Origin of the sequence: Paraburkholderia sp. RL17-381-BIF-C (genome assembly GCF_046026435.1) — a bacterium.
In the GTDB taxonomy this organism is placed as follows: Bacteria; Pseudomonadota; Gammaproteobacteria; order Burkholderiales; family Burkholderiaceae; genus Paraburkholderia.
On the sequence record NZ_JARESX010000028.1, the window covers coordinates 1 to 57,671 of the forward strand.

Genomic DNA, 57,671 nt, shown 5'->3' on the forward strand with positions numbered 1-57,671 from the left:
AGATACGCGGCAATTTTTGCGATGCAAAACCACTTTTCAAACAACGAAATGATGCTGATCCGGAGATTCGCAATGAATCCCGCATGGTGAAACGCGCTTTCGCTGACGGAGACAGGACAGCCGATCGACTCCGCTGCCATCGGCCTACAGCCGGCACTACGCGCCGACCGTCCCACGCGTGCCCTGCCCGCGTGCCCGGCGCCATTCGAAACGGATCGCACTGATCCACAGCGAGAAGCGCGGCGCGTTGGGTCGCAGCGGGCTGTCTGACGAGGTCAAGGCCGCGCTGCTGGCCGCTGAAGCACAGGTGCAATTGGACGACCTCGCGACGCGAGCTTTACAAGCTCTGATTCGCGAGGCCGGGATTCACACCGGATTCAACGCGGCCCGCCCATCCAGCACGGCGGCAACGTTATCCAGCGCCGTGAAACCCATCTGGTCGCGAGTCTCGATCGTGGCGCTCGCCATGTGCGGCGTTAGAAACACGTTCTCGAGCGCCGCAAAACGCTTGTCGACATTCGGCTCATTCCGGTACACGTCCAGACCGGCACTGAATAGATGTCCCGAAGTCAGCGCTTCATAAAGCGCATCTTCATCCACCAGACCGCCACGCGCCGCGTTGACAAAGACCGCGCCCTTGGGCAGCAGCCCAAACTCATTTTTTGTCATTAGCGGGACGCCACCGCCCGGCACGTGCAGCGTGAGCACCTGGCAGTGCGGCAGCATATCCTCGAGGCTGGCGTAGTACGTCGCGCCATTCTCCAGCGACTCAGGCGCACGGTTAATGTCCGTGTAGATCACGCGCATGCCGAAACCCTGCGCACGCTTCGCGACCGCTCGTCCGATACGCCCGAATCCGACAATGCCGAGCGTCTTGCCGTTGACCCGCGTCCCCAGCATTTCGGTCATGCCGAATGATTTTCCCCAACCGTTGCGCATAATTCGTTCGTACTCCGATGCACGCCGGCAGGCCGCGAGCACGAGCAGCATCGAGAAATCGGCCGTGCATTCGGTCAACGCATCAGGAGCGTTCGTGACGACAATTCCCCTTTCGCGGGCAGCAGCCACGTCCATGTGATCGAAGCCCGCGCTCGCGTTCGCAATGATCCTGACTGTCGAAGGCAGCGCGGCGATGTGCTCCGCTTGCAACCCGGATTTCTTGCCGATCAATACGGCGGGCACCTCGTGCTTCTTGCAGAAGTCGACGACTGACCACGAGTCCATATCGGACTCGGTCACGAAGGCATGGAAATCGGCTTCAGCGCGCTGCGCCACGGCGGTGGGAACTTTGCGCGCAATCAACAGCCTGGTACGGTTATCTTTCGACATGGTTTTTCCTTGGGTAGGCAGACGTCGAGAGCCTACGAAACAGCCGACCGGGCCGTCAATGTTGATTGGATGAATCAACTCCTCGGAAATGATGAGCCCTCTATTCGCCCCGGTGCGCGCTGCATGCCCCTATCCCTTTCCTTTCGCGCCCCTTGTCTGTCCCGCCGCACGCAACGCCCATATCAGGAAAACCCTGGTGCGATCCCCATCGGCAAAGCGCTCAGATGTTGATTCAATGAATCAAGATTGCTCGACGCATGGCACGAATGCAACTCTGCACCCCATGTTCAATTGACCTGTCGAGAGGAAGTGAAATGCCTGCATCGAAGAAATTTGCAGCCGTGACGGGCGCCGGCTCCGGCATCGGCCGCTCCGCCGCCATGGCGCTCGCCCACGCCGGATTCGCCGTCGCGCTCCTCGGGCGCAGAGCGGAACCGCTGCTGGAGACGAAGGAGGCAATCGGCATCGCCGGTGGGCAAGCGCATGTGTTCCAGACCGACGTCGCCGACGCAGCCTCGGTTGAGCGCGCGTTTTCGCAGATCGCCGAGACATTCGGCCGCCTCGACGTGCTCTTCAACAACGCGGGGCGCAACGCGGGCGCCGTCCCGCTGGAAGACTACGAGGTCGAATTCTGGAACGATGTCGTCGCCACCAATCTGACCGGCGTGTTCCTGTGCGCCCGCGCCGCTTATCGCTTGATGAAAGCGCAATCCCCGCAAGGCGGACGAATCATCAACAATGGATCGATCTCGGCGCACTCGCCGCGGCCGCATACCATCGCCTATACGGCGACCAAGCATGCGATCACCGGCATCACCAAATCGATTGCGCTGGACGGACGAGCGTTCAACATCGCCTGCAGTCAGATCGATATCGGCAATGCGGCCACCTCGCTCACGGAACGCATGAACCGCGGCGTACTGCAAGCGGACGGACGTCTGGCGCCTGAAGCAAGAATGGACGTGACGCACGTTGCGAATGCCGTCGTGCACATGGCGAGTCTTCCGCTCGAGGCCAATGTGCTCAACATGACCATCATGGCGAGCGCCATGCCGTTCGTCGGCCGCGGATAGATCGCCCTTTCGCCAATAAAAAAACAACAGGCTAATGTTATGGAGACACCGATGAAAGTCATAGAGGAAAAAACCTTGCCGCCGCGAAACGCGGCCTTCGCGGATACCGCGAAACGCTCCAGAATCCGGTATGTCGTGCTCTCGATGTTGCTCGTGGCCACTATCCTCAACTACGTGGACCGCTCGGCGCTGGGCATCGTTGCACCAGGTCTCTCGAAGGGGCTCGGGCTCGACAGGATGCAAATGGGCGAACTGTTCGCGGCATTCGGCCTCGCCTATTCCATTGCTCTCGTGCCCGGCGGCGTGCTGACGGACGTGCTGGGCTCGCGCATTGCCTATGCGCTGTCTCTCGTCGGCTGGTCGTTCGCCACGCTGACGCAGGGTCTCGCGAGCGGCTATCACATGCTGCTCGGCTCGCGGCTCGCGATCGGCGCACTGGAGGCGCCCGCCTTCCCTTCGAACGCACGCGCCGTGACGCTGTGGTTTCCCGCGCGGGAGCGCGGCTTCGCAACCAGCGTCTACGTCATGGGCCAATACATCGGCACGCCCTTGTTTACCGGCTTGTTGCTGTGGATCTCCGCCGCGTACGGCTGGCGCGCGGTGTTTTTCGTGACGGGAGGCTTCGGCATTCTGTTCAGCCTTCTCTGGTACCGGGTGTATCGCGATCCGCAACGGCACGCGAGCGTGAATGCCGCCGAGCTGCAGTACATCAATGACGGCGCGACGACGCGCAAGGCACGCGAAAAATTCGACTGGCGCATGGCGCTCAAGCTGCTCAGCTACCGGCAGATTCTCGCCATCTGTCTTGGCAAGTTCTGCAATAACACCTTGCTGGTCTTCTTCACCACGTGGTTCATGACCTATCTGATCGAAGCGCGCCACATGTCGATGATCAAGGTCGGGATCTTCCAGGCGTTGCCTTTCATTGGTGCGACGCTCGGCATTCTCCTTGCCGGCTCCCTGTCGGATTTCTTCATCCGCCGCGGGGTGTCGATTTCCACGGCGCGCAAGACGCCGCTCATCGTCGGCACGCTGCTCGGCGCTTCGATCGTGCTCGTCAATTTCGTCGAGTCGAACGAGGCCGTGATCGCGATCCTGACGATCGCGTTCTTCGCGCAGGGCGTGGGATCGATGTCGTGGGCCGCCGTCTCCGAAATCGCGCCCCGGCAGTACGTGGGACTGACGAGCAGCATCACCAGTCTCGCGGCCAATATCGCGGGTGTTACCACGCCGCTCATGATCGGCTATATCACCCACTACACCGGCCACTTCTACTGGGCTCTGAACCTGATGGGCGCGATCTGCCTGCTCGGCGCGTTCTCATACTCCGTGCTGCTGGGCAAGCTTTCCCGCATCGAACTGTGACGCTTGCGACTATTCAGAGAAATCGAATGATTGAATTCAAGTGGGATCATCTGCAACTGTGCTCGGCAGACGCAGAAGCGACCGCCGCATGGTTTGCGCGCTGTCTGAACGCTGAAATCGTGCGACGTCCGGGACGCGTGGATTTGCGCATCGGCAGCATCAATCTTTTCATCACGCCGCTGGCGAACGCGCAAGCCGGCCGGCTTCCTCAGGGCGAGCAAAGACAGGGCATCGATCATTTCGGTGTGGTGGTGGACGATCTCGACGCCGCGTTCGAGCATCTGTTGCGCTGTGACGCGGAAATCGTCGCGCCGGTCAAGCAGGTTCGCGCCGGCGTCCGAGCCTGCTTCGTACGAGCGCCGGGCGACATTCTCGTCGAGATTCTGGAGCGACGACCCGCCGAGATGACTTTCACCTGAAAAAACGTCACTATTGACGCTGGATTGGTCGCGCTCATAGGCAACGCGCGACCAGCATCGTAACGCCTCTTCTGCCGCGTTGTGCTGCATCACTTGCCTGTCATCCCATGCGAAACTGGATAACTCTGACTGAAGCGGCCCGACAACTCGGCGTGCAGGCGCAGACTGTCTACGCGTACGTCAGTCGAGGGACCATTGCGGTCATGCCGGACCCGCATGACCCGCGCAAGAGCCTCTATCGTGCGGAGGACGTCGCCGGTCTGTGCCGCAAAAAGCAGGTGGGACGTAAGCGCGAGGCGCTCGCCGCCGGAATGATATTCGGTGCGGAGCCCTGCATTTACAGCGGCATCACCACTTTCTCAAAAGGTCGGCCGTACTACCGGGGACGCGATAGCATCCGGCTAGCGGACACGGCGACGCTTGAGGAAGTGGCGGCCATTCTCTGGAATGCGCGCGCGCCCGTTTCGTTCGAAGCCGGTGGTCTGCCGCTGCAGGGCGACGAGCGTGGCAGGCAATGCGCGTTCACTTCGCTGGCGGCACTCGCGGCCAGCGGGCACTCGACCATCGGACGCACGGACAGCGCACTGCATGTCGAAGCCGGCCGGCTCGTGGCGCTCATCGCGCAAGCGTTTGGCGCGCGTGGTGACGCGCATGCACTTGGGACACATGAGCGGCTCGCGCTCGGTTGGGGCCAGGACCGCGATGCCGCCGAACTCATCCGCCGTGCGATGGTTCTCGTGGCCGATCACGAGATAACGAGTTCGGCGTTCGCCGCCAGAATTACCGCCTCCACCGGCGCATCGCTGCCGGGATGCCTGCTCACGGGACTCGCGACCTTATCAGGCCCACTGCATGGCGACGCGTCGGGCCGCGTGCGGGCCGTGTTCGACGACGTTGGACGACTCGGCGCGGAACACGTCGTTGCTCATCACTTGCAGTCGGCCATTCCGATACCGGGCTTTGGACATCATCTCTATCCGGACGGCGATCCGCGAGCGGCCGCCTTGCTCGAAGTGTTGAATCCACATAGGGAACTCGTCTCGTTCATCGACAAGGTGGTCGAGCTGACCGGACTCCAGCCGAATATCGACGTTGCGCTCGCGGCTCTTGCGGCCCAGTTGGCGTTACCACGCGATACGTCGTTCGCGTTGTTCGCAACGGCCCGCAGCGTGGGATTGCTCGCCCATTGTATCGAGCAGTTGCGGGTGGGCAAGGTCATACGGCCACGAAGCCGCTACACCGGGCGCGCGCTGGAAGACGCCAGCCCGCCGCTGCCGCCCGAAGGCGCCGAGAAGCCACTCGATCCGGCCACGCTCGACAAGAATCGGCTGTTCAAGGCGGTCGATTTCTGAGAAGGCGTAATCGATCAATCGCTTGCGTCATGCATATGATCGAACCGTCCTGTGCGCGGCGGCCCACGGCGCGCTTAAAGATCACGCACCTTGCCAGTCGACTTCGATTGCGGACAGCATGGCAGATAGCGGCCGTGGGAAAGCTGGTTGAATGAGTTCAACGCACGGCTCTTTCGCGGCCCACCCCTCGCACTATCCGCAAGCTCCGAGCGACCTCACCTGGCCATGGTCGGCTACTGAAGCACACCTGCTAAACTCGCCCCGATTCCCGACTTATAAGCGTCTTCGAGTAAGCCAATCATGAAGAGTAGTTCAAAAGGCGGCCTTGTCTATTCCACCGACGGCGGGCGGATGTGCCCCGAGTGCAGGCGCCCGCTCGCGGACTGTGTCTGCAAGGCAGTGGCCGCGACATCGCAGGCGGGTGACGGTGCGGTGCGAGTGTCTCGCGAGACCAAGGGCCGCGGAGGCAAGAGCGTGACACTCATAAGAGGGCTGGCGCTCGAGCCGCTCGCTTTGGCGTTGCTAGCCAAGCAGCTGCGCACGGTCTGCGGTTCTGGCGGGACGGTCAAGGACGGCGTGATTGAAGTGCAAGGCGACCATTGCGAGCGGGTCATTGAGGCACTCAAAAAGCACGGCCATAACGCTAAGCGGGCCGGGGGTTAATCGCTTCAACGAGCGACGGCGCGATGAGATCAATCGGCCGCTCGCGGCTATCGAATCCGCCCAGGCGAGCGTCTCGAAGTGGCCGAATCTCAGTCCGAGGCTACTGCATCGAGCGGCAGCGATTCAATCAAAGCGAAACCGTTGATGATGCAAGCGCCGCCTTGCGATGCCCACCCACTACCGACGCAATGGCGGTCCCAATTGCGAGAGCCAACAGGCATGCTGTCGGAACAAGCATTGGTGCAACGTGGCTATTACTGACTTTGCCAACGTACGGCATCAGGTTCTGTCCGAAGAACCCGCCAAGATTGCCGATGCAGTTGATAGCCGCGACGCTTGCTGCGGCGCGGGCGCCGGAAAAGAAACGCGGGGGCAGCGACCAGAAGCAAGGGTACAGCAGAGGAATACAGGCGCCGCCCAAACACAGCGCAATAAAGCGCAACGACACGGTCGGCAATACGAGGCTGGAAGCAAAGCATACGACGCCGATGCCTGCCACCACGACCATTGCTTTTAGCACCACCTGCTCACGCTTGAGTTTCCCGGGAAGCCAAAGCAGAAGAAGTGTCGCGAGTGCCCACGGAATCATGTTGAGCAGGCCGTTGACGCTCGAAGAAACGCCCCAGCTCTTGACCAACGTAGGCATCCAGTACGTGACACCGTACAGCGACGTCGACATCATCATGTAGGTCGCGGCAAACATAAGCACCTTCGGGTCGAGCAATGCGGCCCATGGTCGTGACTCTTTTGCCTCAGGGGACGCTTCGCGCTCGAGCGCCGCGATCACCATGTCCTGTTCATCCCGAGAAAGAAAGGTCGCTTGCTTGACCGAGCTCGGCAGAAACTTCAGTGCTACGAACGCAATCAGTATTGCCGGAATGCCGGTCGCGAGGAAGACCCATTGCCAACCAGCCAGTCCCAGTGTCCCACCCAAGGAAAGCAGCATGCCTCCAACCAGCGAACCTAACATGTTCGCGAGCGAACTGCCGAGTGTGAAAAGCCCGAGCACGCGCGTCCGGTAGCTCTGAGGAAACCACTGCGTCAGATAGTAAATGACACCAGGATAGAACCCGGCCTCTGCAACACCCAGTGCGAACCGGAATGAATAAAACACCGGCAGCGACTTCGTGAACGCCATTAACACCGTAATGACGCCCCACGTAATCATGATGCGCGCAAGCCAGGTACGGGCGCCGAAACGATGTAATGCCAGAGTGCTGGGCACCTCGAACAGGAGGTAGCCTATGAAAAACAGCGAGGCGCCCAACCCGTAGGCGGCTTCCGTCATGCCGAGCGCCTGAACCATTTCCAGTTTCGCGAAACCGACATTCTGCCGGTCGATGAATGCGATGAGAAACATGACGATGAGCAAGGGCATCAGCCGCCATGCCATTTTCCTCATTACCTGCTGCTCGCGTATAACCGCCGTAGACATGTTCTCTCCAAAGGTCCATGCCCGCTGCCGTGACTGGCGTTTCGCAGAGCGCCCGGTCAAACGAAAACAAGCAAATTTATATAGTCATATATATGTTTGTATGTTTGGCGCCAATCTGCAATGAGGTATAACCCGGACGGACGGGCGTACGAACGCACGCGGCGCTGCTGTTTCAGCAGGCCGCCTGCCTATGTTCGTATGTTCGGAGCGGAAAGAAGGAAGTCGCGCTGTCAGCGAATGTCGACCTGATACTGGAAGGCTGACGCAGCACCACGCGTGATGCGCCATTCAATAGGCGTCCCGGCAAAATCGGATGCCACACGGTGCACGAGAATGACCGGGCTGCCAACATCGATACGCAAGAGCGCTGCATCGGCTTCTGTGGCCTGCTCGACGTTCAGGATTTCCCTGGCCGATGCTACGATTTGCCGGCAGAGCCGCTCGTAAAGCGGATACAGCAAGTCTTCGAAATCGCCGAGGGGGAGTGTCGCCAGCCCTTCGAAACGGCTTCGAGGCAGCCATATTTCTTCCGACAAGACCGGTTGCCCGTCAATCAGCCGTACTCTTGAGAGATGAACCGCCTTCTCGGTCGCTTTCATTCGCAACGTGGAGCGAATCCTCTCGTCCGGCTTGACGACTTCGCGGCGGAGCACTTTTGCTGCCGGTCGGACCGGCTTGCCGTCAACCGACTTGAACCGGAAGAAGCGGAACAACGACGAATCAAAGCGAGGACGCCGCACGAAGGTTCCCTTCCCCTGAGTGCGGGTGAGCACGCCGTCGGCCACCAGCAAATCAATCGCCTTGCGAAGGGTTCCGGTCGACACGGCATAGAACTGACTGAGCTCCGCCTCGGTGGCGATCGCCTTTTCGGGCTCCCACTCGCCCTCCGCAATGCGACGCACCAGGTCGTCGCGCAGTTGCTGGTATCGGGGCAACCGACCGTCTGGCGTGCCCGAGAACGATTGCGTATCCATGATTCATCTAGTTGTTCACAGGAATGGTCACTTTACAACAACCCGTGAAGACGAGGGTAAGTCCTCAATGACATTTTCGTGGACGACTCTAGACTACACATATAGTCATATACATGAATATATGAATTCAAGTGGAGACAGCGATGCTCACGTGGTACAAACAAGGGACACCCCTCGAACGCAGCACCTTCTGGGGTTGTTTCGCCGGCTGGGGCCTCGATGCCCTCGACGTGCAGATGTTCACCCTGGCAATCCCCGCCATCATTGCAGCCTACGGCATCGACCACACACAGGCGGGCGCCATCAGCGGAGTGACCTTGGTGTCGTCGGCGCTGGGCGGCTGGCTGGCGGGCGCCTTGTCCGACAGGATCGGTCGGGTTCGGACGCTGCAGATTACGATTCTCTGGTTTGCAAGTTTCACCTTCCTATGTGCGTTTGCCCAAAGTTTTCCCCAGTTGCTGGTCCTGAAAGCACTCCAGGGTTTTGGGTTCGGCGGGGAGTGGGCAGCCGGCGCAGTGCTGATGGCGGAGACCATCCGTTCCGAACACCGCGGCAAGGCCATGGGAGCCGTGCAGAGCGCGTGGGCTGTTGGTTGGGCCGGCGCCGTGCTTCTGTATGCAGCAGCGTTTTCATGGCTACCGTCGGACACCGCGTGGCGTGTCATGTTCGGGGTCGGCCTGCTACCGGCACTCCTCGTTCTTTACGTCCGCCGCAATCTTCGCGAGCCGGCGCGCATCGCCCCGACTACTGCTGAGCCGTCCGTTTCAGTGTGGGCACAGGTCGCACAAGTATTTCAGCCACGCGTCATCAAGACCACGGTGGTAGGTGCGATTCTCGGTACAGGTGCTCACGGTGGGTACTACGCCATCATGACCTGGCTGCCGACCTTCCTCTCAAAGGAAAGACATCTGTCGGTCCTGAACACGGGTGGATACCTCGCCGTCGTCATCGTTGCCTTCTGGTGCGGCTGCATGGCGAGCGCCTACCTGCTCGACCGGATTGGCCGCCGCCGCAACATCGCCTTCTTCGCCTTTGCGTGCATTGTCACCGTCCTGGCTTACGTCATGCTTCCGTTGAGCAACACGGAGATGCTCATGCTGGGTTTTCCGCTCGGCTTCTTTGCCGCCGGCATTCCGGCCAGTCTGGGTGCGCTCTTCAACGAACTCTATCCGGCAGACATGCGCGGCACGGGCGTCGGCTTCTGCTACAACTTTGGGCGGATCGCCTCGGCAGGTTTTCCTGTGCTGGTCGGGTACATGAGTCATTCGATGTCGCTCGGAGCAGCGATTGGTATCGACGCGGCCATTGCGTATGGGCTGGCGATGGTTGCCGTGTTGGCGCTTCCCGAAACGCGCGGCAGGCGCTTGCGGCCGACTGGCGTAGAGCAGTCTTCACAGCCGGTCGCCGATGCCGAGTTTGCGCTTGACCATCCCCGGAGCCAGCGATGACTCAGGCACCACCCATTGCGCGGCGAGTCCTGCCCCGCGTCGACACGCACGCGCACGTGTTTGCAAGAACACTGCCGCTCGCGGACGGACGGCGCTACGCACCCGGCTATGACGCAACCCTGGACGCTTACCGGAAGCTTCTGGACGCGAGCGACATTGGACATGCCGTGCTGGTCCAGCCAAGTTTTCTCGGTACCGACAACAGCTATCTTTTACAGGCGTTGACCACGGACCGGATCCGGCTGCGCGGGGTGGCGGTCGTTTCCCCCGATATTTCGGAAGACGAACTGGCGCAACTGAACGCCGATGGCGTTACCGGCGTGCGCCTCAACCTTGTGGGGCAGACGCTCCCCGACATCGGTACGGCGCGCTACGCGACGTTATGGCGGCGGTTATCAAAACTCGGCTGGCATGTTGAGTTGCATAGGCAGGCGTCGGACCTGGCGCCACTCATCACCACTTTACTGGATGTGGGCTTGCCAGTCGTCGTCGACCATTTTGGCCGCCCTGCCCTGGATAGCGGCACCAGCGACCGCGGGTTCAAGGACCTGTTGGAGCTTGGCTCTTCGGGTCGTGTATGGGTCAAGATTTCGGGCGCTTACCGTTGCGCGAAACCCGGCTCGAATTTCATGCGCGAAGCCACGGACCAACTGATCGACGCATTTGGCGCCGAACGCCTGATGTGGGGCAGTGACTGGCCACACACGCAGTTTGAACACGCGACAGACTACAGCCAGACACTTTCCGCGTTGCTGGAATTACGTCTTGCGCCCTCGCTCGTCGATGCAATCCTGTGCTCAACTGCGCATTCGTTTTATGGGTTCGATAAAAACCCCGTGTCGACCGACCGGAATCCGCTCTGCCGAGTCGCAAGCTATCGCACATAAGGATGGGCAAGCCCCCCGCTCTCGCCCACGCGTCGACGCGCCGTTCACGATGGAACCAGCGCGACACCCGCACAGCGGATTGACGTGACCGCGTAGCTCAGCCCGCGGTCCGTTTGCGACGTTTTGCCTGCGAATGCGAACCTTGCCAGCTCGCTTCGTCGAGGAGACGATCGAACAGCCGGTCGCGAATCGAATCCTCCAGCGGCGAGAGTCCCAACAGAGAGTGAAACGCGAGACCCCTATCGCCTCGGACGACACTACAGGAAGGCGCTCGGTCAACGCTCCGGCGCGGCGGCCAGGGCGCTGCTGCATCAACTGGTCGCCCAGGGTCTGCGCGGACGGTTGCGGATGGGGAGCGTCCTGACCGGACAGCGCTATGTGGCGCTGGACTTCTTTCCGCACGCGCCCGCTGTCAGCATCGATACACGTGGCATGCGGGTCGAACTGCCGACCGTGCCCAATACCGTCGAGGAAGACAATGCGGCAAACGCCACGCTGCAGCAGGACTCACCGATGCACACCGATATTCGTCAGGCGTTGACCGAGTTGCGCCGCACACTTGCCGCGCTGACGGCGCTGTCGGATTACCTGAAACAGCATCCAGGATCTATCGTGTGGGGTAAATCGGCGGACCACTAACGTGGCTTCGAGGCCCGCCCAGGAATCCGCGTAAGAGAGTTTGCGTGGAATCAACCGGATCCAACTACCAGCGCAACAACCGCGGCCCGAGCACCGCGCCAACGACCGCCGGCAACAACATTCCGAGCACGTACCACGCACCCCAGAACGGAATGCCCATCTCCGGGCAATGCAGGCAGTACGCCAGCGTCGCCGTCGACCCAGCCAGCAAACCGCCCGCCGCGCCCGTCAGAGCCAACCGGGTCGGCGCCAGCCCTTTGAGCGCCCAGAACACCGCGATAAAGCCGGGAATCGACAGCATCGCGATATTGAACGGACACACGCGCCAGGTTTTGCCAAGCACGAGTGCGAGCCTTGCTTCGCCCGGTGCGGCCATCAATACATAGGCACCGGCCAGCCAGACCGCCGCGACGGGCGCGGCGATCAGCCATCCGCTGCCGCCCGTGCGTACGCCGGGACGGGCAAGCCGCGTCGACATCCACAGCGAGCCGATCATCACACATAAGGGCAAGGCGATCTTCGCCCAGAAAATCGGCGTAACCGCCACTTCAGCGAGGTCGCGCCGGATGCCGAGCACCACCGCCATGATCAGCGTGGCGCCGGCCGCGCCGATCAGCACCGCGAGGCCGAAGCGTTTCGTGAGCGCGCGGCGGTCCACGGGCGCGACGCCAGTGGCAAGCAGGTAAATGAAGTCATCCGTTTTCATCGTGTTCCTCGAATCTTTGCAGCCAATGCCTTGAGTCCACGATGTACGCCAATCTTGACCGCGGACTCCGACAAGCCGGTCAATCTCGCGGTCTCCGTCACGGACAGCCCCTCGAGCTTCACATGCACGATCGGCAGCCGCTGGCGATCCGGTAACTGTTCGAGCAGTTTCCCAAGGTCGCGCTTTGCCTGCGCCGGTTCGAGATCGGGCGCGGCGAGCAGCTCGAACGCGTCGTCGAGCGGATCATTCAGCGCGTCGTGCCGCGCGCGCGCCCGAAAGTAATCCGTCAGCTTGTAGCGCGCGATCGCGTGAATCCATGCCGTCAGCGGTTCCTCGACGCGATAGGTATGCCGGGCGTTATGCACCGCAAGCAATACTTCCTGCACGAGATCCTCGGCGTCGGACGCGCCATCGTAAAGCCGCCTGCGCAGGAAGCCACGCAAGTGCGCGCCAAGTTCCATAAGGAATTGCCGGTACGCGGCGCCGTCGCCGTCCAGCCCACGCTGGAACAGGGTTCGCAGGTGCGCCTCTTTCGCCTGCGCGGCGGTGATATCCGTAGTTCGATTCATCTGGGGCGTCGGTTACAGGAAACAGGAGTTTATTCCATCGTCCCGCGCAATGGAGGTCGCAAGCACGTTGCCCCCCTCCTTCACCCGTTCAGCAAAAAATTTTGCGCCTGCTGTAACCGCGTCGGGACACCCGGCGAACTACCTCACAGATGCGGGATGACGACGCATCGGTAGTTGCCGGAAAGCAGATTCACTTCATACACATGGGCCCCGTACGCCGCCTAGGCGATACCGGCCTCATCAACAACACTCAAGGAGTTGTCATGAAAAGCATTGCAATTGCAGCATTTGCCGCAGCGTTGCTCGTCAGCGGTGGTTCGGCGTTCGCCCAGGCGAGCGGCGCCATGTCCGGTGATTCGATGTCGAAGGACGCCATGAGCAAAGACTCGATGGCCAAGAGCACCATGTCCAAAGATTCGATGAGCAAGGACGCGATGGCCAAAGACTCGATGAGCAAGGACGGCAGCAAGATGAAACCCGACGCGATGAAGAAAGGCGACGCGATGAGCAAGTAAGTCCCCCAAGGTGCATTCGCGGCATCTCTGCGGCGAATGCACCTTCGAATTCTCATGGCGCTCATTCAACATGAACACGATCCCCAAATCCGGCGCATCGCACGACGCATTGCGCACGATCCAACCCGCGTGGGTGCGTATCGCGCACTGGCTCAACGCGTTGGCCGCGGTGCTGATGATGCTGTCGGGCTGGCGAATCTACGACGCGTCGCCGGTATTCGAAGGTTTCAGGATTCCGACGGGCATCACGCTCGGCGGCTGGCTCGGCGGTGCGTTGCAGTGGCACTTCGCGGCCATGTGGCTGCTGTTCTTCAACGCCCTCTTCTATCTGGCGATGAACCTTGCAACCGGACGGCTCAGATCGAAATTTTTCCCGCTGTCGCCGCGCGCGATCCTGCACGATCTCGGCGAAGCGCTGAGAGGACATCTATCGCACGCGGACCCGAGCCGCTATAACGCGGTGCAGAAGTTCGCATACCTGTTCGTGATGCTCGACATCGCTCTCCTGATCGTATCGGGCCTCGCGATCTGGAAATCGGTGCAGTTTCCGCTACTGCGCGACCTGATGGGCGGATACGACCGTGCGCGTGTCGTTCACTTCTGCGCGATGGCGCTGCTGGCCGGCTTTATCGTCGTCCACCTGACGATGGTCGCGCTGGTGCCGCGCTCGCTGCTCACTATGATTCGTGGCCGCTAACCGAGGAGTAAGACAGTGAAGCTATTCAAACCTTCCTCGCCGGGCGTGGATCGCGAGTCGCTCAGTATCGACGTGCGTCGTGAGCTCGATATGCCGTCACGGCGACTCTTCGGCAAGCGCATCATCACGCTCGGCGGGCTCGCGATGCTGACCGGATGCAGCCTGTCGGACGACAAATCGGTCGAGACGTTCCTCGCGCGCGTGTCGAAGCTCAACGACAGCGTGCAGGGCTGGCTGTTCGATCCGAACCGTCTCGCGCCGACCTACACCGAGGCGGACATCACCCGTCCGTTTCCCTTTAACGCGTTCTATGGCATCGACGAGGTCCCGCACGTCAACGGCAGCGACTTCCGGTTGAAGGTCAGCGGCCTCGTGCAGGAAAGAAAAGCATGGAGCCTCGACGATCTTTACGCATTGCCTAAAGCCGAACAGATCACCCGGCATATCTGCGTCGAAGGATGGAGCGCGATAGGCCGGTGGGGCGGCACGCCGTTTTCGGAGTTCCTCAAACGCGTCGGCGCCGATACGTCGGCGAAATACGTCGGCTTCAAATGCGCGGACGACTACTACGAAAGCATCGATATGCCGACGGCGCTTCATCCGCAGACACTATTGACCTTTACGTACGACGGTCAGCAATTGCCTGCAAAGTACGGCTATCCGATGAAGCTCAGGATGCCCACCAAACTCGGTTACAAGAACCCCAAGCACATCATGGAGATCTTCGTGACCAACACGTTTCCGGGCGGCTATTGGGTCGATCAGGGCTATAACTGGTTCGGCGGTTCCTGAACGGCGGCCTGGGTTCGCCAACGGGCTAACGTGAGAGGCGAGAGCCCGGAAAGAAACGGTTTTCCGGTCGCGGCAAGCCCAGATTTTCGCGCAGCGTGGAGCCTTCGTATTCTCGCCGGAACAGCCCCCGCTTCTGCAACTCGGGGATGACCTTGTCGACGAAGTCGTCGAGCCCACCCGGCAGATACGGAAACATCACATTGAATCCGTCGGAGCCCTCTTCCACCAGCCACTGGTCCATCTGATCGGCGATCATGGCGGGCGTGCCGACCATCTCCAGCCCTGCATATCCGCCAATGCGCTGCGCCAGTTGGCGAATCGTCAGCCCGTCGCGCTCCGCCCATTCGAGCACGCGTTGGCGCGCAGTCCGGCTCGCATTCGTTTCAGGAATGTCGGGCAGCGGCCCGTCAGGATCGAAGCCGGACACGTCGTGTCCCAATGCAATCGACAATGAAGCAATGCCGCTCTCGTAATGAACGAACGTGTCGAGTCGCGCTCGCGTTTCGAGCGCCTCGTCCAGCGTATCGCCCACCACGACAAAGGCGGCGGGAAGGATCTTCATATGATCGCGTGGCCGCCCCAGTTTCTCCATGCGGCCTTTGACATCGGCATAAAAGCGCTTTCCGTCCGCCAGTTGCGTTTGCGCGGTGAACACCACTTCGGCCGTTTCGGCCGCGATCTGCCGCCCTGCTTCCGACGATCCCGCCTGCACGATAACGGGCCAACCCTGCACAGGGCGCGCGATATTCAACGGCCCGCGCACGGAGAAGTGCTCGCTTTTGTAGTTCAGCACATGCAGCTTTTGCGGATCGAAGAATGTGCCGGTTTCCGTATCGCGGATAAACGCGTCGTCGGCCCAACTGTCCCAGAGTCCGGTGACCACATCGAAGAACTCACGCGCGCGGCGGTAGCGCTCGTCATGTTCGACATGCTCGTCGAGGCCGAAATTGAGCGCGGCGTCGGGGTTCGACGTGGTCACGAGATTCCATCCCGCGCGGCCGCCGCTAATATGGTCTAGCGAGGCAAAACGCCTTGCCACATGATAAGGCGCGTCGAATGTCGTGGATGCGGTCGCAATGAGCCCCAGCCGCTCGGTAACCGCGGCGAGCGCGGGAAGCAAGGTGAGCGGTTCGAACGACGTGACTGTGTGGCTGTGCTTGAGCGCATCGAGCGGCATGTTGAGCACCGCGAGGTGGTCGGCCATGAAGAATGCGTCGAAGCGGCCGCGCTCGAGCGTCTGCGCGAAACGCTTCAGATGCGCGAAATTGAAGTTGGCGTCGGGATAAGCGCCGGGGTAGCGCCATGCCCCGGTGTGAATGGTCGTGGGGCGCATGAATGCGCCGAGGCGAAGCTGACGTGACATGAAACGATCTCCGTCCCGAACAAGGTCGAGCCAGTTTAATCCGGCTTCGGCGCGGCTGCTTGCAAGCCGCCGGCGCCGTCGCGCCAGCCGCTATCCGACGCGATGCGCCGGGCGTCGCAAGCCAAGATTCTCGCGCAGTGTGCGGCCTTCGTAGTCCTCGCGGAACAGGCCGCGTCGCCGCAGTTCGGGCAGCACCAGTTCGACGAAATCGGTCAAACCGGTGGGCAGCAATGGCGGCATCACGTTGAAGCCGTCGGCGCCGTAGTTCAGGAAGCGCTCTTCGAGTTGATCGACGATCTGCGCCGGGGTGCCGACGAGTTGCCAATGGCCACGCGCGCCCGCCACGCGCAAATAGAGTTGACGTATCGTCAGATTCTCGCGGCGAGCGAGTTCGATGGTCAGCGCTTGCCGGCTCTTGCTGGCATTCGTCTCGGGCAGCTCCGGGATCGGACCGTCGAGCGGATACTCAGACAGATCGAAGCCGCCGGTGAGTCCGGACACGAGCGCGAGCCCCACCTTCGGGTCGACGAGCGACTGCAACTGCTCGAACTTCTGTTTCGCTTCGTCTTCGGTGCGGCCGACAATCGGGAACACGCCGGGCATGATCTTCAGGTCGTCGGGATGACGGCCATAGGTCTGCATGCGGCCCTTCACATCGGCGTAAAAATCTACAGCGTCCTGCAACGTCTGCTGCGCCGTGAAAATCACTTCGGCGGTTTTTGCGGCCAGATCGCGACCCGCTTCGGACGACCCTGCCTGCACGACGACCGGATGCCCTTGAGGCGAACGGGCGACATTGAGCGGCCCCTTGACCTGGAAGAAACGTCCCTTGTGATCCAGCACATGCCGCTTGGCCGGGTCGAAGAAGCGGCCTTCGGCCTTGTTGCGAACAAAGGCGTCATCCTCCCAGCTATCCCACAGCCCCGCGGTGACTTCGGCGAACTCGGCGGCACGCGCGTAGCGCTCGGCATGATCGAAATGTTTGTCGCGATTGAAGTTCTTCGCCTCGTGCTCGCTCGACGAAGTCACCAGATTCCAGCCCGCACGCCCTCCGCTGATGTGATCGAGCGACGCGAACTTGCGGGCAATGTGATACGGCTCGTTGAAACTCGTCGAGGCCGTGCCGACCAGGCCGATGCGTTCGGTCACGGCCGCCAGCGCAGAGAGCAAGGTGATCGGTTCGAACTGCGCCACGTAGCTATGCGCCGTGCGGCTAAGAAAGTCGACGTTGTCACCGCGTGTTCCCACGCCGTCGGCGAGAAAGACCAGATCGAATTTGGCGGCCTCCGCAGCCTTGGCGAGCTGGACGTAATGACGGAAATCAACGCCGGCATCGGCTCGAGCGTCGGGGTGCCGCCACGCCGCAATGTGATGTCCGGAGGGGTAAAGGAAGGCGCCGAGGCGCAGGTGCCCGCTACGTCTGCTCATGGAAGTCCGCGAATCGAGAATGGATAGGGAGGCGCTGCGCCTGCCGGCCGTAAGTTGAGCGCGCGCTGCTTCGCGTGTGTCCGTCGAAAGGACAACGCGGCATTCTGCCGGCGCTGGCAGGCGAAGGCATGCCAACCGGTTGCATTCTCGATGTGTTCGCCGCATTGCGCCACGAACAAATCGGCAGATCCATATTCGTCAGCGAACTAACGGAAACGCTTGTGGACGTGTAGCGTACGGAACCTCGAGCGCACCCGCGAAAAAATAGGTCACGCACCGCGTTGCGCTAGCAGCGCAGCCTACGCCACGTGTTCCTGCGTCTGCTGCGCTGCGTGATATGCCCTCAACTCATCAGACTCAAAGCGCGGCAGTCTTGTCACCCACCGCTTTACTGCCGACCGCATCCAGCTTGCTCTGCAATTCGGCTTTGCGTTTTGCCATCTTCTCGCCCAGCGAGCGGAGATTGCAATTCGACTTGCGCAGTTCCGGAAACAGCTCCTGTTCCTCTTCCTCCACATGATGCCCCACCATCTCACTCATCACTTTGAAGGTCGCATCGAAGCCCTTGTCGCCCGCCTTCAGCGTTTCGAACTTCGCAATCAGGGTTTTGACGAGAAAGTGTTCGATGTATGCCTCTTCCACGTCGATCTTGTCACTGGCGGGCAGCGCGGCCTGCGCGGCGGGATAAAGCAGTTCCTCTTCGAGCATCGTGTGGATGGACAACTCTTCGCAGGCACGCTGCGCAAGGGTGGCCTTCGCGTCCAGATCGTCGTCCGCGGTTTTTTTGAACGCCGTGAACAGTTTTTCGACTGCCCGGTGATCAGCCTCCAGAAGCTCGATGGCATCATGCGGCACTGCTTCTGTCGCCGCCTTGTCCTGTTTCGTCGATTGCATCTTGCGCTCCTCGTTCATGGGTAAGAACGATTCGTGGCGCAAGCGTCATGCCTGACGACTAAAGACCTCAGCGGCATTCATGGCCAGGGAGAGCACGCCGACCAGCACCAGACTCACCGCCCAGACGATGTCCAGATTGAACCAGCTGCGCGACACGAACTTGAGCCCCAGATAGCGGTAAACCAGCCACGCCAGCAGCCCGCCGACCACCATCATCGCGCCGGCATGCACACCCGCGACCAGCAGCGCCATGCCCAGGTTGGCCTCGATCAGTGTCTGCGCAGCCCGGTGGCCTTGATCGTCGTAGGCGTGGCAAAGTCCGAGGTAGATCGGCACGAGCATCAGCCCGGCGCCGTGCGCCATGGCAATCGCGAAGGACCAGAGCGTGAGGCGCGATGGGGGAATTCGCACGAGCACGCGCGGATGGCGTCGCCAGACCAGCAGAAATCCGCCGAAGCCGATAACGAGCACACTGGCGCCGATCTGGATCTGGCGCTGCCAGGCAAGCAGCGTCGTCAGCATGGCGAACGGCAGCATCACCAGCAACACCGCCAGCATGTGCCCCGCCGCGAGATACAGGAGCGCGCGGAACAGCGCCCGCACGCGTTTTTCCATCAGACCGCCCGACACCGCGAGCGGCCAACCCATCGCGGGATTGATGCCGTGATAGAGACCGCTCGCGAGAATCGCCAGCCAAAGGCCGGTCTGCGACCAGCCTGCGCCGATCAAACGCCCACCGACGGGTAACAGAACGAATCGGTCGAGCAGTCCCCTCCTTCGAGCCGGATCTGATGCGCCCGGTAGCCATCGGGAAAGTCCACCCAATAGTCGTCGGCCAAAGTAAGGCCGCCCGTGGGCGCCGCCCGCGCCATGACCTGTGCGCCGGGCACGCCGTCCGGGTAAAACTGGTTGTCCCAGGTCGAATAGAGCGAGTTGGTCCAGTAGACACGCTTGCCGTCGCGGCTGATCTCGACCATTTGCGGTCCACCCGCGAAGGTCTTGCCGTTCGGATGAGGCGTGCGCCGCACAATCCCGCCAATGTGAACCGAACCCGTGAGCTTCGGCTTGCGCGGTTCCGTCACGTCGTACTGGCGCAGCTCGCCCGTTCCCCAGCAGGCCACGTAGAGGAATTTGTCGTCGATGGAAAGATCGATATCGGTGACGAGCGGCGGCACCGCGCCGAATCCCTGCAGCAAGGGTGGCAGCAGTTCCGTGGCTGCGGGCTCGGGTGGAATGGTCGCGGTCTTTTCAATGTGAAACTCGCCACCCTCCCGCCACCAGGTCCAGATCGACCCTTCCAGATTCGTCGTATCGACCACGACGCCGATAAAGCCGTATTCCCGGCTCGGATCGTGCGCGGGACGCACTTCGAGCGCCATCTGATGATTTGCGCCGAGGTCGATGGTCTGCACGTTGCGCCTGCCGCTCAGATCCCAGAAGTGGATGCGGTGCCCGTACTTGTTCGACAGCAGGTCTTCGGGGACGATGCCGTTCTCGAATTGCGGCGGCAACGCCCATTCGCTCGATACCATATAGTCGCGCGGCAGGTTCCACCAGAAATCGTAGTGTTTCTCCTGCAACCCGCGGTCGATCTCCCAGCGGCCGAGCACCTCGAACGTTTCGCAGTCCATGATGAAAATGCCCGGCGGCCCGTCGGTGCCATCTTTGCCTGCGCCGCCGAGGGTGCTGATGTAGATGCCTTCGGGCCCGCAATGGACGGTATGCGGACGCGAATAGCCCGTCTTGCGGAAGATTTCTTCCGGCTCGATGATCTTATGAATGCGCGCCTGGGTTGGATGCGGATGCGTGTCGACAATGTAGATGCGCGAAGAGCGCATACCCGGAATGATCAGGTAGCGCCGTTCGAGGAACGCGTGTCCGGTTAGCGGCGACAGTGCCGACGAACAGGCATTCCAGCCGAAGTGATGGAATTCGTCGCCCTTATACGGCACCGGCACCGTGTGCACCACCTGGCTATAGGTCGGCGAACCGGGTTTCACGTCGATGACGGCAAGCGCGTCGGGCTGCGAAAAATCGGGGCTGAGCAGGACGGTGTAGGCGTATTCCTCAACCGGCGCATCCATCGCGAGTTGTGGTGATGCATGGAATGTGGGATCCGGACGCATACCCATGGCGGAAGTCTCCTTGTCTGTCTGGTTCGGGGCCGAGGCGCCCGGCGTCCGCCTGCTTTGGCGAGTCCGCGCGACTCGTTACGAAACATCGTTATCAATGAGATGCGCGGCCCGATGGCAGGCCGTGGCATAGCTTTAGATTTGTAGTCCACGGCGGCAGCGAGAGCAACCGGAAGTTTCGCCCATTTTTGTGCACTGCGCCGTTGCCGTACCGAAGGGTCCTTCCGCCCTATTCTGGTCGCCAAAGCCAAATAGTTCTACAGGATCATCGCACGGGCGTTAGTGTGGCCCTCGGTATGCCGTTAGTGCTGCACGCCCCAGCGCCGAACGGTCACGCGTTCGAGCGTGTCGAACACCAGGTGTTCGATCAGCAAGCCGATCACGATCACCGCGGCGAGTCCCGCGAAAACGCGGTCCGTGTACAGCTCGTTGCGATTCTGGAAGATGTACCAGCCAAGGCCGCCACTGCCGGAACTCGCGCCGAACACGAGTTCGGCCGCGATCAGCGTCCGCCACGCAAAGGCCCAACCCACCCGCAAGCCCGCCAGAATCGCCGGCAATGCCGCCGGCACCAGAATCAGCAGCACATGGCGCATGCCGGTGAGCCCGTAGTTGCGCCCCGTCATGCGCAGCGTCGCCGGCACGGATTGAAAACCGGAATAGGTGTTCAGCGCCAGCGGCCAAAGTACCGAATGAACCAGCACGAACAGCAGGCTGCCGGTGCCGAGGCCAAACCACAGCAACGCGAGCGGCAACAGCGCAATGGAAGGCAACGGGTTGAACATTGCCGTCAGCATCGACAGGAGATCGCGGCCCAAACGCGTGGATACGGCAAGCGAGGTCAGCACGAAAGCGAGCGCGGCGCCCAGCAGATAGCCGCGTAGCAGCACCGACATCGACACGGCCGTTTTTTGCAGCAGTTCGCCGGACCACACGCCCTGCACGAATGCGCTGAAAGTCGCGCCGAAAGTAGGCAAGAGCAGATCGTTGTCGATCGCGCGCGCGGCGATTTCCCAGATGCCGATCAACACCAGCGCGATCAGCGTCTTGCGCAGCCAGCTTTGCGCGAAGATGCGCTTACCGAGCGGCAGCCGCGCTTCGAGAACGAGTTCGCCGAGCGGTTCGAGCGGACGCTCGTATTCCTCGCGAACCGGCGGTAGCAAGGTGGCGGGAGAACTCATTGCACGGCCTCCGTCTCTTCAAACAGCAGGTGATGAATACGCGCCACGCTGCGCTGGAAATCGCTGCGTCCAAAACTGTCCTGAGAATACTGATGACTGTTGAGCTCCGCGCGTACTCGCCCCGGATGCGGCGACAGCAACAGAATGCGGTTGCCGACTACGAGCGCCTCTTCGATGGAATGCGTGACGAACAGCAGCGTAAAGTTCACCTCCTCCCACAGACGCAATAGCTCTTCCTGCATCTTGCGGCGCGTGAGCGCGTCGAGCGCGGCGAAAGGCTCGTCCATCAGCAGCACGCGCGGCTGCATGGCCAGCGCGCGGGCAATGGCGACGCGCTGTTTCATGCCGCCCGACAAGGTATGCGGATACGCGTTGGCAAAGGAAGCCAGCCCGACCTTCTCCAGATAATGCAGCGCGCGCTCGTGGGCCTCTGCCCGCGAAAGCTTCTTCGCGACACGCAGCGGAAAGGCGACGTTCTGCACAACCGTCTTCCACGGCGGCAGTTGATCGAACTCCTGAAACACCACGATACGATCGGCGCCGGGGCCTCGCACGATCTGGCCATCGAGCGAGATACTGCCGGAGGTCGGTTCGATAAAGCCGGCGACGGCTTTGAGCAGGGTCGACTTGCCGCAGCCCGACGGCCCCAGCAGCACGAAGCGGTCGCCGCCGTAGACGTCGAAACTCACGTCGTGGGTCGCGCGAACGATCCGCTCGCGTGTGCGGTATTCGAGGTTGACGCGGTCGACCGCGAGCAGTTTTTCGCTGGTCGCCGCAGCGACCTGCTCACCATGGTTCGGAAACAGCAAGGTAGGATTGGCCACCATCAGATCGCTCCCTGTAAGCCGACCACGCGGGCCGATAGAAATCGGGCGAAGCTCGGGTAGGTGTTCACGCTCAGCTTCCCGCCGCGGTTGCCGGGTCGTCGAAGAAGTAATCCTTCCACGACTGCGGGTTGTTCTTGATCACGCCCACGCGATGCATGAATTGCGCGAGTCCGAGCGTGTTTTGCGGTGCGACCTTGTATTGCACCTGCGGATCCTTGATAACCTTCAGCAACAGCGCGCGGTCGATCTTCGACTGATTCGTGCGGATATAGATATCGGCTGCGGCATCCGGATTAGCCGTCACGAAACGTGCCGCGTCCGCCAGTGCGTCGACGAATGCGCGATAGGTCTTGGGGTTGTTGTCGCGGAATTTTTCCGTTGCGTAGAGCACGGTCGCCGAACTCGGTCCGCCCAGCACGTCGTATGAATTCAGCACGATGTGCGCCTTCGGATTACCGGCGAGTTCCTGCTCCTGAAACGGAGGATTACCGAAGTGACCGGTGATTTCGGTGCCGCCGGCGATGATCGCGGCGGCCGCGTCGGGATGCGGCAGCGCCTGCGTGAACTTGTCGAGGCGGTTGTAATCCTTGTCGCCCCAGCGTTTGGCCGCCGCATATTGCAACACGCGCGATTGCACCGACACGTTCACGGCGGGCACCGCGATGCGATCCTTTTCGGTGAAGTCGGCGATCGTCTTGACGTTGGGATTGTTGCTCACGAGGTAGTACGGCAGATTGCCGAGCGAGGCCACGCCTTTCACGTTCTGCTTGCCGTGCGTGCGGTCCCAGATGGTCAGCAAGGGACCGACACCGGCACCGGCGATATCCACCGCGCCGGAGAGCAGTGCGTCGTTGACCGCTGCGCCGCCGGAGAGCTTCACCCAGTCGACCTTGATATCGATCCCCTGCTTACGCCCTTCTTTCTCGACGAACTGCTGGTCACGCGCCACGTTCAGCAGCAGGTAGACGATGCCGAACTGCTCAGCCACGCGAATCTGCCCTTCGGCGTGCGCGGGCACGCTCGCGCCGAGACCGGCCACGCCCGTCGACAAGGTCAGCAGCGCCGCGGTCAGACGGCGAGCAAAAGACGACCGCGCGGCGGTCGGGCGAAACATGGCGAGCATCGGAACTCCGGTGAGCGTATGAGAGTGGTGAAAACGGGCCACGTTGCCGTCAGAACGGCACGTCGCCTTCAATTGTCGTGCGGTACAGTTTGCGGCGCAGATGATCCGGCGTGCCGGCCGCGAGGTGCATCAACGAGCGGTTGTCCCAGAACACCATGTCGTGTTCGGCCCACTGATGCCGGTACAGATGCTCGGGGCGCACGCTATGCGCGAACAGTTCGTCGAGCAACGACTTGCTCTCGTCTTCCGGCAGGCCAATCACGCGGGTGGTGAAATGCTCGCTGACAAAGAGCGCCCTGCGTCCGGTTTCCGGATGCGTGCGCACGACCGGATGCACCACCGGCTTCACCTGGGCGATCTGCTCGGCGGAGAGGTTCGGGCGCCACGGGCTGCGCTTTTGCAGCTCGGCGTATTTCGCGAGATACGTGTGTTCCGCCGAACGCCCTTCCACGGCGGCGCGCAAATGCGTCGGCAACGTGTCCCACGCCAGATGCATGTTGGCGAACAACGTGTCGCCGCCTTCCGAAGGCAGCTCCTGCGCGTGCAGCAGTGAACCGAGGCTCGGCTTCTCCTTATAGGACAGATCGGAATGCCAATAATGGCCGGCGTCGCCCAGACCGATCGGCTGGCCGTTTTCGACAATGTTGGAGACGACCAGCACCTCCGGATGGCCCGGTAACTGGAACTGGTGCAGCACGTGGATCTGCAGCGGACCGAAGCGGCGGCTGAAAGCAATCTGCTGATCCGGCGTAATGCGTTGATCGCGGAACACCAGCACGTGATGATCCAGATGCGCGTGGTGAATGCGGTCGAAATCCTCCTGACCCAGCGGCTTGCCGAGATCGAGGCCGAGCACTTCGGCGCCGACGGGGCCGTCGAACGCGCGGATCTCGATGTGCTGAGTCGGGTGAACATGGCCAGCAATGCTGGCGGCGGTAGGTGCAAAGGCGGTCGTCACAGGACACTCGTCGTCGAATCGGGTCGGAAGACGCCCGCGAGGGCGCAGTCAGACGAATTTACCGGCGCACGCGCGCGCCGGCAACGAAGCAAATCCGATACGGATATCTGCTGGAGTGATAAAGCCGATGCTTTAACGCATTCCGGCCGTGAAGCGACCACCGGCACCGCATGCGGTCGCCCGTCCCCGCGCACGTGCGCGGGCGTTCGGCACGGCCGGCCCGCACGTTTCACGCAGCTTCAGTCCTGCCCGTGCGCGGTATAACGAGGCTTGAGCACCCGTTGCAGTTGCCGGTTTCTGTCCTCGTCCGCCTTGATCCTGTCCCACGTGAGATCGGGAACCCGGTAGTCGGACGCGAGTGCGCCGACGGGCTGCCAGCGCCATTTGCGCGTCGCCCGGTCGATGGCCGCGCGCCAGACGGGTGTGCTGTCGAGCTTGCGCACCTCGAGCTGATTGGGCCCACTGGCGAGCGCATAGTAGCCGTCCCTGAAGAGCCACGCGACATTGCCCCGCGCGAGCCATTTCGCCGCCTTGCCAACCTGTTTCGCCGTCCATTTGTCGACATTGTCGAGAAAGTTATTCCGGGCGTCGATGCCTGGCAATTGCGTGACGAATCGCGTCGTACCGGGAGGCAAGGCCGAGTCGGGATTCCTCGCGAATTCGTACAGGCGGAACCGGTCGCCCGCGGTGCTTTTCCAGAAGGTGTGCAAGCTGGTGGGCGGCGGCACGACCACTTTCCCGTCAAAGCCCGTCAAACTCCATTCGGAGCGGCTACCCAACGATCCTTGCGAGACATATGGATAGTAGGAGTACTTGCCGACGCTGAGAAACTTGCGATCTTCCGCGTGAATGAGATGCTTGCCATCGTATTCAAACACGCCGTTGCGGTTCGTTCGAGCCGACGGCACAGCGCCCGCGTAGAGGTAGCCGTCGCTGCCGACACGAAGCACCCGCTTGTTGTCGTTCGCGAGATGAAAGCGTCCGTCTTCGCCCATGACGAACTGGCTTGTGTTCCCCGGCACGTCGACTCTGCCTGAATAATCGAAACAGACTTCGCCGTTGGCGCCGACATAGAGCTTGGTCTGCCATCTGGCGTCTCCGTGGCCCCACATCGTCATCGGGCCGCGATAATCGAGCCTCCTGGCTTGCCGGTCTACGAGGTGCGCCACTTGCGACCTCGCACGATCGTAAAACTCGGCTTGCGTGCGATTCGGATCCTGTTCGGGTTGCGGCACCGCGGGCTTGCCGGCGTATGAGATGCGGGACACGAACGGGCTATGACTCCTGTCGTTCCACGCGGGACTGGTGAGCGGAAAGCGCGCCAGTTGCGGTTGGGCGCCGGCCGTTTGCGTCTGGTCATAGACATCCCAGCGGTAATCCGGATTGGCGACGAACGGCTGCAATCTGCCGTCCTGCACGTGCTGCCAACCTACGATCTGCGTGTAGTCGATCCGTCCCATCGCCGCCTGTTCGTGAGTTTGCGGGTCGCGGGAGCCGGCGCCGAGACTTCCGTTGACATCCACCATGTTCGGCGTCGGCGCTACACGGTAGATGTAGCCGTTGTTCGACTGCGCCGCCAGGCGCTCCAACGCCGTGCCGCCACGCTCGAAGGTGCCGAGATAACCGGCCGAGTCGACGGCGGACGGATTCGAACTCACGTCGAAATTGTGCATGTCGAGACTCACGTCTTTTAGCGGCGCGCTCTCGATGCTGAAACCGCCTTGCGCCTTCAACGCTTCGGGCGTTACGGTCGACGGCCGGAATAGCACATTCTGTGTTGAGTTGTCCGACGTATCGGTAGACCGCTTCCTGAACTCGGCCCGAGGTACGCCGAGCCGTTCCATGTCAGGCTCGGGTGGTAAAGCGATGGGCGGCACGGCGACGTGGTGTGCCTCCGCGATATCGCCCAATGTGATGTCGTTGATGGGCGACTCTGGCGCCACGGCAAATTCGGCCTGGCTGACGCCTTGCACCGGTTGGCTCCGGTTCAGGTTGGCGAACCACGCCGTCGTCGCGTAGTCGTGGCGGCCAGGCGCGTACTCCTGCTCGTACCGGCTCCTGATGGCGGCCGACATAGCGTCGAAATTTCGATAGCTGTACACGCCGACGGCCGGATCGTAGATCTGGTAGGCATCGTTCCGATAGTCCGCGGACGGTTTGACCCTCTGCACGACGACCGGCGCCTCCCCGGGCGGCACGCCTCCCTGTGCACCGGCGACGCGGGCGCTGCGGTCGGCCGAAGCGTTCAGACGGATCTCAACGAAGTCGTTGTCATAGCCTCGCAAGCTGTTGTCGCGAACATAGCGGCTGCCGAAGTTTCGTTTGAGATCGTCGACCAACTCGGCGGCGCTTCGAATCGTGCTTCGGCCGTCGTGCCTGATGTGGTCCGGCACATTCGCGACCGTCGAATACTGGTTGGCATCCTGCAGGTTGTGAATTTCTTCGATCGTCGCGTGTCGCGACAGTGGGTTGCCAAGCCGATCCCTGAGATCGGCCGTCGCGCTCGCCAGATCAGCAGCACGGCCATGGGAAATATTCATGAGCGCGTCGACAGCCATGCCGGCACCGGAATAGGCCATCGCGCGCGGTGTTTCCGCGGCGACCGAAAGCACGTCCTGCGACAGCCCGTTCGCGCCGGCCGCGGTGCGCGCATACAGGCCCTCGCGAGACTGCGCAGGCGGAGGTTCGGAAAGCACCGGCGGCGGTGGCGGCGTACCGGACGGACGCCCGCGCGGCTGGGGTGCGGTAAAGATCTGGATACTGTTGGGCGTGAGATGAAAATCCGCTTCGTTATACGCGGATTCCAGATATCCCACGAGGGCATGCTCCATGTCGCCCCGGTTCCGGTAAACGAACGCGCCGTTGTTCGGATCGAACAGGACATAACGGTCGTCGGCTTGCCTCGCAATCAGCATGGCATGGCCGCCCCGAAGCGCATTGTCACCGCTGGATAGCCGGTCGAGCCGCACATGCGCCATGTCGCCCGCGTGCATCTCGTCATGGATGCGTGTCATGAGGTTGGCGATGCGCTCCGTGCGATCTTCCGTGTCGCCGAGCCGATCGACACCACCTTCCGCGTACCGGCTCACCCCGAGCGAGCGGGTGTCGTATTGAAACCGCTCGATCCGGTCGAACATCTCCTCGCGGGTCACGGAGTTGCGACCCGCGTCGGCCAGGATCCGCTTCACGGCGGAGGGCACGTCCGGAGTTTTCCCGTCCGCGTTCCGGTCGACGCGGCGTATTGCCTCCATGACGATGCCATCGCAGGCACCATGCCCCGTGTTGCCTCGCTTTCGATCGAGATCGGCCTGGTCGAACTTCTGGTAGGACGCGGCCGTCTCTTTCAGCGCTTCGCCGCCACGGCACTCGCGAAACTCCGACGCGGCGGCGCACTTGCCGAGTGCCCCGCCGCGTCGAACGCGGGAGAGCGTCGAGTTGGATGTCGAGGCGGGTGCCGCGTTCGTGCCACCGTTTCCAGATGGACTGGCGACTCGCGCAGGCGAAACAGCCTGCGATGGTGTTCCCGTATCGTTACGTTGCGAAGGCTGGCTCGGCTGATCGCGCGATTCCACGGGATAGGACGACGCGTTAGTGCGACTGATTTCCATACGGCTCTCCCACGAGAAGGGACACGGTTGACGTGGCGCCGAAATCAGGACCAGCTCTTCGCTTGACCAGCGGATGATGGCTCTCGGCGGCACAGGGTCAGTGTGGGTGAGCATGCTTCGTGTCGGGCGCTGAATAACTGCTACACCAACGCTCGGCATAGCCGTGCCGGGTCATCGCACGCGCAATGGTGCGCGGGGGCCGATCGGACGATCGGCCCCGCAGCAGACGTTACACAGAGTTAAGCGGAGGCGCTGATGTCCCGCGGGCGCCCGCAGGCCGGGACTACAACCGCCCCGGACGCGGATCTGCCACGAATCCGTCGCGATTGGGCATCACCACGCGCGGCAGCGACGCCGCGTCGAGGCGCGTATTCGCCGGCACGATGCCGTTCTGGTTGAGCAGGAAGGCGCTCACCGCATACACCTCGTTAGCGGAAAGCGATTCGGGCGCGTTGTACGGCATCGCGCGGCGGATGTAGTCGAAGAGCGTCGTCGCATAAGGCCAGTAGCTGCCCACGGTGCGCCTGGGCTTTGCGCTCGCGAGCGTGCCCTGGCCGCCCACCAGCGCGTCGCCGAGACCGCCCTGGCCCTGCGCGCCATGACACGCCGCGCACTTCGCGGCGAACACGTGCGCGCCCGTCGCGACGTCGCCGCTGCCCGCGGGCAAGCCGCGTCCATCCGGCGCGACGTCGATGTTCCAGGCGGCGAGATCCTGCTCGGTGAGCGGCGTGCCGATCTCGTGAGCCGCGCCGGTGTGCTGTGCGACCCGCGCGACCGGCGCGCTCGATGCGCAGGACGCCAGCATCGCCAGAGACAGCAGCGTGGCCAGCGCCGTGCGCGCCGGCGTAATCTTGCGATGGCCGTCATGCATTGCGCACCTCGCCGCTTTCGTCCACGCGCCATTGCTGGATCGCGTTGTAGTGGTATTGCGAATTCAGGCCGCGCGCCGCGACGAGTTCAGCGCGCGTCGGTTGCACGTAGCCGGTCGAATCGGTGGCGCGCGAGAGAATGGCAGCCGCGCCGCCGTCCCAACGCCAGTCCGCCTCAAAGCGGGTCAGCGCGCGGTCGTGGATCGCACCGACGAGGCGCGCGGCGCGCCACGTTGCGCCGCCGTCCGTCGATACCTCGACCTTGCGGATCGCGCCGCGTCCCGACCAGGCAAGACCGCTGATCGGGTAATAGCCGTGCGTGGTGAGGCGATGTCCCGGCGAAGGCCGCGTAATCACAGACTTCGCGTCCATCTCGAAGGCGAACTGGCGCGCGGTGCCGTTCACGAGCAGGCTCGTATATTTCGAGGTTTCCTCGCGGGTTTGCAGCGGCGCGTCGACCACCTTCAGGCGGCGCAGCCACTTCACGTTGGTATTGCCCTCGAAGCCGGGCACGATCAGCCGCAGCGGATAACCATTCTCCGGGCGCAAGCGTTCGCCGTTTTGGGCATAGACCACGAGCGCCCGGTCGAGGATGCGATCGAGCGGCAAACTGCGCGTCATCGCGGCGGCATCGGCGCCCTCCGCGAGCAACCAGCCACCCCCGGTTGCGCGACCGGACACGGATAAACCGCCCACCTCTTCCAGCAAAGTAGACAGGCGCACACCGGTCCATTCACAGCACGAGAGCAGACCATGCGTGAGTTGCACCGGCATGCCGCTCGGACCGTTCCATTCGTTGCCGGTATTGCCGGAGCATTCGAGAAAATGAATGCGCGATTCGGACGGCAGGCGCAGCAGGTCGTCCATCGTGAAGAGTTTCGGCGTGCGCACGAGCCCGTGTATCGCCAGCCGGTGCTGATCGGGATCGATGTCCGGTACGCCGCCGTGATGGCGTTCATAGACGAGGCCGTTGGGCGTGAGCGTGCCGTGCAGATCGGCGAGCGGCGTCATCGACGAAGCCGCGCCGGGCAGCGGCCACGCACGCGCGCTACGCCGCACGACATCTGCTTCGTGCGGCGACGGCACACCATAAGGATGGTCGAGGATAGGCGCACCGGGCACGCGGCTCGACGGCGCGACCTCGAGCGGCTTGAGCAGTTCGCTCGCGGCCGCGGCTTGGGACACGGCGAGACCGCCGGCCGCCAGACGGCCAAGCAACCGACGGCGGCCGCGCGACGGCGGCGAGTCCGGCACAGGGAGACGTAACGGCATCATGCCCCGCCGCTAAGCCAGCACATTCGAGAACACCCGGTCCGCGAGGCGATTCGAATCGGTGCCGCTGTTGAGCACGCCGACCGCTTTCAGGTCGTCGGCATAAAGCGAGATTTCTTTCCTGAACGCATCGCCGACCGGATGATGACGATCGGTGTGGCTCTTGAGCATCGCGCTCAGTTGACCCACGTTCGCGGATGGCGTGTAGACCGAGAAGATCGCGGCGGCATCGTCCGGATGATTCGCGGTCCACTCGGTGGCCTCCAGCAGCGCCTGGGTCAACGCCTGCGCGGTCGCGCGATCCTTGCGCACCAGCGAACCGCGCACGCCGAGCACGCAGCACGAACGCGTCTGGTATTCGCCGCACAGATTGTTCGACACTTCATAAAGGTGATCGGACTCGCGGATCGACCAGATGGTCGGGTCGCCATCCGCGATAGCCTGCACTTCGCCCTTTTTCAACGCCTCGCCCAGCAGATTCGCCGGATACTGGCGCCAGTTCACGTCACGCTCCGGATCCACGCCGATTTTCTTCAACACGATGGCGAAGAAATTCTTGGTCGGACTCGCCATATCGCTGACGCCGATCGTGCGGCCCTTCAGCCCGCCCAAATCGACAATGCCCGACGCCCGCGTGGCCAGCAAACGCATGCAGCCGCCGTGAATCCCGGCGGTCAGTTTCACGTCGAAGCCCTGCTCCAGCGGCTTGATCCAGCGCAACGCCATGCCGACGCCCGCGTCGGACTTGCCGGTCGCGATCGCCTCCAGCAACTGATCGGTCGAGCCGGAAAAATTCACCAGCTCGACCTGCAAGCCGCGACGCTCGAAAAAGCCCTGCTTCACCGCGACGGCGACGGGCGCGGTGCAGATCGCGCCCGCATTCCACGAGAGCTTGAGCGGCTTGAGCGGAGCCTGCGGCGTTTGCGCGAAGGTCAGCGGGCCAGGCATCAGCACCGCACCGCCTAACGCCGCGGCGCCCGCGCTCCACGCCGTCTTGCGCAGCCATGCGCGGCGAGCCGGGTTTGGCGGAGCTTCATCGAAGGGATTCATGGTGAGTATTCCTCAGGTCGATTGTTGTTTGTTCTATTCGTTCAGGTATCCAGACCGAGCTGGGCAAGCACCTCGCGGCGCAACGCGACCAGTTTCGGGTCGTCGCGATGGCGCGGATACGGCGCGTCGTTGCGCACCTCGGCGATCACCCGCGCCGGCCGCTCGCTAAAGACGATCACCCGGTTCGCCAGCAACAGCGCTTCTTCCACGTCGTGCGTGACCAGCAGCACGGAGAAGCGCGCGTCCTGCCAGAGGCGCGCGAGTTCGTTCTGCATGCGGATGCGCGTCAGCGAATCGAGCTTGCCGAACGGCTCGTCCAGTACCAGCAGCGCCGGATCGTTGACGAGCGCGCGGGCCAGCGCCACACGCTGCGCCATGCCGCCCGACAACTGATGCGGAAACGCCTCGGCGAATTCAGCCAGGCCGACCAGCTCCAGCGCGGCATCGATGCGTTGCCGCACCCGCGCGTCCTGCGAACCGCGGCGCCGGGCAAAGCCTCTGCGCTGCGCCTGCGGACCGACGCCGACGTTGCCGCGCACCGTGCGCCACGGGTACAAGGTCGGATCCTGGAACACCACTACACGCGACGGATCGGGCCCGGTGATCGCAGCGCCATCTGCCTGCACGCTGCCCTGGGTCGGCGCATCGAGCCCGGCGACCAGTCGCAGCAAGGTGGACTTGCCGCAACCGCTCGGTCCGAGCAGCGCGACGAACTCGCCCGGTTCGACGGCGAAACTCACGTCCTGCAATACCGGCAACGCGGCGCCGCGCAGCGCGAATCGATGGCTGACGTGACGCACGTCGATGCGCGCGCCGTAACGAACCGGCGCCGCGGCGGCCGGCTGATTCAATACCTCGGGTACGGCTACCATTTGAGCAATCCTTTTTGCCAGGCCAGCAAGCGGTCGCGCACGCGGAACAGCAGCGTGATCAGACCGGAGCACATCAGCGCCATCACCAGCAACGCGGCATACATATTCGAGTACGCCGCCCAGCCCTGCGCCCATTGCAGATACCAGCCGAGCCCCGCTTTCACGCCCATCATCTCCGCGACGATCAGCACCGAAAACGATGCACCGAGCCCCATGAACAGCCCGACGAACACCGACGGCAACGCGGCCGGAATCGCGACGCGCAGGATCAGGAACGCGGGCCTCGCGCCGAGCGTGCGGGCAATGTCGTAGTACGCTGAGTTCACGCCGGCCACGCCCGACCACGTCAGCACGGCGACCGGAAACGCCGTCGCCAGCGCGATCAGAAACACGCTTGCGCTGAAGCTCGACGGAAAGAAGAAGAACGCCAGCGGCAGCCACGCAGTGGCCGGCAACGGGCCGATCAGCCGCAGAACGGGATGCACCCAGTAACTCACGGCCTGCGACCAGCCGATACTCACGCCGATCGTGAAACCCGCAACCGCGCCGAGAAGATAACCGTAGGCAAGCAGGCCGAACGAATGCACGACGCTCGTGCCGAGCCGCGGATAGTCTTCGGCATAGACGCCGATCAACGCTTGCGGCGGTGCGAAGAACGGCCGCGGCAACCATTCGAGCTGTGCCGTGACGGCTTCCCAGGCACTGACGCCGAGCGCCAGCGCGAGCAGCCACGGCATCGCGGCGAGCCATGCACCGATACGCGTGGAGGTTGCCGCCTTGCGCCCGGACGGAGCGCGCCATCCCGCGAGCGCCGTCGCAGCCGCGAATGCCGCGAGCACCAGCTTGAGCGCAATGAAGGTGTTCGTGTACGGCCAGTCGTCGAGACTCGGCCACCACTGGGTCAGCGCCGCGCTGGCCAGCCACGCGAGCGCGGCAAGCCATGCAATCAGCACGCCGCGAGGGAGCGCGCGCCCGTTTGCGAGGCCCCTGGCGTCGCCGGACTCCGCGTCGATATCAGGCCCTCGCGTCGCAATCGAATCGAACTGGGTGGACATAAGCGTTCCAGCCTCCTGCCTTGTTGAGTTAGCGCGAGCGCATACTGAAAATCGTCTTCACGCGGGGTCTGGCTGCGCGTAATCCTCGCCGTCGATGTCATAGCCTGACGGCTCCCACCGAATCACCAGCAGCACGAGCAGCGAAGTCAGCGGCGCAATCGCGATCAGCCAGAACACCTTGGTGCCGAACGCGGCGGCCAGCACGGGGAACAGAAACAGCGACACGGTCGAGGCGCTGCGCACCAGCGTCTGGTTGAAGCCGACACCGATGCCGCGCAAGGACGTCGGATAGCTGAGCGACGCATACGTCATCGAATGCGAGCCCGGTCCGAAACCCTGTCCGAACAGGTAGCCGCCGAGCAGCAGGATCGCCACCACGACGAGCGCGCCGCTGCCCGGCTTGCCGATCAGGGCGAGCCCGATGAGCGAGGCGAACTGCAGCGAGTGGCCGAGCACCGTCATTTTCCAGGCGCCGACCGTCGGCGCCGTGCGCACGCCGATCAGGCCGCCCACGAACGCAAACGCCAGATTCAGGCACAGCGCCGCGACGATCGTGGTGAGCGGGCCCTGGTGAAAGAAGCTCGTGATGATCACCGGCAAGCCGAAGATGATTGCGTTGTAGCCAAACGAGGAAGCACTGCCGATCACCGCGGCGAGAATCGTGCGGCGCCGGTAAGTGTCGTTGAAGAGCACGCCGTAGTTGCGCCACGATGCGGCGCGCGGCTTGTTCACCGGCGCGGCGCCGGCTTCGACCACGGCGTCCACGCCATACGAGCGCTTGAGAATCCGCGCCGCCTCTTCCAGATTGCCCTGATTCGCGGCCCACACCGGCGATTCGCTGATATAGCGGCTGCGCACCAGAATGATCACAATCGCGGGCACCGCGCCGAAGGCCAGCGTCAGACGCCACAGCCAGCCGAGCTGATGCTCCGGCAGAATCGCGTAAAGCCCGAGAATCAGCAGATAGCAGGTGCTCGTGGCCGCATACCAGGCGGGGCACCACGCCGCGACGCTGGCCGCCTTGTTGCCCTTGCCCGCCACGCGTGAGAACTCCGCGAGAAAGGCCATCGCCACCGGTAAATCGAGGCCGACGCCAAAACCCATCAAAAACCGCGCGCCGCCGAGCACCCATGCATTCGGCGCGAGACCCGCGGCAATCGCCGCGACCACGAAGAACAGCATGTCGGCCATGAACACACGATAACGGCCGATGCGGTCAGTCAGATAGCCGCCGAACAGCGCACCGAGAATCGCGCCGAACGTAATGGCCGATGAAACGAAGCCCACCTGCACCGGCGACAACGAGAACTGGCGCGCAATGTCCTTGATCCCGTATGCGAGCGAGGTCAGGTCGTAAGCATCGAGAAAGACGCCGCCGAGCGCGATCGCAATCACGATGCGTGCATTGCTGCCCTTGGCAGCGCCGGCATTGACGATACGCGAGACGTCTTGCGCGCTACGAATGACAGTGGGCCGCGCGGCGCTATCGGCGCTTGCCTGCGAGTCGGCGGCGGCGGGTGGGAAAGCAACAGTGGACATGATCCGGACTTCGCATGAGTGGCTGAAGCGTTGCATGGTAGCCATGCGATCGATGCCGGCAAAACGACGAATTTAACTATGCAAATCGGGAAATCCGCGCTTGCTTCAATGCACCACTTTGAAGCCACGCGCAGCCGGCACGGTTCGCACTTCTGCAGATTTTCTTATCTGCAATGATTGGTTGGATTCGAGCGCACGCGAATCTAACGTGTAGTTCCGACTGTGCGCCGACCTGAGCTTTCACACCCGTTCGCACCCGTTCGCACCCGCTTCCTTCTCTCGATTGGTATTTGCGCATGCGCTATTTCCGTTTGCTGAAGACTTTCGTCGCGGTGGCGACACTCTCGCTTGCCGCGGCTCACGCCTACGCCGACAAACCGGCTGTGATCCGCATCGGTGTCGCGCAACAAGGCACCGGCGACCCGCCCTCTTTTGGCGGCTCGCCGGCGGCGACCGTGCAATTGCAGCAGTCGCTCGAAAAGGAATTCGCCGCCGACGGCATCAAGGTCGAATGGCTGTTCTTCAAGGGCGCGGGCCCGGCGGTCAACGAAGCGATCGCCGACAAGTCGCTCGACTTTGCCTTTCAGGGCGATCTGCCCGCCGTGCTTGCCCGCGCCAATGGCCTGAAAACGCACCTGCTGCTCGCCTCGGGCGTACGCACGGGCATCAAGGTCGCCGTGCCCGCGGATTCGGATGTGCACTCGCTCAAGGACCTCAAAGGCCGGCGCGTGTCGATCTTTCGCGGCACCAATCTGCAACTCGTCGCCGACAACGCGCTCGCCGCCAATCAGTTGAGCGAACGCGATCTGCGCGTGATCAATCTCGATACCGCGAGTTCGCTCGCGGCGCTGGCGTCCAAGGGTATCGACGCGTCCGTCAACGATTACCACGTGTACAAGCTGCGTGACCAGGGACTCGCGAAGGTCGTCTACGAATCGCAGAACGACGGTCCGCAGTTCACGCGTCAGTCTCATCTGCTGGTGCTCGACGACTTCGATCACGCGCATCCGGATGTCGTGCAGCGCGTCGTCAATGTGTTCGTGAAAGGCGCGCAATGGTCCTCCGACGAAGCCAACCGCGATGCGCTCTTCAAACTCTGGGCCAAGAGCGGCGTGCCTTATTCGTCATGGCAGGCCGAGTTCGCGAATCAAAGCCTGAAGGATCGCAATTCGCCGCTGATCGATCCGTTCATCGTGGCGCGCTACAAAGCCGTGGCCGACGACGCGTTGAAACTCAAGCTGATTCGTCAGCCGGTCGAAGTGGACGGCTGGTTCGAAACGAAGTATCTCGACAACGCGCTGCGCACGCAAAAACTCGACCACTACTGGACGCGTTACGACGCCGCGGGCAAACCGCTCGGCTAACGCTCAGCCACCTCACCGGAGCGATCACGATGAGCGAAACCGTAATCCACGTCGAACGTGAACGGCTTGCGTCAGCCAACGTGCCGCACGCGTCGCTATTGCGCGATGCGCGGCTGCGCGCAATAGCGTGGCGGCTCGCGCCCTGGGTGTTGCCCGCCCTGCTGCTCGCGCTCTGGACCGTGGGCTGCGAGCGCGGCTGGATCGCACCGCAAATCCTGCCGCCGCCCGAGCGTGTGTTCGACACGCTCGTCGAACTTGCCCGCAGCGGCGACCTCGCGCGCAATACGCTGATCAGCCTGCAACGCGTGCTGCTGGGCTTTGGCGCGGGCACGCTGCTCGGTTTCGCGCTCGGCGCGGCGCTGGGTCTGTCGCGCAGGCTCGAGGCTTATGTGCTGCCGAGCTTCAATGCTTTGGTGCAGATTCCCGTGCTCGGCTGGCTGCCGTTCCTGCTGTTGCTGGTGGGTGTGGGCGAACCGCTCAAATACATTCTGATCGCGCATGCGGCGCTCGTGCCGGTCACGCTGAGCACGCTGCAAGGCTTCCGGCAAACGCCCGCCGCGCTCGATGAAGTCGCGCGGGTGTTCGAATACAACGGCTGGCAACGGATTGTCTATCTGGTTCTGCCCGCGGCCGTGCCGACGCTCGCCACCGGAGTGCGGCTCGCGTTCACCAAGGCATGGCTCGCGCTGGTGGTCGTCGAACTGGTGGCGTCTTCCGAAGGACTCGGCTATCTGATCGTCTACGGGCGGCAGCTTTTTCAACTCGACCTGGTGATGGCGTCGGTGGTCGTGGTGGGCGCGATTGGTTATGCGGTGAATCGGGCGCTGGACGCACTCGAAGCGCGTTTGCGGCGCGGACAGCCGTCGGCGTTCCGCGAGTGATGGCATGCAGGCGCGCGAACAGGCATCGATACGGACCAGCACACCGCAGGACACACCCGGACACCCCAGGCGCTGCGATACGCACCGACACACACCACCGTCAGCCACGCCCGCGAAGCGCCGCCCGTGAGGACACCCCAATGACTCTCGCCCTCTTCAAACGTTCCACCCCGTCGCTCAAGTCAGCCGACGCTGCCTGCGACTGCACCGCGCCCCCCGCTTTCCAGCGCGCCGCCCGGCCGCGCCGTCCGTGGCTGGCGCGCTTCGATTGGCGCGGGAGCGTCTTGCCCGTCGTCGCGATTGCGATCTGGTGGGCCGTTTCGGAGGCACACGTGGTGAAAAGCGGCCTGCTGGTCAGCCCCGCGCAGGTGCTTGCCACCGCATGGCAGCAGATAATCAGCGGCGCGCTGCTGAAGGCGCTCTCGGCCTCGCTCGCACGCGAAGCGAGCGGCTTTGTGATCGGCACGCTAGGCGGCCTGCTGCTCGGCAGCGTGCTCGGCTTCTCGCGGCTTGCCACACGCATGATCGGGCCGAGCTTCGACACCTTCAAGCAGATTTCGCTGTTCGCGTGGATTCCGCTGATCTCCGTGTGGTTCGGTCTGGGCGACGCGGCGAAAGTCGTGTTCCTCTCGCTCGCCGCGCTTCTGCCCGTCACCGCGCACACCTGCGACGGCATCCACGCCGTACCGCGCGCTTATATCGAAGTCGCGCGCGCCTTCCGTTACTCGCGCTGGCAACTCATTCGCGCCGTGATCCTGCCGGCCGCGCTGCCGTCGATCTTCACCGGCATCTATCTCGCGCTGATCTATTCATGGCTCGCCACGCTCGGCGCCGAATATCTGCTGGTGGCCGGCAGCGGCATCGGCAATACGCTGATCGACGGCAGCGAGCAGTTCCGCATGGATCTGGTGCTGTTCGGCGTGATCGTGGTCGGCGTAACCGGCTGGGCATTGAACGCGCTGGCGCGGGCCGTGGAACGCGCGATCTTCGCGCGCCGGCTCCAGTCCGCCGTTCGATGAACCCGCAACTGAACTCTCACCGCCCGGACCGCTCATGACATCTTCCACGCTCTCCGACAGCATCGACATTCTCCACGTCAGCAAACGCTACGCGCAGCAAGGCGGCGCACCGCTCGCCGTGCTCGACGACATCAGCCTGCGGGTGCGCGCCGGCGAGTTCGTCAGCGTGCTCGGTTCGAGCGGCTGCGGTAAATCCACGCTGCTGCGGCTGATCGCCGGACTGGACACCGACTATAGCGGCGACATCGTGGTCGCGGGCGACAAGGTGCGCGACACATCGCTCGAACGAGGCATCGTGTTCCAGGATCACCGCTTGTTTCCGTGGCTCACGGCTTCGCAAAACATTCTCGCCGCGCTGCGCAATGCGCCGCTTTCCGCCGCCGAAAAACGCGAAGCCGTGGCGGAACATATCGCGCTAGTCGGGCTCAAGGGTTTTGAACATGCCTACCCGCATCAACTGTCGGGTGGCATGGCGCAGCGCGTGGCGATTGCGCGCGGTCTCGTCAATCGCCCGCGCGTGCTGCTGCTCGACGAGCCATTCGGCGCACTCGACGCGCTGACGCGCGGCCGTTTGCAAAACGAGTTGCAGCGTATCTGGGAACACGAACGCATCACGATGATCCTCGTCACGCACGATGTCGACGAAGCGCTTTACCTCGGCGATCGCGTCGTCACGATGGCACCGCGCCCCGGCCGCATCAAGCGAATCGTGGACGTGGCCTTGCCGCGTCCGCGCGAGCGCCATGACCCGCGCTTCATCCGCTTGCGCGACGAAGTGCTGGCCGACTTTGCCGGGCCTGACTCCGCGCCACGCGAGCCCCATACGGACGATACGCCGCAAGACGGCGCGCGCATTCCGGTAGCAAGTCCCCCGATCACCGAATGGCGGCTCGCGTGGTGACACGCCCGCTGTCCCATTCGCACAACCACCCTTCACGGAGCAGACGATGAGCGGCGACAAACAGCCGAAGCGGCAGATCAGACTGGGCGCCTTCCTGATGGAGACGGGCCACCACATCGCCGCATGGCGGCATCCCGATGCGCATGCGGGTGGCGGACTGGACTTCGCGCACTACGCGGAGCTCGCGCAGATCGCCGAGCGCGCCAAATTCGACGCGATTTTTTTCGCCGACAGCGTGAGCGTGCGCGATACCAATCTGCCCTCGCTATCGCGCACCGCGCGCGCCGATCACTTCGAACCGCTTACCTTGCTGTCGGCGCTTTCGATCGTGACGAAACATATCGGCCTGATCGCGACGGTGTCCACCACGTTCAACGAGCCGTATAACCTCGCGCGCAAATTCGCGTCGCTCGATCATCTGAGCGGCGGCCGCTCGGGCTGGAACCTGGTGACGTCGAGCACGGAATCGGAGGCGCTCAATTTCAGTTTCGATCGGCATCCGGAGCACGCGGTCCGCTACGAGCGCGCGAGAGAGTTCTACGACGTGGTGGCGGGCCTATGGGATAGCTGGGAAGACGACGCGTTTATCCGCGACAAGAACAGCGGCGTCTATTTCGATCCGGACAAGCTGCACGTGCTCGGCCACGCGGGCAAGCACTTCAAGGTGCGCGGGCCGCTGAACGTGGCGCGTTCGCCGCAGGGTTGGCCGGTCGTCGTGCAGGCGGGCGCGTCCGAGGCCGGGCGTGAACTCGCGGCGCAAACCGCCGAGGTGATCTTCGTCGCGCATCAAACACTCGACGAAGCGCAGTCGTTCTATCGCGACGTCAAAGGGCGTCTGGCGAAATACGGGCGCGCGCCGGACCATCTGAAGATCATGCCCGGCATTTTCCCGGTGGTCGGCCGCACCCAGGAGGAAGCCGAGGCGAAGTTCGCCGCGCTCCAGGACCTGATTCATCCGACCGTGGGCCTGTCGCTGCTGTCGAACATGTCCGGCGGCGTCGACCTCTCCCGATACCCCGTGGACGGACCGCTGCCCGAATTGCCGGAAACCAACGGCGGCAAGAGCCGTCAACGCCTGCTATTCGATCTCGCGCGGCGCGAAAACCTGACGATCCGCGATCTGTATCTGCGCATTGCCGGTGCGCGCGGCCATCAGCAGGTGGTCGGCACGCCGCAAAGCATCGCGGACCAGTTGCAGCAGTGGTTCGAGGAAGAAGGCGCGGACGGTTTCAACATCATGTCCCCCTGGTTGCCAGGCGGACTGACGGAATTCGCCGAACTGGTGGTGCCCGAGTTGCAACGGCGTGGGCTGTTTCGCACGGAATACGAGGCAGGCACGCTGCGCGGCAATCTCGGGCTGCCGCGCCCCGCGAACCGATACGCCAGTGCCACGCAGCAGGTCGCGGCCGCAGCCGGCCGATAAAACGCCGGCGCTCACACCGTCGCGCCCGTTCTCTTTCGCAAGGAGTTTTTCATGAGTGCAGCCGCAGTGCAGGAAGTACAGTCGATTCAGGTCACGCCGCTGTCCGCGCATATCGGCGCGGAGATTCACGCTGTCGATCTCACGCAGAAGCTGGATGCGCGCCAGATCGCGGAGATTCGCGCGGCGCTTCTGAAGTGGCGCGTCGTGTTCTTTCGCGAGCAGTTCCTGACGCACGAGCAGCATGTTGCGTTCTCCGCGCAATTCGGCGAACTGACCTTGGGACATCCGGTGTTCGGCCACGTGGAGGGGCATCCGGAGGTCTATTCGATTTCGAAGTACCGCAAGGCCACGCGTTTCGAAGGGCAGACCCTGCAACGCCCCTGGACGGGCTGGCATACGGATGTCACGGCCGCGGTCAATCCGCCGTGGGCGTCGATCCTGCGCGGCGTGACGATTCCCCCTTACGGCGGCGACACGCAGTGGACCAACCTGGTCGCCGCCTATCAGAAGCTATCTGCGCCGCTGCGTTCTTTCGTCGACGGACTGCGTGGCGTTCACCGGTTCACGCCGCCGGCCGGCGCGAGCGGAACGCAAGCGTTCATCCAGGCCGTCGAGCAACGCGCGCTCGTCACCGAACATCCGCTTGTCAGGGTTCATCCGGAAACGGGCGAGCGGGCGCTGTATGTCAGCCCGAGCTTCCTGAAGTCGATAGTGGGCGTGAGCCCGCGCGAAAGCCAGGTGCTGCTCGAACTGCTGTGGGAACACGTGACGCGGCCGGAGTTCACCGTGCGCTTCAAATGGGAGGCCGGCAGCGTCGCGTTCTGGGACAACCGGGCAACGGCTCATCTCGCGCCCACGGATATCTTCGATCTCGACTTCGACCGGCAGCTGTATCGCACGACGCTGGTCGGCGACGTGCCCGTCGGCCCGGACGGCGCGCGGTCGGTGGCGATCGAAGGTTCGCCGGTCAGCGCCGCCGCGGCCGTCGCCTTGAACTGAGGACGCCCCCGCGCGCTTGCGATCGGCGGGACATCGGCATGACATCGCCATGACTTAGGCACGGCGCGCGCAAATCCGCCAAACCCTCAGTGCTCACTCGACTCGCCCCATGTCTCTCGGCTATCTTACGGACTGGGACGATCGAAGGGCACAACATGGCGACGTTTCGTGGCATTGCGGCAGTCTTACTGTTCACGCTGCTGAGCGCCTGCGCGAGCTTGCCGCCGCAGGCCGGCCGCACCGAGACGCACGCACTGACGGACACGGACAACACCCGGCTTGCCGCCGCCTTCGTACCGCAGGAGCGCAAGCACCCCGACAGCAGCGCCTTTCACCTGTTGTCCAACGGCGTCGATGCCCTGCTCGCCCGTATCGTGCTCGCGGAAGCGGCCGATCGTACGCTGGACCTGCAGTACTACATCTGGCACGACGACCTGACCGGCCGCCACCTGGCGAACGCGGTGCTCAAAGCGGCCGATCGCGGCGTCAGGGTTCGCGTTCTGCTGGACGATCTGGGCACGGGCGCCGACGACAAGGTTCTGCTCGCCATCAGCTCGCATCCCAACATCGAAATACGCCTCTTCAATCCGGTCGCCAACCGCAGCTTCAAGAAACTGGGCACGGCGCTGGAGTTCAGCCGGATCAACCGTCGCATGCACAACAAGTCGCTGATCGCGGACAATCAGGCCGCCATTCTGGGTGGCCGCAACATCGGCGATGAGTACTTCGGCGCATCCAGCGAGGTCGATTTCGGCGACCTCGACGTGCTGACTTTCGGACCCGTGGTCCATCGCGTCTCCAACGCCTTCGACGAATTCTGGAACTCGGATGCCGCCTATCCGATCGTCAGCCTGACCGGACATGCCGCCGAGCCGGACGCGCTGCCGGCCTATCGCGCGAAGCTCACGGCGTTCATCGCATCCGAGCATGATTCGCCCTACGTCACGCAGGCGAGAGCCAGGCTCGGCGAAACGCTGGCTGCGCGCGACACCGACTTCTCGTGGGGCAAAGCGACGCTTCTCTACGACGACCCCGCCAAGATCACCCGCTCGCCGGACGATCCGCAGGGACATCTGCTGTCGCAGTTCAATGCGTTGCGTATCGAGCCCGCCAAGGAAGTGCTGGTCATCTCGCCGTACTTCGTGCCCGGCAAAAAAGGCGTGGCGTGGATGCGCGCCCAGACACAGCGCGGCGTGCGTGTCACCGTGCTGACGAACTCGCTCGCCGCAACGGACGTTGCCGCCGTTCACGCGGGGTATCAGCGTTACCGCAAGGATCTGCTCGACGCGGGCGTACACCTTTATGAATTGAAACCGGCTGCCGGCGAAGACAGCGGCGGGAAGAAGAAATCGATTCTCGGTTCCTCGAAGGCTTCGCTGCATGCGAAGACCTACGTATTCGACCGGAGCAGCGTCTTTATCGGCTCGATGAATCTCGATCCTCGTTCCATCACCCTCAATACGGAGATCGGCGTGTATTGCGAAAGCCCCCCGCTCGCCGCACAGGTCGCCGATGGGCTCGAACCGAAGCTGGACCAGATCGCGTGGCGGCTCGAAACCCGCACCGATCCCAACGGTACGAGCAGGATCGTGTGGATCGACACCGCGCCGGATGGCAAGGTGACCGAGAGCGGCGAACCCGGCGTGTCCGGCATGAAGCGTGTCGGTATCTGGTTCCTTGGCTTGCTGCCGATCGAATCGCAGCTGTAACGCGGGACCGCGCTGATTCAGGGGCTCAACTTCAGCGAAACAACTTCAGCAGATCAACGTTTGATCTTCAGATACGCACGGCTGATCGTGGGCCGTGTATGGACCCACAACCGCGAAGCCAGCCATGAAGCCGGCTTGTTCCGTACTTCGAGGCGAGTGATCGAGCGCGCCGTCCCGTCATTGCGGCCCGAATAGTTCGAACCCGGCTCGCACGTGTAGAAATGGCGGAAGCCCGCCTGAGCCGCGATGCGCCGATAGTCCGCGTCGTGATAGCCCTGCGGCCAGCACAGGTGATCCGACACGCCGCCCAGCTTCTCCTCCAGCGCGGCGCGTGCGCTCGCGAGATCGGCTGACAGTCCCGCGCATTTCTCCTCTGCGTGAGAGGACACCTGATCCCATCTCACGTGGCTATGCGTGTGACTGTGAAATTCGAACGTGCCGGCTTCACGCATCGCATGAATCTCGGACCACCGCAGAATGGCGCGATCGGGTTCGCCGTTTTCAATCGCCCGTTCGCCATCGTGGTGATTGAGCAAGGCAGGTACGTCGCCGCCCGAGCGCGCATGCGCGCGCACCGGCCCTTCGCCGATCCAGCTCGTCACCAGAAAGCACAGCGCGGTCAAGCCGTGCGCCTGCAGAACCGGATGCGCATGCACCCAGTTGTCGAGGTAGCCGTCGTCGAAAGTGAGCACGACAGATTTCTTCGGCAAGGGCTCGCCCGCCAGATAGGCCGATAGTTGCGCGCTGCCGATGGTCGTGTAGCCCGCAGCGGCCAGATACGCCATCTGCTCGGCAAAATGCTCGGGCGACACCGTGATCATGCCTGGCGACGTACTGATATGGTGATACATCAGCACCGGCACCGCGCGCGCGAACTTCGTCATGCTGTCGCCCGCCATTCGCCATAGTAAGGGCGCCGGGCATAGATGCCGCGCATATAGCAGTCGATGGTCTCGTTCGCCATGGCGTCGACCGTGAAACGGCTGTCGGTCTTCAGACGCGCCGCAAACCCCAGGCGCTCGCGCAGCGGCGCATCGTCGATCAGACGCGCAAGCGCGCTTCTCAACGCATCGATATCGTGCGGCGGCACGAGCAGGCCGTTCACGCCGTCGTCGATCAACTCGGGCACGCCGTCGACCCGCGTGCCGATCACCGGCAGACCTGCCGCCATCGCTTCGATAAAGGATTGGCCGAGCGCTTCCTGATGCGTCGGTAAAACGAATAGATCACATCCGCGCAATACGTTGGCAATGTCCGTGCGGAACCCGAGCAGATGGATGCGATGGGCCAACCCCATGCCATCGACAATGGCCTTGATCTTGTCGAACCACACGCCGTCACCGGCCATCACCACATGCAGGTTGGGCCGCTCGGCCAGCATCGGCTGAACGGCTGCGATGAGATCCTCATGGCCTTTCTTCTCGCGGATGATCGCCACCATTCCGGCAACCACGCTCGTGGCGTCCAGTCCGAGTTCGTCGCGCAGAGTGGAGCGTGTCAGCGCTTCCGGCTTCAGGATGCCGTCGTAAATCGTCTCCACGCGGCTTTCATGCACGCCCGCCGAAATCAGATACTTCCGCACATGATGGCTGACCGCGACGACGCGATGCGGCAGCCAGTTATACGTGGCCAACGACGTGATAGGCAACGCCAGATGCCGCGTGCGCACGATAAACGGCGTGCGCGCAAGCCGCCCCGCCATGCCTGCGACGAGGCTGTCATGTCCGCTATGGGTGTTCAGCACGTTGAAGCGCCGACGCTCGAGCAGCGTCCTGATGGTCAGCATGGAGCGCAGGTCGCCGCCGCTGCGCATGCGCGCATGATGCACTTCGAAGCCTTCGGCGCGCGAACGGATGCCGATGCGCGCGTCTTCCGGACACACGAGCTCGACGTTATGGCCGAGCGAGCGCAGCGCGATCATTTCCTTGAGCGTGCGAACCTCCTGACCTCCCCATCCACGCGACGACTCGCTGTGGAGAACGCTTAATGCTTTCATTGCGCTGACTTGCCTTACGGCAACCTATCCTGTCTACGACGTGCGGCTCGTAATCGTTCGTAATATTTACCTCGGACCAGTGCGGTCGTCAGGCAAACGCTTTGTTCATGGGGGCGCAGCGATGTGGAAGTGAACTCAACCTGCTATCGGTCGATGTCCATTTAACGGCTTGGCATGACTTCTCGTTGACACTCGACTTTCAAGTCGATGCTGGAGTATTTGGGTGGCTTCCGGTTTTGTAAATAGGCAAACACACCGTTAGGGTCGGCTCGCATTGGCGCAAACGTTGTCGTGGGGAAAGTGTTGTTTTTGCGCTTTCAAAGCGCCGGAGGGAAAAGCACGAAGACGGAAAGCGCTTGACTACTGCTGGCATTCTCCGTCTATCAATTGCGGATGATGTCTTTGAGCGGGCGCTGGCCGAATGTGTCCAGGCGGTTTCAGGGTTCGCGACGCGTTCGCCCCTCAATGCCGCGAATCCGTGCTCAACGCAGCCACTTGCGCACGTCCCTTTCCCACTCCGGATCGCCGCAGCCTTGCGGGTTTTCCGGGCCAAGCACGGTAATGTAGCCGCGGCTCTTCATGCATGACTCGTAGGCGCGAATTTTCGTGCATTGATCCGGGCCAGCGTTCTTCGAGACCGCTTTGCATTGCGCGATCGACCTGTCCATTGGACCGAAGTCCATATCGCTCGCCTGGTTGAGCATGGGCGCGTCGGCGCCTGACGCGGAAAACTCGACCGGGCCGGTTTGTGCGCAAGCATTCAGCAGACTGGTCAACGCCACGATGAAGAGAAACTGAACACGTGGATGCATGGGCGACTCCTGCTCGAAAGAGGTTGCAAAATCATACGGTCGCATGGACAGCGGCAGCGCGCTTCCCAAGCGGTTGCTTATGCGGCGTCTGTCTCCGCACATTTTCAATCCGCCGGTTCTTCAAATCTGTTCAACGGTCCCGGCAATGCTTTGTCTTCACGTTTTGTCCTCGCCCGATCCGCATTCCTGCGAAGCACCGCGCCAATCTCTTTCCACACAGGAAGACGCGGTGCAGCGTCTCCCGCATAGCTCGACCGGACGGCGGCGATCAGCCTCGCGGCATCCTGATCCCCGGCGGCGTCGATATTATCGAAACGGGCCGGGCGGCCGAAGTCGCGTCCCCTATCCATCCACGCATATAACGCAGGAATGGTCCGCCGCCACTCGCCCTTACGCGCGGTCGTTGCCAGCTTGCGCCAGGCGAGCGCGTCGCTTGCCAGCCAGCGTTGGCGCGCTTCGCTGAACGCACGCTGACCTCGCCGAACCAACGACGCGATACGCGTGCGCAAGGAAATCAGAAGGATCAGACCCAACACGACAAGACCACCGGCAATCGCTTCGCGTGCGTGGATCACGACGATTCTATGCGGCGTACCCTCGCGCATGGCTTCCAGAGGAATCTCGAACAGCGGCTTTTCCCGTACGGGAGCGGCCGAAAAACGCACCGCCGGCAACACGATCGTTTCCTTGCGCCGCGTGGTCGTGTTCCACCATTCGATCGTCACCGGCGGCAGGCTGAACGTGCCGCTGCGATCGGCCACGTAGCTCGCGCTGTCGGTGCGCTCGCCGGCGACGAGTCCGGCGCGATCTTCGACGATGTTGCGTGTCGTCGAAGGTCTCGCATAGCGCTTGAGTCCGGGCTCGTCCCCGAGTATCGCGGGTGGAATGAGCATCGACTCGGTGCCGGCGGCCCGTTGCGTAATCGTGCGCGTCAGCGGCGCGCCAACGGCGAGATGCGCCGGCGCCGGTTCGATTTGCTGTTCGACGGTGAGCTTGGGCGCGGCGAAAAACGGGCTCATGCCTTCGGCCCCGGGCGGCAACCTCGCGACGAACTTCAATGCCGGCGTACTCACCTGGGCCGGTCCCTGCATGCCGCCGGGATACACCGTAATGGTCAGCGGCGCGATCTCGTAAGTTTTGCCGGCCTGCGGCGCGATCCGGTACGCGCGGCTCACGCCGAACCAGCGCGTGCCGTCGATGTCCTCCGAGAGGTTGTCGGCCTGCTCGTCGGGCAGGTTCACGATCGCGTCGGCGACGGTGAACAGAGGCCAGTTCGGCGCTTCGGTAAACCATGTAGTGGTCAGCAGATCGACGACGAGCTTGACCTCGCTGCCCGCCACGACCGGTCCGGCTGGTTCGAGATGCGCGCGCGCCATGATGCGCGGCGCGGGATCGGCCGCCGCGGCTCCGGCTGCAAGCAGGGAGACCGGCGACGAAAGCAGCAACGTCACGAGCAGCGCAGCGCTGCGTGGAAACCGCATCATGGCGCACCACCCGTCTTGGCCGCGGATTCCTGCTCGAAACGCTGTTGCAGAAAGACAGCGGGCGATGTGTTCAGATTGCGCATCCAGGCATCCGCGCTGGGACGCGGCGCCGCCTCGATGACCGCTGTCGTGCCCCTGCCCTTCTTCTTGTCCACCTGCACCTGGTCGGGCGGATCTTCCTCGGGATCGGCGTCGTTCTGTTTGTCTCGCGCGAGCAGCGTTTGCAGGTAAGCGCGATTGGCCGCGGCTTGCGGGAGCGACGGTTGCAGTTTGAGCGCGTTGTCGTAGGCCTTGATCGCGCCCGCGTAGTCGTCGAGATGCGCGAGCGTATTGCCGATATAGAAATACGACTGCGCCGACTTGAGACGCGAGAAGGTTTCGAGCGCGCCCGCGTAGTCGCCCGCCAGATACTGCGCGCGACCCTTCCACATCGGATCGTCGAAACGCGCCGCGGCCGCCTTGTAGTTGCCGTGTTCGAGATGCCAGCGGCCTTGCTGGTCGTGCGTCGCGAACAGATCGAGCCAGTGCCACGGCGCCGCCTGCGCCGGACGCGGCAGCGCGCCGAAGGCAAGCGAGATCAGCACGACCGGCAGCCACTTGACGGTCCAGCCGCGCCGGAAGCTCCACAACGCAAGCAGCAGCAATGGCAACACGAGCCAGTAGCCGCTTTCCTTCCAGCGCGGCTCGATCTTCGTTTGCTCCGCTTGCGCGAGATAGGCCTGCGCGCGATGCTGCACCCACGACACATCGTCGTCGTCCGCGCGCATGCTGGCGAGCGGAATGCCGGCGTCGCGCGCGACATGGCGGATCGCGTCGGCGTCGAAGGTGCCCAGCAGCGGATGGCCGTCGGCGTCCATCTGGATCATGCCGTCGGGACCGCGAATCGGACCGCCGTGCTCCGTGCCGACCGCGAGCCAGAGCAACTGGTGCCGCAGCGATTTCGCTTTCTGCACGAAGGCGTCCGTACCGTCTGCGTCGAAGCCGTCGCTCATGAACACGATCGTGCCCGCCGCCGGGTCATTCGCCAGAAGCTGCTCGGCAACGTCGAGGCCGGCCGTCGCGTTCTTGCCGTCACGCGGCATCAGCGCCGGCGAAAGCGCGGGCACGTAGAGTTCGAGCATTGCCGGGTCTTCGGTCGGCGGCACCACGAGGTGGGCTGTCGCCGCGAACACGACGAGTCCGGTGCGCGCGCCTTTGCGCGCTCTCGCGAGATCGAGCACCTTCTGTTTCGCGCGTTCGAGGCGGGTCGGCGCAATGTCGGTGGCATCCATTGAATGAGCCAGTTCGAGTACGACCACGAGCGGCGCCTTGTCCTGATTGAACGGCGGACGCTCCTGCTGCCACGTCGGTCCCGCCACCGCAAGCGCGCCGATGCCGAGCAGCAGCGCCAGCGTATGGACGGGCTGAAGCACGCGCCGTTTCGCATCACCGACAATCAGATGTTCGAGCAAGGCCGGCGCAATCACACCGCGCCAACGCGCACGGACGTCGTTGCGGCGCAGCCAGACGAACGGCAGCAGGAGCGCCGGAATCAGCAACAGCAGCCACGCCGGCCGCAGAAAATGAAACGCCGTGAGGTCAATTTCCATGCTGCGCCTCGCTGACCGGCACACCTTGCGCGCGCTGCGCTCGCCCAGTCGAGCGCAGCAGCGCGACCAGCAACGCCAGCACGTGATAGAGCGCGAGAATGAATAAGCCCGCTGCGACCGGCACCCAGAAATAGTCGCGCTGCGGCCGGTAGATTTCCCGTTTGATTTTTTCGGGCGTCAGTTTGTCGAGCGTGGCGTACACATCGGCGAGATCTTTTTCCTGGCCTAGCGCACGAAATGCGCGGCCACCGGTAATGCCCGCAATGTGCGCCAACGCGTCGAGGTCGACGCGATCCTCGCCGGTGGTGGCCGGGTCGCCGATGCCCACCGTGTGCACCACGAGCTTGTGCTGTTTTGCGATCTCGGCGGCCCGCTCGGGTGGGATTGCGCTGCTGGTGTCGTTGCCGTCGGTGAGCAGGATCAGCACTTTCTCCTGCGCGTGTGAATCCGCCATCAGCTTGACCGTCAGGCCGATCGCGTCGCCGATTGCCGTGCGTGGCCCCGCCATGCCGATCTGCATCTGATCGAGCAGGATCCGCACGCTGTCGTGATCGAGCGTGAGCGGCGCCTGCGGATAAGCCGCGTCGCCGAACACCACGAGGCCGATGCGGTCGCCCTTGCGCTTCGCCACGAAATCGGCCACCACGCGCTTGACGGCACTCAGCCGGTCCATACGCTCGCCGGCCGGATCGACGAAATCGCGCGTGGCCATCGATCCTGACAGATCGATCGCAAGCATCAGGTCGCGTGCCGGTTCGTCGCGCACGATTGGCGGCTCGACGAACACGGGTTTCGCCGCGCCGGTCACGAGCAGTATCCACAGCACCGGCAGCAGCAAACGCAACAGCCAGTGGCGGCGCAGGCGCACGCCGCCGGGCGCCGGTTTTTCTCCCGCGGCCTGCGCCATTTCGTGGAAGAACGGCACGCGCACGGCCATCGCCGTGCTGCGATATGCCGGCACCAGCCACCACACCAACACGGGCAGCGGCAGCAGCGCGAACATCCACGGAAAATCAAACTTCCACATGATGATGCTCGATCCAGTCTCGCGCGTGCCGGATCAGCGCGGCGGCGTCGTCCTGCGAAAGACGGGCGACCTGCTGCGGCGGTGCGTAGCTTGCGAGGGTGAGCAGCGGGCCGGTTCGCGCGTCGAAGCGGCCACGCGTACGGCGCAGAAAGTCGAGCCAGGCGTCGCCGGTCAGCGACGCGACCTGCTCGCGCGGCGCGACTTCGAGCGACGTGCGTTTGAGCAGGCGAGGAATCGCGGCGAGCATGGCCGCGCGCTGCATCGGGTCCGCGTGGCCAGACGCGAGACCTGCTTCGATTCCCGCTAGCTCCTTTAACGCATGACGCCGGTAACGCTCGCGCCGATAGCGCCGCCGGGTAGCCCATGACATCAGCAGGACGGCGCCGAGCAGCACGATTGCAACGAACAGCCAGCCAATCGTTTGGGGTGCGTACGATACCGGCGCGGGCAGCGGCAACTCCTGCAAGCCTTGCAGCTCCGCCGACGACTCGGCCGGAGCGAGCGTAGCGTTCGAGGTGCCGCTCATATGCCGCTCCCCCTGGCAGGCCGCGCGCGTTCGCCGAACAGACGGCGAACCTGATCGACGGCGGGTTCGTCGGTGGACAATGCCATGAGCGGCACGCCGCTCGTACGCAGCAATTCGGCCACTTCAGCCGTGCGTCCGCTGAACAGGCTCGACAGCGGCTCGCGCACCCGCTCCTGCTCGATGCGCAATTCGACCTGCAAGCGTCCTTCGCTGACCACCAGCGTACGGTGGCCAGGCATCTGCTGCCAGAGTGGATCGAAGATCATCGCCGCGACGACGTCGTTGTGCGCCGCGAGTTGCCGCAACAGGCGGCGCGTGCGATCGCCCGCCCCGGCGAAATCGCTGACCACGCAAATCAGATAGTCATGCCCGGCAAGTTGAAGCACGCCTTCGAGCGCGGCGTCGAGCTGGTCGTACGCGGTTCTGGCTTCGCTTCCGGCATGCAGCGCGCCGTTCATCGCGGCGAGCGCGCCGAACAGGGTCTTGATGCGGCTGCGACTGCGCAAGGGTTTGATCCGCGTGAGCTGGCTGTCGTTGAACAGCACACCGCCAACGCGATCGCCCGCCGCGAATCCCATCCACACGGCAAGCGCGGCGGCCTCGGCGGCCACGACCGATTTGAACGCGCGGCGCGAGCCGAAAAACATGCTCATGCGCTGATCGACGACGACCAGCAGCGGCCGGTCGCGCTCCTCGGTATAGGTGCGAACCTGCGGTTTGCCGAGCCGCAACGACGCCTTCCAGTCGATATGGCGGACGTCGTCGCCCGGCAGATAGCCGCGAATCTCTTCGAAGTTCAGGCCTCGCCCGCGCAGACGCGATGCGTGCGCGCCCGACAGCACGCTCGACACCGGCGCGGGCGCGACGAAACTCAGCCCGCGCACCTGAAATTCAAGCTTCGCGAGATGCGCGGCGTCGACATATACGCTGCCGATGTCGGTAGAGGACAGCACGGCCATGCCACTCCTGCGCATTCAAAAGACACCGGGTTCAGGCCGGCACCGCGACCTTTTCGATCAGTCGGTCGATTACCCGGTCGGCGTTGATATTGTCCGCGTTGGCATCGTAGGACAGTATCAGCCGATGCCGCAGCACGGGATGAATGACGGCGCGCACGTCGTCCGGCGTAACGAAACTGCGTGCCTGCAGCCACGCCTGCACGCGGCTCGCGCGGTCGAGGCCGATCGCGCCGCGCGGACTTGCGCCGACTTCGATCCACTTGCCGAGGTCCGCGTCGAGTTGCGCGCCGTGACGTGTTGCATTGACGATCGACACGATATAGTCGTCGATTGCGGGCGCAACGACATTCTGCCTGATTTGCTCGCGCACCGCGAAGATGATGTCCTGCGACAGCACGGACGGCGCCTCGGCGGGCCCGTTGCTCTCCTGCCGCAGCAGGCGCAGCATCGCGACTTCACTGTCCGGCGACGGATAGTCGATCAGCACTTTGAGAAGAAAGCGGTCCATTTGCGCTTCGGGCAATGGATAAGTGCCTTCCTGTTCAATCGGATTTTGCGTGGCCATGACGAGAAAAAGCGCGGACATGCGGTGCGTTTTTCCCGCCACTGAAATTTGCCGCTCTTCCATGGCTTCGAGCAATGCGGATTGAACCTTGGCCGGTGCGCGGTTGATTTCGTCCGCGAGAATCAGATTACCGAAAATGGGACCCGGTTGAAAACTGAGCGTGCGTTCGCTGCCCGATTGCAGCAGCGTCTCCGCGCCGGTAATGTCCGACGGCAATAAATCCGGCGTGAACTGGATCCGGCTCATGGTTGCCGCGAGCCGTGTGGCGATGGCCTTGACCGTGCGCGTTTTGGCGAGTCCCGGCAGACTTTCGAGAAGCACGTGACCGTCGGCGAGCAATGCAATCAAAACCTGCCGAACCACGGACTGCTGGCCCACGACCGCCTGATTCACACTCGCTTCGAACTGCAGAACGGTGTCGCGCATCGTGCTTTCTCTCTCCAGTCATTTATGTCAATCTGATTGGACGACCCGAATGCCCATGCCCGCTGTCAGACACGTTAATGCAATGGTCCGCATTCGTCAAAGTGTCTCACGTGCATGGTTAAAAAAAGATATGAAATGTCGTCAAAAAATTGCTACTCTGCAACTGCTTGTTTGCGCGAGTGCAGCATCGTTACTCTGTATCGCTAAGCTTGTCCCAGTCTTGAAATGCTAGGCTTGAAATAAAGAGTCGACCGTCATATACGACGACCCGGCCGTTTCACTCCATGAGAGAAAAGATGACGAGTGCAAGAGATCGAGGGCCCGCGAAGTTGTCACACCCGTCGTCACGCCTGTCGTCACACCAGCACGGGGCGGCCGCAACCACTCTCTCGCGTTCCGGTGGCATGCGCAAACTTTTGCTATGGGGCACCCTGCTCGTCATGCTCCCTGCTTGTGTCGGCGCCGCAGTCAGTTGGGCCTTCACGCCGCACACCCCCGCTCATTCGGCCATCGTCCTCGGCGATGGCACGCATGGCCCGCTCGGCATGGCGTGGGTGCCAGGCGGACAGTTCCTGATGGGTAGCGACGCCAAACAGGCGCAACCCAACGAGCGTCCCGCGCACAAGGTCAAGGTGCATGGCTTCTGGATGGACCGCCATCACGTCACCAACGCCGAATTCCGCCGTTTCGTCGAAGCCACCGGCTACGTCACCACCGCAGAGAAGAAACCCGACTGGGACACGCTGAAAGTCCAGTTGCCGCCCGGCACGCCCCGCCCGCCCGAGAGTGCGATGGTGGCGGGTGCCATGGTATTCGTCGGCACCAACCGCCCTGTGCCGCTAGACGATTATTCGCAATGGTGGCGCTATGTGCCGGGCGCCGACTGGCGTCATCCGACCGGGCCGGACAGCAACATCATCGGTAAAGACGATCATCCGGTGGTTCAGGTCTCCTACGAAGACGCGCAGGCTTATGCGAAATGGGCCGGCAAGCGCTTGCCGACCGAAGCCGAATGGGAATTCGCCGCGCGCGGCGGTCTAGAACAGGCCACGTATGCCTGGGGCGAACAGTTCTCGCCTGACGGCAAACAGATGGCCAATGTGTGGCAAGGCCAGCAGCCGCAGTCTTTCCCGGTCGTCAATCCGAAAGCCGGCGGCGCGCTCGGCACGAGCCCGGTAGGCAGTTTTCCGGCCAACGGCTACGGCCTTTCCGACATGACCGGCAACGCGTGGCAATGGGTTGCCGACTGGTACCGCGCGGATCAGTTCCGACGCGAGGCGGTGAGCACCAGCGCGATCGACAACCCGGCAGGCCCGCGCGATTCGTGGGACCCCGCCGACCCGGGCGTCCCCGTCGGCGCGCCCAAGCGCGTGACACGCGGCGGCTCGTTCCTCTGCAACGAAACCTATTGCCTGAGCTACCGGCCCAGCGCGCGACGCGGCACCGACCCCTACAACAGCATGTCGCATCTGGGCTTCCGGCTGGTGATGGACGAAGACACGTGGAAGGAAGCCGGTGCCCGCCAGGCGTCGGCAAAAGCCGCCGGCGCGCCCGGCATCCCTGGCGGTTAGCGTACTGAACTGTTGTACTGGACTGTTGGTGAAACCCTGTGTTTCGCGCCTGCGATCTGTCGGCGCGCGTTGCGATTGACCGTGTGATCGAACCGGAGCCCGGATGCACCTGCGCCATCAGTCTGTGTGGTCGAGCCGTGCCTTGCGCCTGATACGCGTAGCGTGCGTTGCATTCAGTCTCGCGGGCTGCGCCGCGCCGCACGACGGCGTCGCACCCTCCCCAACGACAGCGAGCAATCCTGCCGCCGCATTGCCCTCATGGCGTGACACGCCCGCGAGACAGGCAATCCAGTCGTTCGTTGCCGACGTGACCCGTGAAGGCTCGCCGTCGTTCGTGCCGCCTGCGGAGCGTATCGCCGTATTCGACAACGACGGCACGCTGTGGAGCGAACAGCCGCTGTATTTTCAGTTCGTCTTTATGCTGGAACAGGTAAAGGCGGCCGCACCGCAGCACCCCGAGTGGAAAAACATCCCGGCCTTCAAGGCGCTCATGGCGAAAGACTACGGGGCGCTCGCGAGCCAGCAGAAAGCGTTGTTGCAACTGGTCGCGCTCGCCAATAGCGGCATGACCGTCGACGACTACGACAAGTCCATCCGCGCGTGGCTGGCAAGCGCACGCCATCCGAAATTCGGCCGGCCCTATACCGACCTCGTTTATCAGCCGCAACGGGAATTGCTCGCCTACCTGCGCGCCAACGGCTTCAAGACCTTCATCGTTTCGGGCGGCACGATCGAGTTCATGCGGGTCTGGGCCGAAAAGGCTTATGGCATTCCGCCCGAGCAGGTGATCGGCTCCAGCCAGGTCGTGCAGTACGAAGTGCGCAACGGCCAGCCCGTTCTCGTGCGCGAGCCGAAACTCGATTTCGTCGATGACGGGCCCGGCAAGCCCGTCGGCATCTATCGCAACATTGGACACAAGCCCATTCTCGCGTTCGGCAACTCCGACGGCGATCTGCAGATGTTGCAGTACACGGCCGCGAGCCCTCGCCGGCATCTCGCGTTGCTCCTGCACCACGACGACGCCGTGCGGGAATTCGCTTACGACCGCGCGTCGAAAGTCGGCAAGCTGGACAAGGCGTGGGACGAAGCCGTCGCCGACGGCTGGACGGTGGTGAGCATGAAAGACGATTGGCAAACCGTCTTTCCCGCACCGCAGCAGTGAGCGGCGGCAAGAAGCGGCGCGCGGCAAGTTCAGGCCGTGGGCTGCCGGCGGCCGACGAGGGGCGACCCCATCACGCGGAGCAATGCGTGACGGGTGGATAAGAGTCAACTCCATTGGAGCGACACGATGACAAACCTGTTGAAACGAGGGCGTTACGCGTTGGGGGCTGGCGCATTAGCCCTTGCCGCGTTCGGTGCGGTGATTTTTCCATCCATCAACGCGCCGGCCCAAACCCAACCGGCGGCCAAACCCGCTCCTACGAGCGCGCCACAACCGGCCGCGAAGTCTTCGGCCAAGCCGAACATTCTCGTGATTTTCGGCGATGACATCGGGCAGGCGAACATCAGCGCCTACACGCGCGGCGTGGTCGGTTACAGAACACCGAATATCGATCGCATTGCTAATGAAGGCATGATCTTCACGGATTACTACGCCGAGAACAGTTGTACGGCCGGCCGCTCTTCGTTCATCACCGGTCAGTCGCCGTTGCGCACCGGACTGTCCAAAGTCGGCGCACCGGGCGCGCCAGTCGGCTTGCAAAAGGGCGACATGACTATCGCCCAGGCGCTCAAGCCGCTCGGCTATGCAACCGGCCAGTTTGGCAAGAACCACCTTGGCGACAAGAACGAGTACCTGCCGACCAATCACGGCTTCGACGAGTTCTACGGCAACCTGTATCACCTGAACGCGGAAGAAGAACCGGAGCGCCCCTATTGGCCGAAGGACAAGAACGATCCCTACGTGAAGAACTTCTCGCCGCGCGGGGTGATTCATAGCACCTCGGACGGCAAGGTTCAGGACACCGGCCCGCTCACCACGAAACGCATGGAGACCATCGACGACGAAACCGGCGCGCACGCGGAGGAATTCATCCGCAAGCAGGTGAAGAACGGCACGCCTTTCTTCGTCTGGATGAACTTCACGCGCATGCACGTCTTCACCCACGTGCGTCCCGAGTTCAGGGGCAAGAGCGGCATGCCCGGCAACGAATATGCCGACGGCATGTGGGAGCACGACCAGGACGTCGGCAAACTGCTCAAGCTGCTGGATGACCTGAACATTTCCAGGAACACCATCGTCGTCTACACGACCGACAATGGCCCGAATCAGTTCTCGTGGCCCGACGCGGCGACCACGCCGTTCCGCAGCGAAAAGGACTCCAACTGGGAAGGCGCGTTCCGCGTACCGGCCATGGTGCGATGGCCGGGGCATATCAAGGCCGGCGAGACCTCTAACGGCATGTTCTCCGGGCTCGACTGGTTTCCGACGCTGCTGGCCGCCGCGGGAGACGGCGGCGTGAAGGACCGGTTGCTGAAAGGCTGGGCGCCTAAGGCGGGAGGCACGAGCTTCAAAAACCATCTTGACGGGTACAACCAGTTGCCGTTCCTGACTGGACAGACGACCCAGGACCCGCGCACGGAGTTCTTCTACTTCGACGACGACGGACAATTGGTCGCGATGCGCTGGGATCAGGATGGCAACGCCTGGAAGGCGGTATTTTGCGAGCAGCGTGCCAAGGGCAACCTCGACATCTGGCAGGACCCGCTCGTCTGCTTGCGGCTGCCCAAGCTGTTCAACCTGCGCATGGATCCTTATGAACGGGCGGACATCACCTCGGATCAATACAACGACTGGGTGACGAAGAACGTTTACCTGAACGGCATAGCGACGCTCAAAGCATCGGCATTCCTGCAGACCTTCGTCGATTACCCGCCGAGCCAGCGGCCCGCGAGCTTTAGCGTGGACGGTGTGCGTCGGCAGGTCGACAAGAAGATCGACGAGTCGTTCAAGAAGCGCGGCCTCGAGTAATACGTTTCAGCAGGCGCCGCACTTGCCGGCTTCCATTGGCATGTGCGGCGCGTTTACGCTTCGGTTTTCAAGTCCATTCACCTCGTCTCCACGCACTGCATCCGCGCACATTATCCGATGACCCAAACGTTGGCTCACCGCGCCAAAAGCTCACGCCGAGAGCGTCGCGCACAAGAACGCGCACAGCGTCGCGCCGATCCGCGTGAACATGGGCCGGCCGACACGAACAGTCGCTCTGCTTCGCCTGCTTCTCCTGCATTGCCGATTGCGTGGCCGATGCTCCTGCTGTTTGCATCGGGCGCGGCGTCACTGATTTACCAGGTGCTGTGGATCAAGCAATTGGCGCTCGTCGTGGGCGTCGACGTGCAGGCGGTCACGACCGGTGTGAGCGCATTCTTCGCCGGTCTCGCGCTGG

The 57,671-nt window shown here is 63.0% G+C and carries 52 protein-coding genes (1 of these 52 running past the window's edge); 22 read left to right on the forward strand and 30 right to left on the reverse strand.

The genetic code is table 11. From position 1 onward, the window contains the following. Positions 1-366 precede the first annotated feature (366 nt). Positions 367-1,329: a 2-hydroxyacid dehydrogenase gene (locus P0D70_RS18475; protein ID WP_408185558.1), complete on the reverse strand. Its 963-nt coding sequence runs from the start codon at positions 1,327-1,329 to the stop codon at positions 367-369. Positions 1,330-1,643: 314 nt separating this feature from the next. Here P0D70_RS18475 and P0D70_RS18480 point away from each other — a divergent pair, with 314 nt between their 5' ends. From P0D70_RS18480 to P0D70_RS18500, 5 genes are all read left to right on the forward strand, one after another. After that, positions 1,644-2,402 carry an SDR family oxidoreductase gene (locus tag P0D70_RS18480; protein ID WP_091794058.1) on the forward strand — a complete coding sequence of 253 codons (759 nt, stop codon included), beginning with the start codon at positions 1,644-1,646 and terminating at the stop codon, positions 2,400-2,402. A gap of 51 nt (positions 2,403-2,453) precedes the next feature. Then, complete coding sequence (locus P0D70_RS18485; protein WP_408185559.1) at positions 2,454-3,767, forward strand: MFS transporter; 1,314 nt, start codon at positions 2,454-2,456, stop codon at positions 3,765-3,767. Between the two features lie 26 nt (positions 3,768-3,793). Further along, a complete protein-coding gene (locus tag P0D70_RS18490; RefSeq protein WP_408185560.1) occupies positions 3,794-4,186 on the forward strand; it encodes a VOC family protein in 393 nt (130 codons plus the stop codon). A gap of 107 nt (positions 4,187-4,293) precedes the next feature. Beyond that, positions 4,294-5,538, forward strand: coding sequence for a citrate/2-methylcitrate synthase (locus tag P0D70_RS18495; RefSeq protein ID WP_408185561.1), 1,245 nt, complete (start codon positions 4,294-4,296; stop codon positions 5,536-5,538). A gap of 300 nt (positions 5,539-5,838) precedes the next feature. Continuing rightward, positions 5,839-6,201: a translation initiation factor Sui1 gene (locus P0D70_RS18500; protein ID WP_091794050.1), complete on the forward strand. Its 363-nt coding sequence runs from the start codon at positions 5,839-5,841 to the stop codon at positions 6,199-6,201. A 127-nt stretch (positions 6,202-6,328) separates the two neighbouring features. Here the strand turns inward: P0D70_RS18500 and P0D70_RS18505 are convergent, their stop codons facing one another. Both P0D70_RS18505 and P0D70_RS18510 read right to left on the reverse strand, forming a co-directional pair. Beyond that, complete coding sequence (locus P0D70_RS18505; protein ID WP_091794048.1) at positions 6,329-7,636, reverse strand: MFS transporter; 1,308 nt, start codon at positions 7,634-7,636, stop codon at positions 6,329-6,331. Between the two features lie 230 nt (positions 7,637-7,866). Continuing rightward, complete coding sequence (locus tag P0D70_RS18510; RefSeq protein ID WP_408185562.1) at positions 7,867-8,610, reverse strand: GntR family transcriptional regulator; 744 nt, start codon at positions 8,608-8,610, stop codon at positions 7,867-7,869. Between the two features lie 143 nt (positions 8,611-8,753). Between P0D70_RS18510 and P0D70_RS18515 the strand changes: the two genes are divergently transcribed. From P0D70_RS18515 to P0D70_RS18525, 3 genes are all read left to right on the forward strand, one after another. Continuing rightward, positions 8,754-10,058 carry an MFS transporter gene (locus P0D70_RS18515; protein ID WP_408185563.1) on the forward strand — a complete coding sequence of 435 codons (1,305 nt, stop codon included), beginning with the start codon at positions 8,754-8,756 and terminating at the stop codon, positions 10,056-10,058. After that, the gene (locus P0D70_RS18520) at positions 10,055-10,945 is read left to right on the forward strand and encodes an amidohydrolase family protein (protein ID WP_408185564.1); all 891 of its coding nucleotides are present in this window, start codon (positions 10,055-10,057) and stop codon (positions 10,943-10,945) included. Before P0D70_RS18515 ends, P0D70_RS18520 begins: the two co-directional genes overlap by 4 nt. Before the next feature lie 348 nt (positions 10,946-11,293). Continuing rightward, positions 11,294-11,584, forward strand: a complete 291-nt coding sequence (locus P0D70_RS18525; protein ID WP_408185565.1) for a hypothetical protein — start codon at positions 11,294-11,296, stop codon at positions 11,582-11,584. A 64-nt stretch (positions 11,585-11,648) separates the two neighbouring features. Here the strand turns inward: P0D70_RS18525 and P0D70_RS18530 are convergent, their stop codons facing one another. Then, positions 11,649-12,290, reverse strand: coding sequence for a DUF1109 domain-containing protein (locus P0D70_RS18530; protein WP_408185566.1), 642 nt, complete (start codon positions 12,288-12,290; stop codon positions 11,649-11,651). Next, positions 12,287-12,859 carry a sigma-70 family RNA polymerase sigma factor gene (locus P0D70_RS18535; protein WP_408185567.1) on the reverse strand — a complete coding sequence of 191 codons (573 nt, stop codon included), beginning with the start codon at positions 12,857-12,859 and terminating at the stop codon, positions 12,287-12,289. Before P0D70_RS18535 ends, P0D70_RS18530 begins: the two co-directional genes overlap by 4 nt. 263 nt (positions 12,860-13,122) lie before the next feature. Here P0D70_RS18535 and P0D70_RS18540 point away from each other — a divergent pair, with 263 nt between their 5' ends. The 3 genes from P0D70_RS18540 (at position 13,123) to P0D70_RS18550 (ending at position 14,863) form a co-directional block, all read left to right on the forward strand. After that, on the forward strand, positions 13,123-13,374 hold the full coding sequence (locus P0D70_RS18540; protein ID WP_408185568.1) for a pentapeptide MXKDX repeat protein: 252 nt from the start codon (positions 13,123-13,125) through the stop codon (positions 13,372-13,374). A 70-nt stretch (positions 13,375-13,444) separates the two neighbouring features. Then, positions 13,445-14,071 carry a cytochrome b/b6 domain-containing protein gene (locus tag P0D70_RS18545; RefSeq protein ID WP_091800502.1) on the forward strand — a complete coding sequence of 209 codons (627 nt, stop codon included), beginning with the start codon at positions 13,445-13,447 and terminating at the stop codon, positions 14,069-14,071. Positions 14,072-14,086: 15 nt separating this feature from the next. Next, positions 14,087-14,863, forward strand: a complete 777-nt coding sequence (locus tag P0D70_RS18550) for a molybdopterin-dependent oxidoreductase (RefSeq protein ID WP_408185569.1) — start codon at positions 14,087-14,089, stop codon at positions 14,861-14,863. Between the two features lie 25 nt (positions 14,864-14,888). Here the strand turns inward: P0D70_RS18550 and P0D70_RS18555 are convergent, their stop codons facing one another. The 16 genes from P0D70_RS18555 to P0D70_RS18630 form a co-directional block, all read right to left on the reverse strand. Then, positions 14,889-16,226, reverse strand: a complete 1,338-nt coding sequence (locus P0D70_RS18555) for an LLM class flavin-dependent oxidoreductase (protein WP_408185570.1) — start codon at positions 16,224-16,226, stop codon at positions 14,889-14,891. 90 nt (positions 16,227-16,316) lie between these two features. Beyond that, positions 16,317-17,654 (reverse strand): LLM class flavin-dependent oxidoreductase, encoded by a 1,338-nt coding sequence (locus P0D70_RS18560; RefSeq protein WP_408185571.1) that lies wholly within the window; start codon positions 17,652-17,654, stop codon positions 16,317-16,319. A gap of 357 nt (positions 17,655-18,011) precedes the next feature. Next, the gene (locus P0D70_RS18565) at positions 18,012-18,548 is read right to left on the reverse strand and encodes a hemerythrin domain-containing protein (RefSeq protein WP_091800499.1); all 537 of its coding nucleotides are present in this window, start codon (positions 18,546-18,548) and stop codon (positions 18,012-18,014) included. A 45-nt stretch (positions 18,549-18,593) separates the two neighbouring features. Next, positions 18,594-19,277: a hypothetical protein gene (locus tag P0D70_RS18570; protein WP_408185572.1), complete on the reverse strand. Its 684-nt coding sequence runs from the start codon at positions 19,275-19,277 to the stop codon at positions 18,594-18,596. Continuing rightward, entirely contained in the window at positions 19,274-20,680 is a 1,407-nt protein-coding gene (locus tag P0D70_RS18575; RefSeq protein ID WP_091794024.1) for a selenium-binding protein SBP56-related protein, read from the reverse strand. The genes P0D70_RS18570 and P0D70_RS18575 overlap by 4 nt, the downstream gene beginning before the upstream one ends. A gap of 302 nt (positions 20,681-20,982) precedes the next feature. Beyond that, positions 20,983-21,861, reverse strand: coding sequence for an ABC transporter permease (locus tag P0D70_RS18580; RefSeq protein ID WP_408185573.1), 879 nt, complete (start codon positions 21,859-21,861; stop codon positions 20,983-20,985). Next, entirely contained in the window at positions 21,858-22,688 is an 831-nt protein-coding gene (locus P0D70_RS18585; RefSeq protein ID WP_408185574.1) for an ABC transporter ATP-binding protein, read from the reverse strand. Before P0D70_RS18585 ends, P0D70_RS18580 begins: the two co-directional genes overlap by 4 nt. 70 nt (positions 22,689-22,758) lie before the next feature. Next, positions 22,759-23,811 (reverse strand): ABC transporter substrate-binding protein, encoded by a 1,053-nt coding sequence (locus P0D70_RS18590; RefSeq protein WP_091794017.1) that lies wholly within the window; start codon positions 23,809-23,811, stop codon positions 22,759-22,761. Between the two features lie 49 nt (positions 23,812-23,860). After that, a complete protein-coding gene (locus P0D70_RS18595; RefSeq protein WP_408185575.1) occupies positions 23,861-24,769 on the reverse strand; it encodes a TauD/TfdA dioxygenase family protein in 909 nt (302 codons plus the stop codon). Positions 24,770-25,008: 239 nt separating this feature from the next. Beyond that, complete coding sequence (locus P0D70_RS18600) at positions 25,009-28,377, reverse strand: enterotoxin A family protein (RefSeq protein WP_408185576.1); 3,369 nt, start codon at positions 28,375-28,377, stop codon at positions 25,009-25,011. 283 nt (positions 28,378-28,660) lie between these two features. Continuing rightward, positions 28,661-29,182 (reverse strand): c-type cytochrome, encoded by a 522-nt coding sequence (locus P0D70_RS18605; RefSeq protein WP_408185622.1) that lies wholly within the window; start codon positions 29,180-29,182, stop codon positions 28,661-28,663. 58 nt (positions 29,183-29,240) lie between these two features. Continuing rightward, positions 29,241-30,518 (reverse strand): sulfite dehydrogenase, encoded by a 1,278-nt coding sequence (soxC, locus tag P0D70_RS18610; RefSeq protein ID WP_408185623.1) that lies wholly within the window; start codon positions 30,516-30,518, stop codon positions 29,241-29,243. A 12-nt stretch (positions 30,519-30,530) separates the two neighbouring features. Then, a complete protein-coding gene (locus P0D70_RS18615; protein ID WP_408185577.1) occupies positions 30,531-31,568 on the reverse strand; it encodes an ABC transporter substrate-binding protein in 1,038 nt (345 codons plus the stop codon). Between the two features lie 41 nt (positions 31,569-31,609). Then, on the reverse strand, positions 31,610-32,440 hold the full coding sequence (locus tag P0D70_RS18620; RefSeq protein ID WP_408185578.1) for an ABC transporter ATP-binding protein: 831 nt from the start codon (positions 32,438-32,440) through the stop codon (positions 31,610-31,612). Next, positions 32,434-33,495, reverse strand: a complete 1,062-nt coding sequence (locus P0D70_RS18625) for an ABC transporter permease (RefSeq protein WP_408185579.1) — start codon at positions 33,493-33,495, stop codon at positions 32,434-32,436. Before P0D70_RS18625 ends, P0D70_RS18620 begins: the two co-directional genes overlap by 7 nt. A gap of 57 nt (positions 33,496-33,552) precedes the next feature. Further along, entirely contained in the window at positions 33,553-35,034 is a 1,482-nt protein-coding gene (locus tag P0D70_RS18630) for an MFS transporter (RefSeq protein ID WP_408185580.1), read from the reverse strand. A gap of 296 nt (positions 35,035-35,330) precedes the next feature. On the opposite strand from P0D70_RS18630, the gene P0D70_RS18635 reads away from it, so the two are divergent. The 7 genes from P0D70_RS18635 (at position 35,331) to P0D70_RS18665 (ending at position 43,330) form a co-directional block, all read left to right on the forward strand. Further along, entirely contained in the window at positions 35,331-36,398 is a 1,068-nt protein-coding gene (locus tag P0D70_RS18635; RefSeq protein ID WP_408185581.1) for an ABC transporter substrate-binding protein, read from the forward strand. A 29-nt stretch (positions 36,399-36,427) separates the two neighbouring features. Next, on the forward strand, positions 36,428-37,279 hold the full coding sequence (locus tag P0D70_RS18640) for an ABC transporter permease (protein ID WP_408185582.1): 852 nt from the start codon (positions 36,428-36,430) through the stop codon (positions 37,277-37,279). 140 nt (positions 37,280-37,419) lie between these two features. Beyond that, positions 37,420-38,298 carry an ABC transporter permease gene (locus P0D70_RS18645; RefSeq protein ID WP_408185583.1) on the forward strand — a complete coding sequence of 293 codons (879 nt, stop codon included), beginning with the start codon at positions 37,420-37,422 and terminating at the stop codon, positions 38,296-38,298. 34 nt (positions 38,299-38,332) lie between these two features. After that, on the forward strand, positions 38,333-39,199 hold the full coding sequence (locus tag P0D70_RS18650) for an ABC transporter ATP-binding protein (protein ID WP_408185584.1): 867 nt from the start codon (positions 38,333-38,335) through the stop codon (positions 39,197-39,199). Positions 39,200-39,245: 46 nt separating this feature from the next. After that, positions 39,246-40,622 carry an LLM class flavin-dependent oxidoreductase gene (locus P0D70_RS18655; RefSeq protein ID WP_408185585.1) on the forward strand — a complete coding sequence of 459 codons (1,377 nt, stop codon included), beginning with the start codon at positions 39,246-39,248 and terminating at the stop codon, positions 40,620-40,622. 51 nt (positions 40,623-40,673) lie between these two features. Continuing rightward, positions 40,674-41,621, forward strand: a complete 948-nt coding sequence (locus P0D70_RS18660) for a TauD/TfdA dioxygenase family protein (RefSeq protein WP_408185586.1) — start codon at positions 40,674-40,676, stop codon at positions 41,619-41,621. 155 nt (positions 41,622-41,776) lie between these two features. Beyond that, entirely contained in the window at positions 41,777-43,330 is a 1,554-nt protein-coding gene (locus P0D70_RS18665) for a phospholipase D family protein (RefSeq protein WP_408185587.1), read from the forward strand. Between the two features lie 53 nt (positions 43,331-43,383). Here the strand turns inward: P0D70_RS18665 and P0D70_RS18670 are convergent, their stop codons facing one another. From P0D70_RS18670 to P0D70_RS18710, 9 genes are all read right to left on the reverse strand, one after another. Continuing rightward, positions 43,384-44,214: a polysaccharide deacetylase family protein gene (locus tag P0D70_RS18670; RefSeq protein ID WP_408185588.1), complete on the reverse strand. Its 831-nt coding sequence runs from the start codon at positions 44,212-44,214 to the stop codon at positions 43,384-43,386. After that, complete coding sequence (locus P0D70_RS18675) at positions 44,211-45,326, reverse strand: glycosyltransferase family 4 protein (protein WP_408185589.1); 1,116 nt, start codon at positions 45,324-45,326, stop codon at positions 44,211-44,213. The genes P0D70_RS18670 and P0D70_RS18675 overlap by 4 nt, the downstream gene beginning before the upstream one ends. Before the next feature lie 482 nt (positions 45,327-45,808). Next, positions 45,809-46,138, reverse strand: coding sequence for a hypothetical protein (locus tag P0D70_RS18680; protein ID WP_408185590.1), 330 nt, complete (start codon positions 46,136-46,138; stop codon positions 45,809-45,811). Positions 46,139-46,242: 104 nt separating this feature from the next. Next, positions 46,243-47,622, reverse strand: a complete 1,380-nt coding sequence (locus P0D70_RS18685) for a hypothetical protein (protein ID WP_408185591.1) — start codon at positions 47,620-47,622, stop codon at positions 46,243-46,245. Next, positions 47,619-49,211: a VWA domain-containing protein gene (locus P0D70_RS18690; protein ID WP_408185592.1), complete on the reverse strand. Its 1,593-nt coding sequence runs from the start codon at positions 49,209-49,211 to the stop codon at positions 47,619-47,621. Before P0D70_RS18690 ends, P0D70_RS18685 begins: the two co-directional genes overlap by 4 nt. Further along, positions 49,201-50,238 carry a vWA domain-containing protein gene (locus P0D70_RS18695; RefSeq protein WP_408185593.1) on the reverse strand — a complete coding sequence of 346 codons (1,038 nt, stop codon included), beginning with the start codon at positions 50,236-50,238 and terminating at the stop codon, positions 49,201-49,203. Before P0D70_RS18695 ends, P0D70_RS18690 begins: the two co-directional genes overlap by 11 nt. Continuing rightward, positions 50,225-50,764 (reverse strand): DUF4381 domain-containing protein, encoded by a 540-nt coding sequence (locus P0D70_RS18700; RefSeq protein ID WP_408185594.1) that lies wholly within the window; start codon positions 50,762-50,764, stop codon positions 50,225-50,227. Before P0D70_RS18700 ends, P0D70_RS18695 begins: the two co-directional genes overlap by 14 nt. Continuing rightward, positions 50,761-51,723: a DUF58 domain-containing protein gene (locus P0D70_RS18705; protein ID WP_408185595.1), complete on the reverse strand. Its 963-nt coding sequence runs from the start codon at positions 51,721-51,723 to the stop codon at positions 50,761-50,763. Before P0D70_RS18705 ends, P0D70_RS18700 begins: the two co-directional genes overlap by 4 nt. A gap of 31 nt (positions 51,724-51,754) precedes the next feature. Further along, the gene (locus P0D70_RS18710) at positions 51,755-52,714 is read right to left on the reverse strand and encodes an AAA family ATPase (protein ID WP_408185596.1); all 960 of its coding nucleotides are present in this window, start codon (positions 52,712-52,714) and stop codon (positions 51,755-51,757) included. Between the two features lie 404 nt (positions 52,715-53,118). Here P0D70_RS18710 and P0D70_RS18715 point away from each other — a divergent pair, with 404 nt between their 5' ends. The 4 genes from P0D70_RS18715 to P0D70_RS18730 all read left to right on the forward strand — a co-directional run. Then, entirely contained in the window at positions 53,119-54,285 is a 1,167-nt protein-coding gene (locus P0D70_RS18715; RefSeq protein ID WP_091793973.1) for a formylglycine-generating enzyme family protein, read from the forward strand. A gap of 103 nt (positions 54,286-54,388) precedes the next feature. Continuing rightward, positions 54,389-55,447, forward strand: a complete 1,059-nt coding sequence (locus tag P0D70_RS18720) for an HAD family hydrolase (RefSeq protein WP_408185597.1) — start codon at positions 54,389-54,391, stop codon at positions 55,445-55,447. Positions 55,448-55,573: 126 nt separating this feature from the next. Further along, the gene (locus tag P0D70_RS18725; protein WP_408185598.1) at positions 55,574-57,256 is read left to right on the forward strand and encodes an arylsulfatase; all 1,683 of its coding nucleotides are present in this window, start codon (positions 55,574-55,576) and stop codon (positions 57,254-57,256) included. A 276-nt stretch (positions 57,257-57,532) separates the two neighbouring features. Next, positions 57,533-57,671, forward strand: the 5' portion of a protein-coding gene (locus P0D70_RS18730) for a fused MFS/spermidine synthase (protein WP_408185599.1). It continues 2,339 nt past the right edge of the window; the window shows 139 of its 2,478 coding nt (coding positions 1-139); its start codon is at positions 57,533-57,535; the stop codon falls past the right edge of the window.

Coding starts and splice junctions, on each gene's coding strand:
- P0D70_RS18575 (WP_091794024.1), bottom strand. CDS start 20,680: ATGGGTATGCGTCCGGATCCCACATTCCATGCATCACCACAACTCGCG.
- P0D70_RS18485 (WP_408185559.1), top strand. CDS start 2,454: ATGAAAGTCATAGAGGAAAAAACCTTGCCGCCGCGAAACGCGGCCTTC.
- P0D70_RS18645 (WP_408185583.1), top strand. CDS start 37,420: ATGACTCTCGCCCTCTTCAAACGTTCCACCCCGTCGCTCAAGTCAGCC.
- P0D70_RS18490 (WP_408185560.1), top strand. CDS start 3,794: ATGATTGAATTCAAGTGGGATCATCTGCAACTGTGCTCGGCAGACGCA.
- P0D70_RS18480 (WP_091794058.1), top strand. CDS start 1,644: ATGCCTGCATCGAAGAAATTTGCAGCCGTGACGGGCGCCGGCTCCGGC.
- P0D70_RS18705 (WP_408185595.1), bottom strand. CDS start 51,723: ATGGCCGTGCTGTCCTCTACCGACATCGGCAGCGTATATGTCGACGCC.
- P0D70_RS18600 (WP_408185576.1), bottom strand. CDS start 28,377: ATGGAAATCAGTCGCACTAACGCGTCGTCCTATCCCGTGGAATCGCGC.
- P0D70_RS18520 (WP_408185564.1), top strand. CDS start 10,055: ATGACTCAGGCACCACCCATTGCGCGGCGAGTCCTGCCCCGCGTCGAC.
- P0D70_RS18715 (WP_091793973.1), top strand. CDS start 53,119: ATGCGCAAACTTTTGCTATGGGGCACCCTGCTCGTCATGCTCCCTGCT.
- P0D70_RS18640 (WP_408185582.1), top strand. CDS start 36,428: ATGAGCGAAACCGTAATCCACGTCGAACGTGAACGGCTTGCGTCAGCC.
- P0D70_RS18535 (WP_408185567.1), bottom strand. CDS start 12,859: ATGAATCGAACTACGGATATCACCGCCGCGCAGGCGAAAGAGGCGCAC.
- P0D70_RS18500 (WP_091794050.1), top strand. CDS start 5,839: ATGAAGAGTAGTTCAAAAGGCGGCCTTGTCTATTCCACCGACGGCGGG.
- P0D70_RS18700 (WP_408185594.1), bottom strand. CDS start 50,764: ATGAGCGGCACCTCGAACGCTACGCTCGCTCCGGCCGAGTCGTCGGCG.
- P0D70_RS18635 (WP_408185581.1), top strand. CDS start 35,331: ATGCGCTATTTCCGTTTGCTGAAGACTTTCGTCGCGGTGGCGACACTC.
- soxC (WP_408185623.1), bottom strand. CDS start 30,518: ATGCCGTTACGTCTCCCTGTGCCGGACTCGCCGCCGTCGCGCGGCCGC.
- P0D70_RS18725 (WP_408185598.1), top strand. CDS start 55,574: ATGACAAACCTGTTGAAACGAGGGCGTTACGCGTTGGGGGCTGGCGCA.
- P0D70_RS18565 (WP_091800499.1), bottom strand. CDS start 18,548: ATGCAATCGACGAAACAGGACAAGGCGGCGACAGAAGCAGTGCCGCAT.
- P0D70_RS18665 (WP_408185587.1), top strand. CDS start 41,777: ATGGCGACGTTTCGTGGCATTGCGGCAGTCTTACTGTTCACGCTGCTG.
- P0D70_RS18580 (WP_408185573.1), bottom strand. CDS start 21,861: ATGAGTTCTCCCGCCACCTTGCTACCGCCGGTTCGCGAGGAATACGAG.
- P0D70_RS18525 (WP_408185565.1), top strand. CDS start 11,294: ATGGGGAGCGTCCTGACCGGACAGCGCTATGTGGCGCTGGACTTCTTT.
- P0D70_RS18620 (WP_408185578.1), bottom strand. CDS start 32,440: ATGGTAGCCGTACCCGAGGTATTGAATCAGCCGGCCGCCGCGGCGCCG.
- P0D70_RS18650 (WP_408185584.1), top strand. CDS start 38,333: ATGACATCTTCCACGCTCTCCGACAGCATCGACATTCTCCACGTCAGC.
- P0D70_RS18690 (WP_408185592.1), bottom strand. CDS start 49,211: ATGGAAATTGACCTCACGGCGTTTCATTTTCTGCGGCCGGCGTGGCTG.
- P0D70_RS18505 (WP_091794048.1), bottom strand. CDS start 7,636: ATGTCTACGGCGGTTATACGCGAGCAGCAGGTAATGAGGAAAATGGCA.
- P0D70_RS18680 (WP_408185590.1), bottom strand. CDS start 46,138: ATGCATCCACGTGTTCAGTTTCTCTTCATCGTGGCGTTGACCAGTCTG.
- P0D70_RS18625 (WP_408185579.1), bottom strand. CDS start 33,495: ATGTCCACCCAGTTCGATTCGATTGCGACGCGAGGGCCTGATATCGAC.
- P0D70_RS18585 (WP_408185574.1), bottom strand. CDS start 22,688: ATGGTGGCCAATCCTACCTTGCTGTTTCCGAACCATGGTGAGCAGGTC.
- P0D70_RS18685 (WP_408185591.1), bottom strand. CDS start 47,622: ATGATGCGGTTTCCACGCAGCGCTGCGCTGCTCGTGACGTTGCTGCTT.
- P0D70_RS18655 (WP_408185585.1), top strand. CDS start 39,246: ATGAGCGGCGACAAACAGCCGAAGCGGCAGATCAGACTGGGCGCCTTC.
- P0D70_RS18515 (WP_408185563.1), top strand. CDS start 8,754: ATGCTCACGTGGTACAAACAAGGGACACCCCTCGAACGCAGCACCTTC.
- P0D70_RS18605 (WP_408185622.1), bottom strand. CDS start 29,182: ATGCTGGCGTCCTGCGCATCGAGCGCGCCGGTCGCGCGGGTCGCACAG.
- P0D70_RS18510 (WP_408185562.1), bottom strand. CDS start 8,610: ATGGATACGCAATCGTTCTCGGGCACGCCAGACGGTCGGTTGCCCCGA.
- P0D70_RS18475 (WP_408185558.1), bottom strand. CDS start 1,329: ATGTCGAAAGATAACCGTACCAGGCTGTTGATTGCGCGCAAAGTTCCC.
- P0D70_RS18590 (WP_091794017.1), bottom strand. CDS start 23,811: ATGCTCGCCATGTTTCGCCCGACCGCCGCGCGGTCGTCTTTTGCTCGC.
- P0D70_RS18710 (WP_408185596.1), bottom strand. CDS start 52,714: ATGCGCGACACCGTTCTGCAGTTCGAAGCGAGTGTGAATCAGGCGGTC.
- P0D70_RS18720 (WP_408185597.1), top strand. CDS start 54,389: ATGCACCTGCGCCATCAGTCTGTGTGGTCGAGCCGTGCCTTGCGCCTG.
- P0D70_RS18660 (WP_408185586.1), top strand. CDS start 40,674: ATGAGTGCAGCCGCAGTGCAGGAAGTACAGTCGATTCAGGTCACGCCG.
- P0D70_RS18495 (WP_408185561.1), top strand. CDS start 4,294: ATGCGAAACTGGATAACTCTGACTGAAGCGGCCCGACAACTCGGCGTG.
- P0D70_RS18560 (WP_408185571.1), bottom strand. CDS start 17,654: ATGAGCAGACGTAGCGGGCACCTGCGCCTCGGCGCCTTCCTTTACCCC.
- P0D70_RS18670 (WP_408185588.1), bottom strand. CDS start 44,214: ATGACGAAGTTCGCGCGCGCGGTGCCGGTGCTGATGTATCACCATATC.
- P0D70_RS18675 (WP_408185589.1), bottom strand. CDS start 45,326: ATGAAAGCATTAAGCGTTCTCCACAGCGAGTCGTCGCGTGGATGGGGA.
- P0D70_RS18615 (WP_408185577.1), bottom strand. CDS start 31,568: ATGAATCCCTTCGATGAAGCTCCGCCAAACCCGGCTCGCCGCGCATGG.
- P0D70_RS18545 (WP_091800502.1), top strand. CDS start 13,445: ATGAACACGATCCCCAAATCCGGCGCATCGCACGACGCATTGCGCACG.
- P0D70_RS18530 (WP_408185566.1), bottom strand. CDS start 12,290: ATGAAAACGGATGACTTCATTTACCTGCTTGCCACTGGCGTCGCGCCC.
- P0D70_RS18630 (WP_408185580.1), bottom strand. CDS start 35,034: ATGTCCACTGTTGCTTTCCCACCCGCCGCCGCCGACTCGCAGGCAAGC.
- P0D70_RS18555 (WP_408185570.1), bottom strand. CDS start 16,226: ATGTCACGTCAGCTTCGCCTCGGCGCATTCATGCGCCCCACGACCATT.
- P0D70_RS18695 (WP_408185593.1), bottom strand. CDS start 50,238: ATGTGGAAGTTTGATTTTCCGTGGATGTTCGCGCTGCTGCCGCTGCCC.
- P0D70_RS18540 (WP_408185568.1), top strand. CDS start 13,123: ATGAAAAGCATTGCAATTGCAGCATTTGCCGCAGCGTTGCTCGTCAGC.